The 55,010-nt window shown below is 68.7% G+C and carries 53 protein-coding genes and 1 pseudogene; 25 read left to right on the forward strand and 29 right to left on the reverse strand.

Annotated features, from left to right (window positions below):
• The first annotated feature begins 41 nt into the window (after positions 1–41).
• Positions 42–1,061 carry an FAD-binding oxidoreductase gene (locus L632_RS0100820; RefSeq protein WP_028716174.1) on the forward strand — a complete coding sequence of 340 codons (1,020 nt, stop codon included), beginning with the start codon at positions 42–44 and terminating at the stop codon, positions 1,059–1,061.
• Here the strand turns inward: L632_RS0100820 and L632_RS0100825 are convergent.
• Positions 1,045–1,554 (reverse strand): NnrU family protein, encoded by a 510-nt coding sequence (locus tag L632_RS0100825; protein ID WP_028711507.1) that lies wholly within the window; start codon positions 1,552–1,554, stop codon positions 1,045–1,047. The two genes, L632_RS0100820 and L632_RS0100825, sit on opposite strands and share 17 nt — an antisense overlap.
• An 88-nt stretch (positions 1,555–1,642) precedes the next feature.
• Between L632_RS0100825 and L632_RS0100830 the strand changes: the two genes are divergently transcribed.
• Together L632_RS0100830 and L632_RS0100835 are read left to right on the forward strand one after the other, a co-directional pair.
• Positions 1,643–2,206 carry a DUF4202 domain-containing protein gene (locus tag L632_RS0100830; protein ID WP_028711506.1) on the forward strand — a complete coding sequence of 188 codons (564 nt, stop codon included), beginning with the start codon at positions 1,643–1,645 and terminating at the stop codon, positions 2,204–2,206.
• Positions 2,199–2,885, forward strand: a complete 687-nt coding sequence (locus tag L632_RS0100835) for a sirohydrochlorin chelatase (protein WP_028711505.1) — start codon at positions 2,199–2,201, stop codon at positions 2,883–2,885. Before L632_RS0100830 ends, L632_RS0100835 begins: the two co-directional genes overlap by 8 nt.
• A 60-nt stretch (positions 2,886–2,945) precedes the next feature.
• On the opposite strand, the gene L632_RS0100840 is transcribed toward L632_RS0100835, so the two are convergent.
• From L632_RS0100840 to L632_RS0100865, 6 genes are read right to left on the reverse strand one after another with little or no spacing between them, the layout of a single operon-like run.
• Entirely contained in the window at positions 2,946–6,038 is a 3,093-nt protein-coding gene (locus L632_RS0100840; RefSeq protein ID WP_028711504.1) for a valine--tRNA ligase, read from the reverse strand.
• A gap of 60 nt (positions 6,039–6,098) precedes the next feature.
• Positions 6,099–6,758 carry a glutathione S-transferase family protein gene (locus tag L632_RS0100845; protein ID WP_051476336.1) on the reverse strand — a complete coding sequence of 220 codons (660 nt, stop codon included), beginning with the start codon at positions 6,756–6,758 and terminating at the stop codon, positions 6,099–6,101.
• The gene (locus L632_RS0100850; RefSeq protein ID WP_028711502.1) at positions 6,758–7,390 is read right to left on the reverse strand and encodes a glutathione S-transferase family protein; all 633 of its coding nucleotides are present in this window, start codon (positions 7,388–7,390) and stop codon (positions 6,758–6,760) included. The genes L632_RS0100845 and L632_RS0100850 overlap by 1 nt, the downstream gene beginning before the upstream one ends.
• 3 nt (positions 7,391–7,393) lie before the next feature.
• The gene (locus L632_RS0100855; protein ID WP_028716176.1) at positions 7,394–8,029 is read right to left on the reverse strand and encodes a YceI family protein; all 636 of its coding nucleotides are present in this window, start codon (positions 8,027–8,029) and stop codon (positions 7,394–7,396) included.
• The gene (locus tag L632_RS0100860) at positions 8,026–8,814 is read right to left on the reverse strand and encodes a VOC family protein (protein WP_028716177.1); all 789 of its coding nucleotides are present in this window, start codon (positions 8,812–8,814) and stop codon (positions 8,026–8,028) included. Before L632_RS0100860 ends, L632_RS0100855 begins: the two co-directional genes overlap by 4 nt.
• An 11-nt stretch (positions 8,815–8,825) precedes the next feature.
• Positions 8,826–9,182: a DUF1428 domain-containing protein gene (locus tag L632_RS0100865; protein ID WP_011748611.1), complete on the reverse strand. Its 357-nt coding sequence runs from the start codon at positions 9,180–9,182 to the stop codon at positions 8,826–8,828.
• Between the two features lie 88 nt (positions 9,183–9,270).
• Between L632_RS0100865 and L632_RS0100870 the strand changes: the two genes are divergently transcribed.
• On the forward strand, positions 9,271–9,984 hold the full coding sequence (locus tag L632_RS0100870) for a helix-turn-helix domain-containing protein (protein ID WP_028711499.1): 714 nt from the start codon (positions 9,271–9,273) through the stop codon (positions 9,982–9,984).
• Here L632_RS0100870 and L632_RS0100875 read toward each other — a convergent pair.
• Positions 9,918–10,400 (reverse strand): peroxiredoxin, encoded by a 483-nt coding sequence (locus L632_RS0100875; RefSeq protein ID WP_028711498.1) that lies wholly within the window; start codon positions 10,398–10,400, stop codon positions 9,918–9,920. The two genes, L632_RS0100870 and L632_RS0100875, sit on opposite strands and share 67 nt — an antisense overlap.
• 79 nt (positions 10,401–10,479) lie before the next feature.
• Here L632_RS0100875 and L632_RS0100880 point away from each other — a divergent pair, with 79 nt between their 5' ends.
• Both L632_RS0100880 and rsmD read left to right on the forward strand, forming a co-directional pair.
• Positions 10,480–11,676, forward strand: coding sequence for an NAD(P)/FAD-dependent oxidoreductase (locus tag L632_RS0100880; RefSeq protein WP_028711497.1), 1,197 nt, complete (start codon positions 10,480–10,482; stop codon positions 11,674–11,676).
• Positions 11,673–12,269 (forward strand): 16S rRNA (guanine(966)-N(2))-methyltransferase RsmD, encoded by a 597-nt coding sequence (rsmD, locus tag L632_RS0100885; RefSeq protein WP_028711496.1) that lies wholly within the window; start codon positions 11,673–11,675, stop codon positions 12,267–12,269. Before L632_RS0100880 ends, rsmD begins: the two co-directional genes overlap by 4 nt.
• On the opposite strand, the gene L632_RS0100890 is transcribed toward rsmD, so the two are convergent.
• Positions 12,236–12,667 carry an Lrp/AsnC family transcriptional regulator gene (locus L632_RS0100890; RefSeq protein ID WP_028711495.1) on the reverse strand — a complete coding sequence of 144 codons (432 nt, stop codon included), beginning with the start codon at positions 12,665–12,667 and terminating at the stop codon, positions 12,236–12,238. The genes rsmD and L632_RS0100890 overlap by 34 nt on opposite strands.
• A 138-nt stretch (positions 12,668–12,805) precedes the next feature.
• On the opposite strand from L632_RS0100890, the gene L632_RS0100895 reads away from it, so the two are divergent.
• Together L632_RS0100895 and L632_RS21800 are read left to right on the forward strand one after the other, a co-directional pair.
• On the forward strand, positions 12,806–13,963 hold the full coding sequence (locus L632_RS0100895) for a type III PLP-dependent enzyme (protein WP_028711494.1): 1,158 nt from the start codon (positions 12,806–12,808) through the stop codon (positions 13,961–13,963).
• 80 nt (positions 13,964–14,043) lie between these two features.
• Entirely contained in the window at positions 14,044–15,270 is a 1,227-nt protein-coding gene (locus L632_RS21800) for a DUF2235 domain-containing protein (protein WP_232220939.1), read from the forward strand.
• Positions 15,271–15,377: 107 nt separating this feature from the next.
• Here the strand turns inward: L632_RS21800 and metF are convergent, their stop codons facing one another.
• Entirely contained in the window at positions 15,378–16,241 is an 864-nt protein-coding gene (gene metF / locus L632_RS0100905; RefSeq protein WP_028711493.1) for a methylenetetrahydrofolate reductase [NAD(P)H], read from the reverse strand.
• A gap of 91 nt (positions 16,242–16,332) precedes the next feature.
• On the opposite strand from metF, the gene L632_RS0100910 reads away from it, so the two are divergent.
• On the forward strand, positions 16,333–17,250 hold the full coding sequence (locus tag L632_RS0100910) for a LysR family transcriptional regulator (protein WP_028716178.1): 918 nt from the start codon (positions 16,333–16,335) through the stop codon (positions 17,248–17,250).
• A 221-nt stretch (positions 17,251–17,471) separates the two neighbouring features.
• Here L632_RS0100910 and L632_RS24155 read toward each other — a convergent pair whose 3' ends face one another.
• Positions 17,472–17,705, reverse strand: coding sequence for a hypothetical protein (locus L632_RS24155; protein ID WP_156929407.1), 234 nt, complete (start codon positions 17,703–17,705; stop codon positions 17,472–17,474).
• Here L632_RS24155 and L632_RS0100915 point away from each other — a divergent pair.
• Genes L632_RS0100915 through L632_RS0100930 form a run of 4 tightly spaced genes read left to right on the forward strand, consistent with a single transcriptional unit; the run spans position 17,704 to position 21,515 of the window.
• Positions 17,704–18,798, forward strand: a complete 1,095-nt coding sequence (locus L632_RS0100915) for an ABC transporter permease (RefSeq protein ID WP_028716179.1) — start codon at positions 17,704–17,706, stop codon at positions 18,796–18,798. The genes L632_RS24155 and L632_RS0100915 overlap by 2 nt on opposite strands.
• Positions 18,795–19,571: an ABC transporter ATP-binding protein gene (locus L632_RS0100920; RefSeq protein WP_028711490.1), complete on the forward strand. Its 777-nt coding sequence runs from the start codon at positions 18,795–18,797 to the stop codon at positions 19,569–19,571. Before L632_RS0100915 ends, L632_RS0100920 begins: the two co-directional genes overlap by 4 nt.
• A 4-nt stretch (positions 19,572–19,575) precedes the next feature.
• Positions 19,576–20,877 (forward strand): MlaD family protein, encoded by a 1,302-nt coding sequence (locus L632_RS0100925; RefSeq protein WP_028716180.1) that lies wholly within the window; start codon positions 19,576–19,578, stop codon positions 20,875–20,877.
• Between the two features lie 8 nt (positions 20,878–20,885).
• On the forward strand, positions 20,886–21,515 hold the full coding sequence (locus tag L632_RS0100930; RefSeq protein WP_028711488.1) for an ABC-type transport auxiliary lipoprotein family protein: 630 nt from the start codon (positions 20,886–20,888) through the stop codon (positions 21,513–21,515).
• On the opposite strand, the gene L632_RS0100935 is transcribed toward L632_RS0100930, so the two are convergent.
• Positions 21,512–22,414, reverse strand: a complete 903-nt coding sequence (locus L632_RS0100935) for a MurR/RpiR family transcriptional regulator (protein ID WP_036696957.1) — start codon at positions 22,412–22,414, stop codon at positions 21,512–21,514. The genes L632_RS0100930 and L632_RS0100935 overlap by 4 nt on opposite strands.
• Before the next feature lie 152 nt (positions 22,415–22,566).
• Between L632_RS0100935 and L632_RS0100940 the strand changes: the two genes are divergently transcribed.
• The 3 genes from L632_RS0100940 to L632_RS0100950 are packed head-to-tail and all read left to right on the forward strand — an operon-like array spanning position 22,567 to position 26,477.
• Positions 22,567–23,928 carry a glutamine synthetase family protein gene (locus tag L632_RS0100940; protein ID WP_028711486.1) on the forward strand — a complete coding sequence of 454 codons (1,362 nt, stop codon included), beginning with the start codon at positions 22,567–22,569 and terminating at the stop codon, positions 23,926–23,928.
• Between the two features lie 18 nt (positions 23,929–23,946).
• A complete protein-coding gene (locus L632_RS0100945) occupies positions 23,947–25,335 on the forward strand; it encodes an aldehyde dehydrogenase family protein (RefSeq protein ID WP_028716183.1) in 1,389 nt (462 codons plus the stop codon).
• A complete protein-coding gene (locus L632_RS0100950; protein ID WP_028716184.1) occupies positions 25,332–26,477 on the forward strand; it encodes an iron-containing alcohol dehydrogenase in 1,146 nt (381 codons plus the stop codon). The genes L632_RS0100945 and L632_RS0100950 overlap by 4 nt, the downstream gene beginning before the upstream one ends.
• Before the next feature lie 10 nt (positions 26,478–26,487).
• Here L632_RS0100950 and L632_RS0100955 read toward each other — a convergent pair whose 3' ends face one another.
• The 12 genes and pseudogenes from L632_RS0100955 to L632_RS0101015 form a co-directional block, all read right to left on the reverse strand.
• The gene (locus tag L632_RS0100955; RefSeq protein ID WP_028711483.1) at positions 26,488–26,919 is read right to left on the reverse strand and encodes a hypothetical protein; all 432 of its coding nucleotides are present in this window, start codon (positions 26,917–26,919) and stop codon (positions 26,488–26,490) included.
• A gap of 12 nt (positions 26,920–26,931) precedes the next feature.
• A complete protein-coding gene (gene uvrC, locus L632_RS0100960; protein ID WP_028711482.1) occupies positions 26,932–28,803 on the reverse strand; it encodes an excinuclease ABC subunit UvrC in 1,872 nt (623 codons plus the stop codon).
• 301 nt (positions 28,804–29,104) lie between these two features.
• The gene (locus L632_RS0100965) at positions 29,105–29,875 is read right to left on the reverse strand and encodes an SDR family oxidoreductase (protein WP_028711481.1); all 771 of its coding nucleotides are present in this window, start codon (positions 29,873–29,875) and stop codon (positions 29,105–29,107) included.
• Between the two features lie 103 nt (positions 29,876–29,978).
• Positions 29,979–30,782, reverse strand: coding sequence for a S49 family peptidase (locus L632_RS0100975; RefSeq protein ID WP_028711480.1), 804 nt, complete (start codon positions 30,780–30,782; stop codon positions 29,979–29,981).
• Between the two features lie 39 nt (positions 30,783–30,821).
• On the reverse strand, positions 30,822–31,691 hold the full coding sequence (locus L632_RS0100980; protein WP_028711479.1) for a ribokinase: 870 nt from the start codon (positions 31,689–31,691) through the stop codon (positions 30,822–30,824).
• Between the two features lie 131 nt (positions 31,692–31,822).
• A pseudogene (locus L632_RS25145) lies at positions 31,823–32,575 on the reverse strand (cytochrome c1); the annotation flags it as partial.
• 585 nt (positions 32,576–33,160) lie between these two features.
• A complete protein-coding gene (petB, locus tag L632_RS0100990; RefSeq protein ID WP_028711477.1) occupies positions 33,161–34,483 on the reverse strand; it encodes a cytochrome b in 1,323 nt (440 codons plus the stop codon).
• 10 nt (positions 34,484–34,493) lie between these two features.
• On the reverse strand, positions 34,494–35,081 hold the full coding sequence (gene petA / locus L632_RS0100995; RefSeq protein ID WP_036696959.1) for a ubiquinol-cytochrome c reductase iron-sulfur subunit: 588 nt from the start codon (positions 35,079–35,081) through the stop codon (positions 34,494–34,496).
• Positions 35,082–35,262: 181 nt separating this feature from the next.
• Positions 35,263–36,054, reverse strand: a complete 792-nt coding sequence (gene radC, locus L632_RS0101000) for a DNA repair protein RadC (RefSeq protein WP_028716185.1) — start codon at positions 36,052–36,054, stop codon at positions 35,263–35,265.
• A 123-nt stretch (positions 36,055–36,177) separates the two neighbouring features.
• A complete protein-coding gene (gene dnaJ, locus L632_RS0101005) occupies positions 36,178–37,335 on the reverse strand; it encodes a molecular chaperone DnaJ (RefSeq protein WP_028716186.1) in 1,158 nt (385 codons plus the stop codon).
• Between the two features lie 81 nt (positions 37,336–37,416).
• Complete coding sequence (dnaK, locus tag L632_RS0101010) at positions 37,417–39,333, reverse strand: molecular chaperone DnaK (protein ID WP_028714051.1); 1,917 nt, start codon at positions 39,331–39,333, stop codon at positions 37,417–37,419.
• Positions 39,334–39,589: 256 nt separating this feature from the next.
• The gene (locus L632_RS0101015; RefSeq protein WP_028714050.1) at positions 39,590–40,411 is read right to left on the reverse strand and encodes an ABC transporter permease; all 822 of its coding nucleotides are present in this window, start codon (positions 40,409–40,411) and stop codon (positions 39,590–39,592) included.
• Positions 40,412–40,570: 159 nt separating this feature from the next.
• Between L632_RS0101015 and cysQ the strand changes: the two genes are divergently transcribed.
• From cysQ to L632_RS0101060, 9 genes are all read left to right on the forward strand, one after another.
• A complete protein-coding gene (gene cysQ, locus L632_RS0101020) occupies positions 40,571–41,368 on the forward strand; it encodes a 3'(2'),5'-bisphosphate nucleotidase CysQ (protein WP_028716187.1) in 798 nt (265 codons plus the stop codon).
• A 5-nt stretch (positions 41,369–41,373) separates the two neighbouring features.
• A complete protein-coding gene (locus tag L632_RS0101025) occupies positions 41,374–42,174 on the forward strand; it encodes a 3-deoxy-manno-octulosonate cytidylyltransferase (RefSeq protein WP_028714048.1) in 801 nt (266 codons plus the stop codon).
• On the forward strand, positions 42,174–43,394 hold the full coding sequence (locus L632_RS0101030) for a glycosyltransferase family 2 protein (RefSeq protein WP_028714047.1): 1,221 nt from the start codon (positions 42,174–42,176) through the stop codon (positions 43,392–43,394). Before L632_RS0101025 ends, L632_RS0101030 begins: the two co-directional genes overlap by 1 nt.
• Positions 43,395–43,541: 147 nt before the next feature.
• Complete coding sequence (locus tag L632_RS0101035; protein WP_028714046.1) at positions 43,542–44,432, forward strand: UTP--glucose-1-phosphate uridylyltransferase; 891 nt, start codon at positions 43,542–43,544, stop codon at positions 44,430–44,432.
• Between the two features lie 5 nt (positions 44,433–44,437).
• Positions 44,438–45,436: a UDP-glucose 4-epimerase GalE gene (gene galE / locus L632_RS0101040; RefSeq protein ID WP_028714045.1), complete on the forward strand. Its 999-nt coding sequence runs from the start codon at positions 44,438–44,440 to the stop codon at positions 45,434–45,436.
• Complete coding sequence (locus tag L632_RS21805; protein ID WP_028714044.1) at positions 45,426–46,655, forward strand: glycosyltransferase family 1 protein; 1,230 nt, start codon at positions 45,426–45,428, stop codon at positions 46,653–46,655. The genes galE and L632_RS21805 overlap by 11 nt, the downstream gene beginning before the upstream one ends.
• Before the next feature lie 61 nt (positions 46,656–46,716).
• Positions 46,717–47,706, forward strand: coding sequence for a glycosyltransferase family 2 protein (locus L632_RS0101050; protein ID WP_036696963.1), 990 nt, complete (start codon positions 46,717–46,719; stop codon positions 47,704–47,706).
• Positions 47,703–49,403 (forward strand): beta-1,6-N-acetylglucosaminyltransferase, encoded by a 1,701-nt coding sequence (locus L632_RS0101055; protein ID WP_028714042.1) that lies wholly within the window; start codon positions 47,703–47,705, stop codon positions 49,401–49,403. Before L632_RS0101050 ends, L632_RS0101055 begins: the two co-directional genes overlap by 4 nt.
• Positions 49,400–50,794, forward strand: a complete 1,395-nt coding sequence (locus tag L632_RS0101060; protein ID WP_028714041.1) for a hypothetical protein — start codon at positions 49,400–49,402, stop codon at positions 50,792–50,794. The genes L632_RS0101055 and L632_RS0101060 overlap by 4 nt, the downstream gene beginning before the upstream one ends.
• A gap of 32 nt (positions 50,795–50,826) precedes the next feature.
• Here L632_RS0101060 and L632_RS0101065 read toward each other — a convergent pair whose 3' ends face one another.
• From L632_RS0101065 to L632_RS0101085, 5 genes are all read right to left on the reverse strand, one after another.
• Entirely contained in the window at positions 50,827–51,768 is a 942-nt protein-coding gene (locus tag L632_RS0101065) for a DMT family transporter (RefSeq protein WP_028714040.1), read from the reverse strand.
• Positions 51,765–52,817, reverse strand: coding sequence for a tRNA epoxyqueuosine(34) reductase QueG (gene queG / locus L632_RS0101070; RefSeq protein WP_051416317.1), 1,053 nt, complete (start codon positions 52,815–52,817; stop codon positions 51,765–51,767). The genes L632_RS0101065 and queG overlap by 4 nt, the downstream gene beginning before the upstream one ends.
• Positions 52,798–53,487: a glutathione S-transferase family protein gene (locus L632_RS0101075; protein ID WP_028716188.1), complete on the reverse strand. Its 690-nt coding sequence runs from the start codon at positions 53,485–53,487 to the stop codon at positions 52,798–52,800. The genes queG and L632_RS0101075 overlap by 20 nt, the downstream gene beginning before the upstream one ends.
• Before the next feature lie 85 nt (positions 53,488–53,572).
• Positions 53,573–54,331 (reverse strand): monofunctional biosynthetic peptidoglycan transglycosylase, encoded by a 759-nt coding sequence (gene mtgA, locus L632_RS0101080; RefSeq protein ID WP_028714037.1) that lies wholly within the window; start codon positions 54,329–54,331, stop codon positions 53,573–53,575.
• 39 nt (positions 54,332–54,370) lie between these two features.
• Positions 54,371–54,940 carry a DUF1269 domain-containing protein gene (locus L632_RS0101085; protein ID WP_028714036.1) on the reverse strand — a complete coding sequence of 190 codons (570 nt, stop codon included), beginning with the start codon at positions 54,938–54,940 and terminating at the stop codon, positions 54,371–54,373.
• Between the last annotated feature and the right edge of the window lie 70 nt (positions 54,941–55,010).

The following is a 55,010-nucleotide window of genomic DNA, read 5'->3' on the forward strand; positions in this document are numbered from 1 at the left end:
CTAACTCCTTTTTGCAGGCAGATGCGGCAAGGGGCGGCGGAATGGCAAGCGAAATCACGGTGGCGGGCGCGGGCGTCTTCGGCCTTTCCTGCGCATGGGAGCTGGCGCGGCGCGGCGCCCGCGTGCGGGTGTTCGAGGCCGAGCGGATCGGCGCCGGCGCCTCGGGCGGGCATGTTGGCGCGCTGGCCCCGCATGCGCCGGAAAACTGGAACGCCAAGAAGCAGGTGCAGCTGGAGGCGCTGGTCGCGGCGGCCGGTTGGTGGGCCGAGGTGGCGGCGGCGGGCGGCATCGACCCCGGCTATGCCCGCCATGGCCGCATCCAGCCGGTGCCCGAAGGGGCCGCGCCGCGCATGGCCGAGCGCATCGCGGCCGCCCGCGCGCATTGGCCCGACTGGGCCGGGATGGAACTGACCGACAAGCCGCAGGGGACGCTGGTGCCGGCCTCGCCCTCGGGCCTGTGGCTGGTGGACCGGCTGACGGCGCGGATCAGCCCGCGCCGGGCCGGCGCCGCGCTGGCCGCCGCCATCCGCGCCCGGGGGGGCGAGATCGCCGAGGGGCGGCCTGCCCCCGATGCCCCGGCGATCTGGGCCACCGGCGTCGCCGGGCTTGCGCCCTTCGGCGGCAGCGGCGTCAAGGGGCAGTCGGCGCTGCTGGCTTTCGCCGCCCCCGACGCGCCGCAGGTCTTTGCCGACGGGGTCCATATCGTGCCCCATGCCGACGGCACGGTGGCCATCGGCTCGACCTCGGAACGCGACGCCCTCGATACCGGCATAGACGCGCAGCTGGAGGCGCTGATCGACAAGGCGCGCGCGCTGTGCCCGGCGCTTGGCGATGCGCCGGTCGTGGATCGCTGGGCCGGCATCCGGCCGCGCGCCCGCTCTCGTGCGCCGCTGGTCGGACCATGGCCCGGACGGCCGGGCCATTACGTCGCGAATGGCGGCTTCAAGATCGGCCTGGCCATGGCGCCGGCCTGCGCGGTCCTGCTGGCGGACCTGATCCGCGACGGGCGCGACCGCATCCCCGAGGGCTTCAGGGTGCCCGAGCCTAAGGCCGGGGACTGACCCCGATCACCAGCGGATGCAGGTGGAACAGCGCCAGCCAGACCAGCACCGCCAAGGCCAGCCGCGGCCAGGTCCAGCGCAGCGCCACGCCGCGGCGCAAGCCCACCGCCAGCCCGAACAGCGCATAGGCCAGAAGCAGGCCGAACAGGATCACATGCGCCAGATCGCCATTCGCGACCAGATGCGCCGCGCCCCAGAGCGTGAAGCCTGCCATCAGCCCCGCCATGCCGCCCACCGCCGCCGCCAGCACCGCGACGGGCATGGCGATATTCACCAGCCAGCGCATCCAGCCCCATTGCGGCCACAGCTCGACATGGGGCGCCCCCCCCGCCGCCAGGATCAGCCAGTAAAGCAGCGCCAGCGACAGCAGGCTGTAGCCGATGACATAGCCCCGCCGCCCCAGCGCTGCGACCAGCGGCTCGCGGAACCGCGCCGGGATCACATGCGAGCCCAGGAAGGCCGCCAGCGCCAGGATGAATTCGCCCCATTCCATGCCGGCAGCCTAGCCCCGGCCCGGCGCGGCGGCAATCCGCGTTGACGCGGCGCCCCGCTGCGGCATGATGGCGCAAAGAGAGGATGCCATGACCCGCCTTCAGACCGCTTTCGACGCCATCGACAAGGCCAATTCCGCCGATCCGCACCTGGACCCCGAGGGCCGGCCCGAGGCGCTGCTCTACGGCCAGCGCATGACGGCCGAACAGCAGGCGCTCTATCCCGACGCCTCCGAGCCCCTGCGCATCGCCTGCCGCGGCCAGCATGTCGAGCGTTTCCTGCTGCCCCGCGACGCCTATCCGATGGACCGCGCCGGCTATCTGGCCTGGCGCACCGAACAGGGCCGCCGCCACGCCGCCCGCATCGCCGGCATCATGCGCGATGCCGGCTATGGCGACGAGGACATCGCGGCAGCCGGGAAGATGCTGACCAAGCAGGGCATCAAGCGCGACGGCGAGGTGCAGGCGCTGGAAGACGTGGCCTGCTTCACCTTCATCCGCTGGTATATGGGGCCCTTTGCCGAAGGCCGCGACCCGGACGAGCTGCAGCGCATCGTGGAAAAGACCGCGCGCAAGATGTCCGCCATGGCCCGCGCCCGGGCGCTGCAGGAATTCGCCATCCCCGAGCCCTTCGCCGCTGCCTTCCGTGCGTAACGTCCTTATCGTCGCCCATGGCCAGCCCGGCGACCCCGCCCCGCAGCAGCAGGCCATCGAGGCGCTGGCCGCCCGCATCCATGTCCCCGCTGCGCAGGTCAGGGGCGCGACGCTGGCCATGCCCGGCGCGCTGGACCGCGCCGATGACGAGACGCTGATCTATCCGCTGTTCATGGCATCGGGCTGGTTCACCCGCAGCGAATTGCCCCGCCGCCTGCGGCTGGCCGGCGCGCCGAATGCCCGCATCTTGCCGCCCTTCGGCAGCGATCCGCGCCTGCCCGCGCTCTGCCTCGCGCTGGTCGTCAAGGCGGCCGAGGCGCAAGGCTGGCGGCTGGCCGAAACCCATCTGCTGATCGCCGCCCATGGCTCGGGCCGTTCGCGCGCACCCTCCGAAGCGGCGCGCGAGATGGCCGCCGCCCTCGCCCCCCATGCCGCCGCGACAAGTTGCGGCTTCATCGAGGAAGCGCCCTTCATCGCCGAGGCCGCCCGCGACCTGCCCGCGCAGGCGATCTGCCTGCCGCTTTTCGCCACCCGGGCGGACCACGTCACCGACGACCTGCCCGCGGCGCTGGCCGATGCAGGCTTTCGCGGCCTCCTCCTGCCCCCGGTGGGCCTCGCGCCGGAGGTTCCGGCGATGATCGCCGAAAGCATTAAGGCCGCCCTGTCCGAGCGGCCCTGATCTTCTCTGTTTCTCAAATACCCTGCGACCGCGCCACCGGCACGGCGCAAAAGCCAGGGATCACATCGCCGCCAGCTGCGCCAGCGCCGCGCGGATTCGCGCCAGGTCGTCCTCCAGCGCGGCAAGCTTCTCGCGCGTCTCCTCGATCACCTCGGGCTCGGCATTCTCGACGAATTTCGGATTGCCCAGCCGCCCGCGCAGGCCCGAGGCGTCCTTCTCGGCCTTCCCCGCCGCCTTTTCCAGCCGTGCCGTTTCGGCCGTCACGTCGATCATCTCGCCGACCGGCAGCGCGAAGCTCGCCCCCAGTGCCGCGACCGAGATCATGCCCGGCCCCATGGCGCCCTCGGCAGGCGCGTTCACCCGCGCCAGCCGCTCGATCAGCGGCGCGTTGGCGGCCAGTGCCGCCCGCGCCGCATCGTCGGCCTCGGTCACGATCAGGTCGGGACGGGCGCCGGCCGGCACGCCGATCTGGGCGCGGGCCGAGCGGATGGCCTCGATGAGCTGGATCACCCAGTTCATCTGCCGGTCGGCCTCGGCGTCGATCAGCTCGGGCCCGTATTCCGGCCAGTCGCCATGCACCAGCATCCGCTGGCGATCCCCGGTCAGCGCCCAAAGCTCCTCGGTCACGAAGGGCATGATCGGGTGCAGCATCGTGTAGCACTGGTCCAGCACCCAGCCCATGGTGGCCCGGGTTTCCTCGCCATATTCGCCGTCGAACAGGGGCTTGGAGAACTCGACATACCAGTCGCAGACCTTGCCCCAGACGAAGGCGTAAAGCCCGGTCGCGGCGTCGTTGAAGCGGAACGTTTCCAGCGCCTCGTCGGTGGCCTGCCGGATGCGGGCGACCTCGCCGATGATCCAGCGGTTCACCACATGCCGCGGCTGGGGCCGCGCCACGCCGCCGCGCACGCCGTTCATCTCGGCAAAGCGGGTGGCGTTCCAGATCTTGGTGACGAAATTGCGGTTCGCCTCGACATGCTTCGGCCCCAGCTTGGGGTCGCGGCCCATGGCGGCCATGCTGGTCAGGGTAAAGCGCAGCGCGTCGGCGCCGTATTCGTCGATCAGGGTCAGCGGGTCGATGACGTTGCCTTTCGACTTCGACATCTTGGCGCCCTTTTCGTCGCGCACCAGCCCATGCACATAGACGGTGCGGAACGGCACCTGCCCGACCACGGCCAGCTGCATCATCATCATCCGGGCCACCCAGAAGAAGATGATGTCGAAGCCGGTCACCAGCACCGAGGTCGGGAAATACCTGCGCAGCTCGGCCGTATCCTCGGGCCAGCCCAGCGTGCCGATGGGCCAGAGCCCCGAGGAAAACCAGGTGTCCAGCACATCCGGGTCGCGCCAGACCGGATAGACCAGCTTCGTCGGGTCCTGGGTCAGGTTGTAATCGGCCAGCCCCTGGGCGAAGGCATCCACCGCCGCCTCGCGGTCGGCGACCTCGACCACCCGGGCCATTTCCAGCGGCACCGGCAGTTCGGCGATGGAATCGCGGAACTGTTCGGCCACCTCGGCAAAGCTCGGGGCGGCGTGGTGGATCTCGTCGCGATGCACCAGCCCTTCTTCCAGCAGGGCGAAGATCTCGACCTCGTCCAGCACGCCGTCATGGTCGTCCTCGACCTGGCCCTCCAGCCGCAGGTCGAGCCCGTACCAGACCGGGATCTGGTGGCCCCACCACAGCTGCCGGCTGATGGTCCAGGGCTCGATATTCTCCAGCCAGTGGAAATAGACCTTTTCATGCTGCTCGGGCAGGATGCGGGTCTGGCCCGAGCGCACCGCCTCCAGCGCCGGGCCGACGATCTTGGCGGTGTCCACGAACCACTGGTCGGTCAGCATCGGCTCGATCACCACGCCCGAGCGGTCGCCGAAGGGCTGCATGATCGGCTTGGCATCGACCAGCGGCCGGCGTTCCAGATGCTCGGCGCCGGTCTCCTTGTCGATGGACTTGTGCAGATAGGTGACGGCCAGCCCTTCCTCGGTGATCGCCTCGACCACCCGCGCCCGCGCCTCGTAGCGGTCGAGGCCGCGCAATTCCTCGGGCACCAGGTTCACGTTCGAGACGTCGCCCACATCCTCGCCCCGTGCCGCGCGGGTGGCGATCTCGGCGCTTTCCTCGTAGCTCAGCCCGTCGGCGCGCATCTGGCCCTTGCCGTCCATCAGCGCGTAAAGCGGGATGCCGTTGCGCATGGCGACGGCATAGTCGTTGAAGTCATGCGCGCCGGTGATCTTGACCGCACCCGAGCCGAAATCCGGGTCGGGATATTCGTCGGTGATGATCGGGATCAGGCGGCGGTGTTCCTTGGGTCCGACCGGGATCTCGCAAAGCTTGCCGACGATGGGGGCATAGCGGGCGTCGTCCGGATGGACCGCGACCGCGCCGTCGCCCAGCATGGTTTCGGGCCGGGTGGTGGCGATGCTGATATAGTCCCGCATCTCGCGCAGGGTGACGTTGCCGTCGGCGTCGCGCTCGACATATTCATAGGTCTCGCCGCCGGCCAGCGGATATTTGAAATGCCACATATGGCCGGGCACCTCACGGTTCTCGACCTCGAGGTCGGAAATCGCGGTCTCGAAATGCGGGTCCCAGTTGACCAGCCGTTTGCCGCGATAGATCAGGCCCTTCTCATACATGTCCACGAAGACCTTGATGACGGCATCGTGGAAATTGCCCTCTTCGCCCGCGGGGGCGCCGGGGGCGCCGGACATGGTGAAGGCATTCCTGGACCAGTCGCAGGAAGCGCCCAGGCGTTTCAGCTGCTCGACGATGGTATGGCCGGATTCCTGCTTCCAGGCCCAGACCTTCTGCAGGAAGGCTTCGCGCCCGATCTCGCGGCGGTTCGGTTCCTGCCGCTCGGCCATGCGGCGCTCGACCACCATCTGCGTGGCGATGCCGGCATGATCCTGCCCCGGCTGCCAGAGCGTGTCAAAGCCGCGCATCCGGTGCCAGCGCACCAGGATGTCCTGCAGCGTGTTGTTCAGCGCGTGGCCGATATGCAGGCTGCCGGTCACGTTCGGGGGCGGGATCACCACCGAGAAGCTTTCCGCCCCCGGTTTCGCATTGGCGCCCGCGGCGAAGGCATTGCTTGCCGCCCATTCCCGCGCGATCCGCGCCTCGGCGGTCCCGGCGTCGAAATTCTTGTCCATGGCCATGTCGCTTACCCCTCGAATCGAAAAGGGGATAGCGAAACCACGGCGAAAGGCCAAGAGGCGCTAGAGAAACCGCGCCGCGATCCCGTCCTTGAACGGGAACCAGCCATAGAAGGGCCGCGCGCCCTGGATCACCCGCTGGACCGAGGGCCGCGCCACCAGCCGCTCGAAATACCCGGTCAGGCGCGGATGATCCGCGAAGGGATGGATGGCGCCGGCATAGAACAGCGCCGGCATGGCGGCGCAATCCGCCAGGCCGAAGCCGCCCGCGATCCAGTCGCGCCCGTCCAGACGGCGGTCGAGCGCGGCATAGGCCAGGTCCAGCTTGCCGCGGGCAAAGGGCGCGACCCGTTCCTCGGCCCCTTCGGCCATGAAGATGCGGGCATCGACGATCTGCTGCATCATCTGCATCACCTGGAAATCCAGGAAGCGGTCCCATTGCCGCGCCGGCAGCGAGGCGTCGGGGTCGGGGTCCAGCAGGCGCTGCGGCCCGGGATGGTGCCGGTCCAGCCATTCGATCATCAGCGAGCTTTGCGACAGCACCAGATCGCCCTCGCGCAGCGCCGGCATCCGGCCCATCGGCTCGACCGAGAGCATCAGCGCCCGGTCGCCCTCGTCACCCAGGTCGATATGGCGAAACTCGAAATCCGTCCCCAGCTCGTAAAGCGCGATCAGCACCTTCTGCGTATAGGAGGACAGCGGGTGGCCATAGAGCGTCAGCATCACGCGGCCTGCGCGAAATGCGCGAGCTGCGCGGCATGGGCGCGCCGGAAGGCCGGGCGGGTGGTGATGCGGTTCATGTAGGCGGAAAGCTCCGGATGGGCGGCCAGCTCGCCCACGCTGTCCACCACGCGCAGCACATCGGCCAGCAGGAGGTCGGCGATGGTGAAGCGGCCGGCGGCGATGAAGTCCCGCCCTTCCAGCACCGGGACCAGCTGCCCCAGACGCTCGTGCAGGCGCGGCAGGGCCAGTTCCTCGGCCCGCGCGTCCTGATCGAAGATCCGCGCCAGCACCATGGCCATCACCGCCGGTTCAAGGCTGTTGAGCGCGGCGACCAGCCATTGCTGCGTTTCGGCCCGCGCGGCGGCCTCGCGCGGCATCAGCGCCTCGGAGCGTTCGCCGAGATAGAGCAGGATGGCGCCGCTTTCGAACAGCGACAGTTCGCCGTCCCGCAGGATCGGCACCTGCCCGAAGGGTTGGCGGGCGAAATGCTGCGGCGTCTTTTCGCGCACGCTGGTGGTCTCGATCTCGTAGGGCAGGCCGGCTTCCTCGCAGGCCCAGCGGATGCGCAGGTCGCGGACATAGCCGACGGCAAAGGGCGGCACCCAGTCATAGGTCGTGATCACGATTGTCATGGCTTACCCCTGCCGGGCGAACTCGGCGTCGATTTCGATGGTGATCGGATCGGTGAAGAATTCGTTCATGCCATGGGCCTGCGGGTCGATCTCGGTCCGGGCATGGATGCCGATCAGGTCGCGGATGATCGGATTGCCGGCTTCGTCGCCGGTATAGCCCTTGCCCGCGCCGATCAGCGTCACCTCGAATGTCGCGGGCTGGGTCTTGCCCAGCAGGGTCAGCTGGCCCGAAACCGTGCCCTTGGTCGGGCTTTCCGCCGTGAAGCTGTCAGCGGTGAAGCGCGCGGTGGGGTTCGCCGCGCTGTCCAGATAGTCCGGGCCGGTCAGGATCTCGGCAAAGCCCGCGACCGGGGTCATGACCGAGGCGATCTCGACCTCGGCTTCCAGCCGGCTTTGCGCCGGGTCGTCCGGGTTCCAGTCGAGCTGGCCCGAGACGGTGCCGAAGCGGAAGACGCTGACCGAAAAGCCCATATGCGGCACGCGGGCCTGCACCGCCGAATGCGCCGGGTCCAGGCGATAGGCCCCGGCGGCTGCGGCATGAAAGTCCTGCTGGCCGCGCGGGATGCTCTCTGGCGTCACCTCCTGGGCCGCAGCGGGTGCGGCCCAGAGGGCGAGCGCGATCAGGGATGCGCGGATCATGGCGTTTCGTCCTTGGGCCCGACCACGGCGAAATGCGCGCCCTGCGGGTCGCGCGCCACCGCGATGAAGGCCGGACCGGGCACCTCGACCGGGCCGTGCAGCACCTCGCCGCCGCCGTCGCGGATGCGGGCGATGGCGGCATCGACGCCGTTCACGCCGAAATAGGGCAGCCAGCAGGGCACCGGCGCATTGCCCAGGCCCATCATGCCGCCGATATCGGTGCCCTGCCAGGCGAACAGCTGGTAGGTGCCCATCTCGCCCATGTCCATGGCGGTGGACTTCGTCCAGCCGAACAGCTCGGCATAGAAGTCGAAGCCCGCGCCGGGATCGGTCGACATCAGCTCGATCCAGTTGCCGCGGCTTTCCTTGCCCTGGTTCCAGGCCCCGGATTCGACAGGGGGCTGGGGGTCCATCGGCGCCGGCTGCAGGATGCCGAAGGTGGCGCCCTGCGGGTCGGTGACGACGGCGAACCGCCCGGTGCCGGGAATGTCGGCCGGCTCGCGGAAGACCGAGCCGCCCAGCGTTTTGATCTTGGCCGCCGTGGCATCGGCATCGTCCACGTCGAAATAGATCATCCAGAAGGGCGGCACGTCGGCGCAGTCCTCGGGCATCTCCATCAGCCCGGCGATCATGTCGCCGCCATGGCTGGCCAGGTTATAGGTAAAACCCTCCATCCCGGAATCGGCGGTCGTCCAGCCGAGCACCTTCTCATAAAAGGTCCCGGCCGCGTCGAGCCCGCCCCTTGCGGTGGAGAGCTCGAACCAGCAGGGTTTGCCGTGATACATGGCCGCCCCCTTCAGGCTTTCTCGTCCACGATGGGCTCGAAGCCGCCCCACATCATCCGCATGCCGTCGAAGGGCATCTCGGGCGGCCCCTGCATCTCGGGGTCGGACATCATCTTCTCGAAGCCCGCATCCGCGGTCGCCTTGTCGGGCCATTCGATCCAGGAAAACACCACGGTCTCGTCGTCCTTGGCCTGGGTGGACATGTAGAAATCGTTGACCTTGCCGCGGGGCACGTCCACCCCCCATGCCTCGACCATGCGCAGCGCACCGTAACGCTTGAACATGGACCAGGCCCCCTGGGCCATGTCGATGTATTTCTGCTTGTTCGCCGTCGGAACCGGCAGCAGGAAACCGGAGTAGTAGGTCATGTCTCTTCCTCCTCATCGGGCGCGGCATGCGCCAATGAGTCGCAGGCTGACAGTTGCAGTATGAAAAAGCAACTGTTAATATCGAAATATGACTGACACTGGCAAGATCTCGCGACTGCGCTATGAAGAAGGGTGCCTTGGCGCCCATGCGCTGAATTTCATCGGCGACCGCTGGGCGCTTCTGGTGGTGCGCGAACTGATGTTCGCGCCCAAACGCTTCCAGATGATCCGCGCCGGGCTTCCCGGCGTCACGGCCAGCGTCCTGACCCAGCGCCTGACCCAGCTGGTGCAGGCGGGGGTGGTGACGCATGACGATGTGCTGGGGGTCTACGCGCTGACCGAGGCCGGCCGGGCGCTGCATCCGGTGCTGCGCGAGCTGTGCCGCTGGGCGCTGGTGATGCCGGGGCACGATCCGCGGAAATTCATCAGCCTTTCCGCGCTGATGATCTCGATCTCGGCCACGGTGGACAGCGCGGCCGCCGCCGGGTCACCGCTGCGCGCCGGCTTCGTTTCGGGCAAGGAGGGGTTCGAGGTCACGCTTTCCGCGGACGGGATGCCGCAGGTCCGGGCGGCGCGGGCGCCGGCGGCGGATTTCGTGCTGGAGGGTTCGGGCAATGCGCTGGCGGCGGCGGTCTATGGGCCGGGGCCGGTGGCGCTGGCCTCGGCCGGGCTGATCGCGCTGCGCGGCGACCGCAGCGCCGCGCAGCAGTTCACGGCGCTGTTCCGCCTGGCGACTCAGACGAGGTCCAGGAGCGAATCGCCCGAGGAGACCGAGCAGGCGCCGGGCGTTTCCTCGACCTGAAGCTCCTCCACCGTGCCGTCATTGACCAGCATGGCATAGCGTTTCGAGCGGCCGTTGACCCAGCCCGCGCCCTCGATGTTCATCCCCAGCGCCTTGGTGAAGCTGCCATCGGCATCGGCCAGCACCTCGATCCCGGCATCGGTCGCGCCGGTATCCGCGGCCCATTTCCCGGCGACGAAGGGATCGTTCACCGTGATGCAGACCACGCGCGACACGCCCTTGTCGCGGAACTTGTCGGCGTTCTTCACGAAGCTGGGCATATGGGCATTGGTGCAGGTCGGCGTATAGGCGCCCGGCACGGCAAAGATCGCCACGCGGCCCTTGGCCAGATCGGCGGCGGCCACTTCCTCGGGGCCGTTGGCGCCCGGTTTCAGCAGCTTGCCTTCGGGCAGCTTGTCGCCTTTCGAGATGGACATGCGCGGTTCCTCCGTCAATTGCATCGTTCCGGGGGCGACTATAGGCTCTGCGCCGCAGGCAAACCAGCGAGGGCGAAGAATGAACATCGTGATCCTTGGCGCGGGACAGGCGGCGGCCTCTCTGGCGGCGAAACTGCGCGCGCTGGGGCACGAGGGCGGCATCGCCGTCATCGGCGACGAGCCCGCGCCGCCCTATCAGCGCCCGCCGCTGTCCAAGGCCTATCTGCTGGGGCAGATGGGGCTGGACCGGCTGACGCTGCGCACCGCGGACTGGTGGGAGGAGCAGGGAATCGCCCTGCATCTGGGCGAGCGCGCGACGCGCATCGACCGCGACCGTCGCGCGGTGGTGACGGATCGCGGCGAGCATCCCTATGACCAGCTGGCCCTGACGCTGGGCGCCGCGCCGCGCCGCCTGCCCGCCGCGATGGGCGGCGACCTGCCCGGCGTGCATGTGGTGCGCAACCTGGCCGACATCGCGGGGCTGCGGCCGGCGCTGGTCGCCGGGCGCCGTCTGGTGGTGATCGGCGGCGGTTATATCGGGCTGGAGGCCGCCGCGGTGGCCCGCAAGCTGGGGCTGGAGGTGACGCTGGTCGAGGCGGCGCCGCGCATCCTGGGCCGCGTCGCCGCGCCCGAAACCGCGGAGATGATCCGCGCCCTGCACCGCGCCCATGGCGTCGAAATCGTCGAGGGCACCGGCATCGCCCGCATCACCGGCGACACGGCCGCGGACGGGGTCGAACTGGCCGACGGCCGCCGCCTGCCGGCCGATCTGGTGATCTGCGGCATCGGCATCGCGCCCGAGACGTCGCTGGCCGAGGCGGCGGGGCTGGCCATCGACAACGGCATCGCCACCGATGCGCTTGGCCGCAGCTCGGACCCGGCGATCTGGGCGGCGGGCGATTGCGCCAGCTTTCCGGCAGCGGGGGGAAGGCTGCGGCTGGAAAGCGTCGGCAATGCCATCGACATGGCCGAGGCGGTGGCGGCGAATATGCTGGGCGCGAACGTCGCCTATGTGCCGAAGCCGTGGTTCTGGTCGGACCAGTTCGACGCGAAATTGCAGATCGCCGGGCTGAACCTGGGTTACGACCGGGTGGTGACGCGGCCGGCGGCGAATGGCGGCTCGGTCTGGTATTTCCGCGACGGCCGGCTGATCGCCGTGGACGCGCTGAACGACGCCCGCGCCTATATGATCGGCAAGCGGCTGATCGAGGGCGGCCGCTCGCCCAGCCCCGGGGCCGTGGCCGAGGCGGTCGAGTTGAAGGCGCTGATGGCATGAGAATCGTGGGCGGCACCCTGCGCGGGCTGAAACTGGCCGAGATCGGCGCCGGCGATCCGGCGGCGCATCTGCGTCCGACCACCGACCGGGTGCGCGAGTCGATCTTCAACCTGCTCATCAACGGCACGCATGGCAATCCGATCCCCGGCGCGCGGGTGCTGGACCTGTTCGCCGGCACCGGCGCGCTGGGGCTGGAGGCGCTGTCGCGCGGCGCGGCCCGCGTGGCCTTCGTCGATGACGGCGTGGTGGCGCGCGGGCTGCTGCGCACGAATATCGAGAAGGCCCGCGCCATGGGGGTGACCGATGTCTGGCGCCGCGACGCGACAAGCCTGGGCGAGAATCGCGGCGCGCCCTATGGGCTGGTGTTCCTGGACCCGCCCTATGGCAAGGGGTTGGGCGAGCGCGCGCTGGAATCGGCGCTGGCCGGCGGCTGGATCGCCCCGGGCGGCATGGTGGTCTGGGAGGAATCGGCCCCGCCCGGCCCGGTCGCGGGGCTGGAACGGATCGACCAGCGCAAATACGGCGACACGTTTGTCACATTGTTGCGCGCGGGACACGATCAGGTGGCGCGATCCAGCTTCGTGGACAGGTGAATCAGGCTCTCGCTGGAGCGCACGCCGGTCAATCCGCCGATCTGATCCAGCACATCGTCCAGCTGGCTGGTCGATATGGCGGCCAGTTGCAGCAAAAGATCGACGCGGCCGCTGGTGGTATGGATGCGCTCGACCTCGGGCAGGCTGCGCAGCCGGGCCAGGATCGCGGCCTGGGCGCGGGGTTCGATGGTCAGCATGCAGGTGGCGCGGATGCGATGCTCGCGCGCGGAATCGCCCAGCCGCAGGGTGTAACCGGCAATGGCGCCCGAGGTTTCCAGCCGCTCCAGCCGCGCCTGCACGGTCGAGCGCGCCACCTTCAGCCGCCGCGCCAGAACCGCGACCGACATGCGCGCGTCCTGCGCCAGATGGGCCAGAATGCCGCGATCAAGTTCGTCCACCTGGCCACCCGTCGATTTGCCGAAACTTTCGTCATATTAACGAAGCTGCGGCCCATTTCCACCCTTTTCATTGCAGCAATCGGAACCCATAGGGCGCAGACTTGTTTCCACCCACACGCGCACAGGAAGGATATGCCGATGGGACTGACCGAGGGCCGCGGCCCCAAGACCGTCTGGAACAATCCCGCCGAGATCATCCGCAGGCTGAGCCCGGAAAATCCGGTGATGGTCTTTGCCCCCTCGGTCCTGCGCGCCACGGCGCAGCGGTTCCTGCAAGGCTTTCCCGGCCTCGTGACCTATGCGGTCAAGTCGAACCCGGACGAGGCGGTGATCCGCACGCTTTCCGCTGCCGGGATCAAGGGTTTCGACGTGGCCTCGCCCTATGAGATCGACCTGATCGGCCGGCTGGCCCCGGATGCGGCGCGCCATTACCACAACCCCGTGCGCTCGCAGGCCGAGATCGTCCATGCGGTCGAGGCAGGGATCAAGTCCTGGTCGGTGGACAGCCGCTCGGAGCTGGACAAGCTTTTCGCCCGCGTGCCGGCCGAGAATTGCGAGATCTCGCCGCGCTTCAAGCTGCCGGTGCTGGGCGCGGCCTATGACTTCGGCTCGAAATTCGGGGCCACGCCGGAACTGGCGGCGGAACTGCTGCGCGCGGTGGCGGATCGCGGCTACATCCCTTCGCTGACCTTCCACCCGGGCACGCAATGCACCGATCCGCATGCCTGGGAAAGCTATATCACCACCGCGGCCGAGATCTGCGCCATGGCGGGCGTCAAGGCGCGGCGGCTGAACGTCGGCGGCGGCTTCCCCTCGCATCGCGTGACCGGGGTCGAGCCCGACCTGGCCGCGATCTTCGCGCTGATCCGCCGCGTGACCGACGAGGCCTTCGGTCCCGAGGCGCCGCAGCTGGTCTGTGAGCCCGGCCGCGGGCTTTGCGCCGATGCCTTTTCGCTGATCACCCGCGTCAAGGCGGTGCGCGACGGCCAGAACGTGTTCCTGAACGACGGCGTCTATGGCGGGCTGTTCGAACTGCCCATCGTCGGCAATCTCGACCGGCTGCAGGTGCTGACCCCCGAGGGCACCCCGCGCGAGGACGAGCCGATGCCCCGCATCATCTTCGGCCCGACCTGCGATTCGGTGGACCGTCTGCCGGGCGAGCTGACTTTGCCCGCCAATATCCGGGAAGGCGACTATGTCGTCTTCCACGGCGCCGGCGCCTATTCGACCGTCACCAACACCCGCTTCAACGGCTTCGGGCTGATGGCACACCTGACCGTGAACGCGCTTGAATAGGCATTAATCGACGCTTCGCTTTTCCGTGCTAGCGTCGGCGCATGGAATCAACGCCTCCGCCGATATGCCAGATCGTCCTGATGGACGGCACCTTCGCCTCGCTGACCGAGGGGCGAAGGTCCTCCATCGCCCGCATCCATGCCATGCTGTCGGGCGAATACGGGGCGCTGCCGGCGCCGGTCCGGATGCATTACGCCCCCGGCCAGCAATGGGACGCCTGGCGCACCCTGCCCGAACTGACCATGGGTTCGGCGCTGGAGCGGCATATCTGCAACGCCTATGCCTGGCTCGCCCGCGAATGGCGGCCGGGCAATCCGCTGTTCTTCTTCGGCTATTCGCGGGGGGCCTTCGCGGTGCGGTCGCTGGCCGGGATGATCGGCCGGGTGGGGTTGCTGACCCATGCCCATGCGACGCGCCGCAACGTGCAGCTGGCCTGGCAGCTGTACCGCAACGGCGGCGACAGCCTGGTGCGAGGGCTGGATCCCGGGCTGTGCCATCCGACGGTGCCGATCCGGATGATCGGGGTTTTCGACACGGTGATGGCGCTGGGGATCCGGCTGCCGCTGTTGTGGATCCTGACCGAGCCGCGCTTTCGCTTTCACGACGCGCATCTGGGGGCCGAGGTCGAGCATGGCGTCCAGGCGCTGGCGCTGGACGAGACGCGGGCCGCCTTCCAGCCCCTGATCTGGGACAGCGCCTCGGCCCCCGGCCGGGTCGAGCAGATGTGGTTTCGCGGCTGCCACCCCGATGTGGGGGGCCAGCTTTCCGGGCTGGAATATGCCCGGCCGCTGGCCAATATCCCGCTGGTCTGGATGATGACGCGGGCCGAGGCATTCGGCCTGCCGCTGCCCGAAGGCTGGGGCCGGCATTTCCCCTGCGACGCCACCGCGCCCTCGGTCGGGTCCTGGCGCAGATGGGGCAAGGCGTTTCTGGCCCGCGCGCCGCGGCTTGCCGGCGCCGACCCCTCCGAGATGCTGCATCCTTCCGTGCCGCGGCCCTATACCGGCCCGGCGCTGCTGGCGGGGGCGCTGGCCGAGGCGGCACCGCCGCGTCCGCATCGCCGGCGGCGGCTGGTGCGGTTCGGATCGCCTGCTTCGCCGGTTCCTGGACCTCCGATGCCGGGGCTGGGCGGGGAATCGGCCGGGGCTTCGTTGCCGGTCGTGGTGCAGCCCGAAGGAATGGCTTCCGCAGGGCCGGCCGTTTCGCCCGCTCTGCGCCCCGAGCCTCCGGCGCAGGGCAGGGACGGACCCGAGCCGGCGGCGCCGGCCGACGGCATGGCGCAGACCGGCCGGAACGGCGATGGCTGATCCGTTGCCGGCACAAGGGACCACTGCGGGCCGGGAAACGCCTGCCGCTCCTGCCGGCCCGCGGCCCGACCCGGGGACGCTGGCCGGCCCTGGCCGATCGCGGCCTGTCAGGCCACGCGCGAGAATTCGCCCTTGGGCTCGATCCCCAGCGCGGCGCAGACCTTCAGAACCAGTTCGGGCTTGTTCAGCGTGTAGAAATGCAGCCTGTCCACGCCGCCCTCGACCAGCCGCTCGCACAGGCGGACGCAGATATCCAGCGCCAGCTGGGCCTCGCCCTCCTTGCCGGCGGCGGCGAAGGCCTCCTCGGCCCATTGCGGGACCGAGGTGCCGCAGCGTTCGGCAAAGCGGCGGGTGCCGGCCCAGCTCTGGATCGGCAGGATGCCGGGGATGATCGGCGCCTCGATCCCCGCCGCGACACAGGCGTCGCGAAAGCGGAAATAGGTCTCGGCGTCGAAGAAGAACTGCGTCATTGCCGAGCTCGCGCCGGCATCCACCTTGCGCTTGAGCCAGGCCACGTCGGCGGCGGTGTCGGGGCTTTCCGGATGCGGCTCGGGATAGGCGCCGCAGCGAATGGTCATGTCGCCGCGGGCCGCGATGGCCTCGATCAGCTCGACCGAATTGGCGAAACCGTCGGCATGGGGGGTGAACCGCTCTTGCCCCTGGGGCGCGTCGCCGCGCAGCGCCACGATCTCATGCACGCCGGCGGCCGCATATTCCTGGACGATCTGCAGCGTCTCCTCGCGCGTGGCGTCGACGCAGGTCAGATGCGCGGCCACGTTCAGCCCGTAATGGCTGGCCAGCGCCGTCACCGCCTCATGCGTCAGCTGCCGGGTGGTGCCGCCGGCGCCGTAGGTGACCGAAACGAAATCGGGACCCAGGGGGGCAAGCGCGCGCGCCGTTTCCCACAGTCGGAACGACTGGTCCAGGTTCCGGGGCGGAAAGAATTCGAAGCTGGTCGCGGGCACGGGCATGGCACTCATCCTTTTGTCGCAGGACTTGTGACATGCGCCGCGACGTGAGACAAATTCATAATCTTCAAGATCGTGATGAGCGCCAATCAAGATGCACCTCGAGCTTCGCCACCTGCGCAGCCTGCGCGCCATCCATGAGCAGGGCGGCCTGGCCCGCGCCGCCGAGGTGCTGAACCTGACGCAATCGGCGCTGTCCCATCAGATCAAGGCGCTGGAAGAGCAGGCGGGGGTCGAGCTTTTCCTGCGCAAGACCAAGCCCTTGCGGCTTTCGGCGGCGGGCATGCGGCTCTTGCGCACCGCCGAGCAGGTGCTGCCGCTGGTCGAGGCCGCCGAGGCCGAGTTCCGCGCCGTCGAGCTGGGCCGCGCCGGCCGGCTGCATATGGCGATGGAATGCCATCACTGTTTCGACTGGCTTCTGCCGGTGCTGGACCAGTTCCGCCGCGCCTGGCCCGAGGTCGATCTGGACATCCGCTCCAGCCTGGCGCTGAAGGCGCTGCCGGCGCTGGAGCGGGGCCAGGTCGATATGGTGATTTCCTCTGACCCCGAGGAGATTGCCGGCATCACCTTCCAGCCGCTTTTCGACTATGCCCCGACCATGGTGGTCGGCGCCGGCCATCCGCTGGTTGCCAAGGGCTATGCCGAGCCGGCGGATCTGGCGGGCGAGACGCTGATCACCTATCCGATGGACCGGGCGCGGCTGGACGTGTTCTCGCAATTCCTCGATCCCGCCGGGGTCGAGCCCGCCCATGTCCGGCAGGTCGAGCAGACGGCCATCGCCCTGATGCTGATCGCCTCGGGGCGCGGGGTGGCGGTGATGCCCGACTGGGTGCTGCGCGCCCAGGCCGGCAATCCCGAGCTGGCGCTGCTGCCGCTGGGCCGGCAGGGCATGCTGCGCCGGCTTTACGCCGCGCTGCGCACCGAGGATCTGCAGCAGCCCTATATGGCGCATGTGCTGCGCCTGGCCCGGACCGAGCCGGTCAGGATGATGCGGGCGTTGGCGCAGGGCTGAACGCGGCGGCGCAGGGGGCGGTCATCCTCGGGACCATCGTTACAACGGCACTCTTTGAGCCAGATCCCGAGGAGTCCTTCCCCCGGCAGGGCCTTGACCGGGCCATGCCGCAAGCGATTTTCTTCATCACGACGCGCGCCAGGATGCGTATCCGAAGCGGTTTCCGGGCCGGCCTGCCCGGGATGGCTGCCGCCATTCCTGCATGAAGAAGCAATGCGTGGCTAACTAAACCTTAACGTGCATTTGGTCAATATATCCAATGCGAAAATCTGTAACAAAAATCGTTGTAAATCCGCCCGCCCTCCGGGTTCCGGCAGCGGGCCTTCAGCTCGGCCCGCATGTTGCGGCGCGGGGCCGATCCGCCACAGCGGCGGGGCGGAAATGCTGCGCGGATTTGACAAACCCCCGCAATCGCCGGATGAATCCGATTCATCCGTTGCGATCAGGACCGTCATGGCCAGCCTTCCCGACGACCCCAAGCTCAGCGCCACCGTTTCGGACGGCGTGCTGCGGCTGTCGGGAGAGTTCAGCGTCTGGACGCTGGGCCAGCTGCCGCCCGAGGCCAGGACCGCGCCCCGGCTGGAGCTGTCGGGGTTGACCCGGCTGGACACCGCCGCCGCCTGGTATCTGACCGGGCGCGAGCGCGAGGGCGCGCGGCTGGACGGGCTGACCGAGGCGCAGGCCCGGCTGCTGGACACCGTGCGGCAGGCGCTGCCCCGCCGCGATGCCGAGGCCGGGGGGCCCGCGGGCTGGCGGCTGATGCTGGAACAGACCGGCCGCCGCGTGGCCGCCGCGCTGGTGTTCCTGCGCGAGATCGCCGAGTATCTGGGCCGCTTCCTGGCCGCCCTGGCGCGCGGCCTGCTGCATCCGCGCGATTTCCGCTTCACCTCGCTGGTGTATCATTGCCAGGAAACCGGGCTGCGCGCCGTGCCCATCGTGGCGCTGATGTCCTTTCTGATCGGCGTGGTGCTGGCCTTCCAGGGCGCGGCGCAGCTGCGCCAGTTCGGGGCCGAGGTCTTTGTCATCGACCTGATCGCCATCTCGATCCTGCGCGAGCTGGGCATCCTTCTGACCGCGATCATCGTCGCCGGACGCACCGCCTCGGCCCTGACCGCCTCGATCGGCTCGATGAAGATGAACGAGGAAATCGACGCCATGCGCACCCTGGGGCTGGACCCGGACATGGTGCTGATCCTGCCGCGGGTGCTGGCGCTTGTGATCACATTGCCGATCCTGGGGCTGGTCGCCAATCTTGCCGGGCTGGTCGGCGGCGCATTGATGTCCTGGATCGAGCTGGGCATCTCGCCCTCGATGTTCCGCTATCGGCTCTTGGCGGATACCAGCGTCGACCATGTCATCGTCGGCCTGTCCAAGGCGCCGGTCTTTGCGCTGATCATCGGCGTCATCGGCTGCCATGCCGGGATGAAGGTCGGCAAGGACGCCGAATCGCTGGGCGCCGAGACCTCGCGCGCCGTGGTCAACGCCATTTTCGCGGTGATCGTGGTCGATGCGCTGTTCTCGGTCTTCTTCGCCGAGGTGGGGCTGTGAGCGAAAACCTCATCGAGGTCAGGGGGTTGCGCACCCAGTTCGGCCGCCATGTCGTGCATGACGGGCTGGACCTCGACCTGCGGCGGGGCGAGATCCTGGGCGTGGTCGGCGGCTCGGGCACCGGGAAATCGGTGCTGCTGCGCACCATCGTCGGGCTGAACCGGCCGACTGCCGGGACGGTGCGGGTCTTCGGCCAGGACGTCGGCGCGCTGACCGGCCCGGCGCGCGAGGCGCTGGAGCGGCGCTGGGGTGTGATGTTCCAGGGGGGCGCGCTGTTTTCCTCGCTGACCGTGCGCGAGAATGTCGAGGTGCCGCTGCGCGCCGTGCCGGATCTTTCGCCCGAGGCGCGGCAGGGGCTGGCCGAGCTGAAGGTCTCGATGGCCGGGCTGCCGTGGAGCGCGAATGACAAATACCCCTCGGACCTGTCGGGCGGCATGAGAAAGCGCGCCGGTCTGGCGCGGGCGCTGGCGCTGGACCCCGAGATCGTGTTCCTGGACGAACCTACCGCCGGGCTCGATCCCATCGGCGCCGACGCCTTCGACCGGCTGATCGTCGAGCTGCGCGATGCGCTGGACCTGTCGGTGTTCCTGGTCACGCATGACCTGGATACGCTGCATGCCTGTTGCGACCGCATCGCGGTGCTGGCGGAAAATCGGGTGCTGGTGACCGGCACCATGGCCGAGATGCTTCAGGTCGATCACCCTTGGGTGCATGAATATTTCCACGGCCCGCGCGCCCGCGCCGCCATGACCACCGGCCGCGCCAAGGAGTAGCCCTATGGAGACCAAGGCCAATTACGTCCTGATCGGAGCCTTCACCATCGCCGGCTTCCTGGGGATGCTGCTGTTCCTGATGTGGTTCGCCAAGCTTCAGCTGAACCGGCAATTCGCCTATTACGACATCTATTTCCCGGAAGTGTCGGGGCTGGGCGTGTCTTCCGAGGTGCTGTTCGCCGGGCTTCCCGTCGGGCGGGTCGTGGATATGCAGCTGTCGCCCAGCATCAACGGCGCCGTGCGGGTGCGGGTCGAGCTGGCCGAGGACACGCCGGTGCGCACCGATTCCCGCGCCGCGATCGAGATCCAGGGCGTCACCGGCGTCTCGAACGTGGCGATCTCTGCCGGCCGGCCGGATTCGCCGCTGCTGCGCGATGCCGACCCGGATTCGATCCCGGTGATCGCCGCCAGCCGCTCGGCCCTGCAGACGCTGTCGGATCAGGGCCCCGAGATGCTGTCGCGGCTGAACACCGTGGCCGAGCAGCTGACCCAGCTTCTGGGCGACGAGAACCAGAGCCGGGTGCGCAACATCCTGGACAATGTCGAACGCTCCAGCGCCAATCTGGACAAGGCGCTGGCCGACGTGACCACGGCCACCGAATCCATCGCCTCGGCCGCTTCGGACATCTCGGGTTTCGGCGAGCGGCTGGACGGGCTCAGCGCCGCGGCCGAGGCGACGCTGGGCAATGCCGACACGGCGCTGGCCAAATTCAACGAAAGCGCCGCCAAGGTCGACACGGCGCTGGATTCCGGCACCGCGACGCTGGACGAGGTGCGCGCCTATGTCTCGGGCGACCTGAAGGCGCTGACGCAGCGGCTGGACCAGACCGCCGCCACGCTGGAATCCGACCTGACCCGGCTGGCCGGGCGCGCGGACCAGAGCCTCGACAATCTCGACGCCGCGCTCGCGGTCGGGCAGCGGACGCTGGCCTCGGCCGAGCGGGCCTTCGACGGCGCCGACCGGGTCATCAACAGCAATGTCGAGCCGGTGGTGGCCGACCTGCGCGTGACGCTGGGCAAGGCGAACGAGGCCATCGACCGCGTGGTCGCCGACCTGCCCGAGATCACCGATCGCCTGCGCAATGCCGCCGACAGCGCCGATACCGCCTTTGCCAGCCTGCGCGGCATGCTGGACAGCGCCCGCGCCCCGGTGCAGGCTTTCACCCGCGAGGGGCTGCCGCAATTCACCCGCATGGCCAGCGATCTGCGCGGGCTGGTGGGCAATGTGAACGAGCTGGTCTCGGCGCTGAGGCGCAACCCGTCGCAAGTCCTCTCGGGCCCGCGCGTGCCCGAGTTCCGCCGCTGAGGGAGTCCATGATGCGCATCACCGCCGCCCTGCTTGCCCTGACCCTGACCCTGCCGGGTTGCGCCGCGCTGCGGGTGCTGGAGGGCGAGCCCGACCGCGACGTCTTCGAGCTGCGCCCGCCCTCGGACGTGCCGCGGAGCTGCGGCCGCGGCCGGCTGGCCGAGCTGGTGATCGAGCCGCCCAAGGCGCGCGGCACGCTGGACACCGACCGCATCATGATCCGGCCGAACGAGTTGCAGACGCAATACCTGCCCGATGCGCGCTGGGGCGACACGGTGCCGGTGACGCTGCAGACGCTGCTGGTGCGCGGCTTCGGGGTCTATGACGCCTTCACCCATGTCGGCCGCGCGCCGCTGGGCACGGCGGGCGATTACGCGCTGATCAGCGAGATCAACGACTTCAACGCCGAGGTGGCGGGCAAGGGCGCGATCATCAAGCTGACGGTCGATGCCCAGATGGTGCGCGAGATGGACGCCCGCGTGGTGGCGCGCGGGCATTTCGCCGCCACGGCCCAGGCGCCGACCACCCGGACCGCGGATCTGGTCCCGGCCTTCGACGCGGCCGGCCAGCAGCTTGTCGCGCAGATGACCGATTGGGGGCTGCGCGCGGTGGGCGTGAACCCGGCGCGCTGCCGCTAGGGCCGCCGCGCCTCGGAGGGACGGCCGCGGCGGAACAGGCTGGCGCGGTCGTAAAGCTCTTCCAGCCGCTTCATGCGCGGCTCGGTCTCGGGCCAGGTATGTTCCAGAACCGCGGCCAGCAGCGTCTCGACCAGCAAGAGGGCCGCCAACGTGCTGTCCCAGGGCGAGGGCACCTCGACCTGCGCCGAGAAGCGGAAGCGGGCATGGGCCGAAACCGGGCTGACCCAGGGATCGGTGATCAGCACGATCTCGGCGCCCTGCTCGGCGGCCAGTTCCGCCAGCTGCAGGATGGCGCCTTCATAGCGGCGGATGTCGAAGACGATCAGCACGTCGCCCGGCCGCAGCTCCAGCAGCGCCGGCGGCCAGGCGCTGGAGAGGACGGGCAGCGCCGTGACGCCCGGGCGCACGATGCCCAGCTGCGTGACCAGATAATCCGCCAGCGCATGGGTGATGCGGCCGCCGATGACCAGCACGCGCCGCGCCGGATCGGCCAGAAGCGCGGCGCAGGCGTCGAATTCGGCATGGTCGATCCGCCCCAGCGTCACCGACAGGTTGGTCAGCACCGCATCGGCAAAGCGGTTCAGGATATGGGTCCGCGGCACGCCCTGGGTCCAGCGCGCTTGTTTCGACAGCGGCGATTCCAGCCGCGCCTCGACCTCGGCGCGCAGCTGGGTCTGGAAGTCGGGATAGCCGCGAAAGCCCAGCTTCTGCACCAGCCGCAGCACCGTGGGGGTCGAGACCCCGGCCTCTTTCGCCAGTTGCGGCATCGACCCCAGGCCCGCCACCGGGTAGTGCCGGGTCAGGTGGCCGGCCAGCAGCCGCTCGGAAGGGGTCAGGGCCTCGAACCGCTGCGCCAGGCGGTCCTCGATCATCTCTGGCGCGGCCGATTGCTGCGGCATCTGCCCGTCCCCCCTCCCGCATTGTTTCTGCGAAGTGGTAACCATTGCGGCAGGCTGCGTCCATGGCGGAATATTATTGACAGAATCCAGCACCTTGCCGCAGCCTGTGATCACAGGGCGCGCAGGGACCGCCCGTCCTGCCGGAGTAGGCCATGCCCGCGAACCTGACTTTCGAGGCCCTGGAAACCGCCGTGCTGTCCGGCGAGATCGACACTGTGATCGTGGCGCTGGCGGACATGCAGGGCCGGCTGATGGGCAAGCGCTTCCACGCCGCGCATTTTCTGGAGAATCCGGGCGAAACGCATTGCTGCAACTATCTGCTGGCCACCGATCTGGAGATGGCGACGGTGCAGGGCTATCGCGCCACGGGCTGGGCCGCGGGCTATGGCGATTACGCCCTGAAGCCCGACCTTTCGACCCTGCGGCGCCTGCCCTGGGCACCGGGAACCGCGCTGTGCATGGCCGATCCCTGCGACCATGATGGCCACCAGCCGGTGCCGCATGCGCCGCGCAACATCCTGCGCCGCCAGATCGCGCGCGCCGCCGCCCTGGGTTTCCAGCCGATGATGGCGACCGAGCTGGAGTTCTTTCTGTTCGAGGGCGATTACCGGCAGCTGCACGATGCCGGCTATCGCGGCCTGGTGCCCACGGCGCGGCACAATATCGACTATGCCCTGACCGGCACCGCCGCCGACGAGCCGGTGATGCGGGCCTTGCGCAACGGGCTTCACGGCGCCGGCATCCCGGTCGAGAATTCCAAGGGCGAGGCCGAGGCGGGCCAGCACGAGATCAATGTCCGCTATTCCGACGCGCTGGACACCGCCGACATGCATGTGCTGGTCAAGGCCGCCACCAAGGAAATCGCGCAGGCGCATGGGCGGTCCGCGACCTTCATGGCGAAATACGCCCATGGCCGCGCCGGCTCCTCCAGCCATGTGCACCAGTCGCTGTTCCGCGACGGGCTCAACGCCTTCCACGATCCGGGGGCCGAGCATGGCATGTCGGCGCTGATGCGGCACTATCTGGCCGGCCAGCTTGCCCATGCCGGGGCGCTGACCTATTTCCTGGCGCCCTATGTCAACAGCTACAAGCGGTTCGTGACCGGGCTGTTCGCTCCGACCAGGGCAGTCTGGGCGCTGGACAACCGCACCGCCGGTTTTCGCGTCTGCGGCGCGGGCAGCGGCGCCATCCGCATCGAATGCCGCATTGGCGGGGCGGACCTGAACCCCTATCTGGCCTGCGCGGCGCTGCTGGCGGCCGGGCTGGACGGGGTCGAGCGCCAGCTGGAGCTGGGCCCCGCCTTTGCCGGCGACGCCTATGCGGCGCGGGACCTGCCCGGGGTCCCCCGCACGCTGGGCGATGCGGCAAGGGCGCTGGACGCGTCGGCCATGCTGCGCGCGGCCTTCGGCGATGCGGTGATCGAGCATTACCTGCACGCCGCCGCGTGGGAGCTTGAGGAACAGAATCGCGTCGTCACCGATTGGGAGCTCGCCCGCGGCTTCGAACGCGCCTGACAGCCCAGAGAGGAGCAGATGACCCAGACCATCCGGCTGATTTCCCCCGTGGACGGCGCGGTCTTTGCCGAAAGGCCGCTGCTCTCTGGCGAAGAGGCCCGCGCCGCCGTGACCCGCGCCCGGGCCGCGCAGCCCGCATGGGCCCGCCGTCCGCTGGCCGAGCGCATCGCCCGGGTCCGGGCCGGGATCGAGGCGCTGAACGCGATGCAGGACCGGATCGTGGCCGAGCTTGCCGGGCAGATCGGCCGCCCGGTGCGCTATGGCGGCGAGCTGTCGGGCGTGAACGAGCGCGCGGATTACATGGCCCGGATCGCGTCCGAGGCGCTGGCCCCGACCGAGATCGAGGACAGCGACCGCTTCCGCCGCGAGATCCGGCGCGATCCGCTGGGCGTGGTGCTGGTCGTCGCGCCCTGGAACTATCCCTATCTCACCGCGATCAACACCATCGTCCCGGCGCTGATCGCCGGCAATGCGGTGGTGCTGAAACATGCCAGCCAGACCCTGCTGGCCGGCGAGCGGCTGGCCGAGGCCATGGCGTGGGGCGGCGTGCCCGCCGACGTGTTCCAGAACCTGGTGCTGGACCACCCCACCACCGAGGCGCTGATCGCCGAGCGCCGTTTCGGCTTCGTCAACTTCACCGGCTCCGTCCGGGGCGGGCGGGCCATCGAGCGCGCCGCCGCCGGCACCTTCACCGCCATCGGGCTGGAGCTGGGCGGCAAGGACCCCGGCTATGTCCGCGCCGATGCCGATCTGGATGCGGCGGTCGAGGGGCTGATGGACGGCGCCATGTTCAACTCGGGGCAATGCTGCTGCGGGATCGAGCGGATCTATGTCCATGCCTCGCTGTTCGACGCCTTCGTCAGGCGGGCGGTGGACTGGGTGCTGCGGCAAAGGCTGGGCGATCCCTACGAGCCCGGCACCACGCTGGGCCCGATGGCGCAGCGCCGTTTCGCCGATGCGGTGCGCGGCCAGATCGCCGAGGCGGTGGCGCAGGGCGCGCGGCCGCTGATCGACCCGGCCGCCTTTCCGCAGGACGACGGCGGCGCCTATCTGGCGCCGCAGCTTCTGGTCGGCGTGACCCATGACATGCGGGTGATGCGCGAGGAAAGCTTCGGCCCCGTCGTCGGCATCATGCCCGTTCGCGACGACGACGAGGCGGTGGCGCTGATGAACGATTGCGACTACGGGCTGACCGCCTCGATCTGGACCGCCGATGCCGATGCCGCCATGGCCATCGGCGCGCGGCTGGAAACCGGCACGGTGTTCATGAACCGCTGCGACTATCTGGACCCGGCTTTGTGCTGGACCGGCTGCAAGGATACCGGCCGCGGCGCGGCGCTGTCCGGGCTGGGCTATCTGGCCGTGACCCGACCGAAATCCTATCATCTGCGAAAGGTGCAGAAATGACGCTTCGCGGGAACTGGTCCTATCCGACCACCATCAAATTCGGCGCGGGCCGCGTCACCGAACTGGCCGAGCATTGCAGGGCCGCGGGCATCGCGCGTCCCCTGCTTGTGACCGACAAGGCGCTGGCCGGCCTGCCGATCACCGCGCGGGCCCTGGATATCCTCAAGGCCGGCGGGCTGGGCCGCGCGGTCTTTTCCGAGGTCGATCCGAACCCGCACGAAGGCAATATGGAGGCCGGCATCGCCGCCTACAAAGCCGGCGGGCATGACGGGGTGATCGGCTTTGGCGGCGGCTCGGCGCTGGATTTGGGCAAGATGATCGCGCTGATGGCGGACCAGACCGTATCGGTTTGGGATCTGGAAGACATCGGCGACTCGTGGACCCGCGCGGATGCCGACAGGATCGCGCCCATCATTGCCGTGCCGACCACGGCCGGCACGGGCTCCGAGGTCGGGCGCGCCGGGGTGCTGACCGATGCCCGGACCCATCGCAAGAAGATCATCTTCCATCCCAAGCTGATGCCCACGGTCACGATCTGCGATCCCGAACTTACCGTGGGCATGCCGAGGTCCATCACCGCCGGCACCGGCATGGACGCCTTTGCCCATTGCCTCGAAGCCTTCTGCTCGCCCCATTACCATCCGATGAGCCAGGGCATCGCGCTGGAGGGGCTGCGGCTGGTCAACGAATACCTGCCGCGCGCCTATGCCGTGCCGGACGATCTGGACGCCCGCGCGCAGGTGATGAGCGCCGCCGCCATGGGTGCCGTCGCCTTCCAGAAGGGGCTGGGGGCGATCCACAGCCTCAGCCATCCGGTCGGTGCGGTCTATGGCACCCATCACGGCACCACCAATGCCGTGGTCATGCCCATGGTGCTGGACTTCAACCGACCGGCCATCGAGGACCGGCTGGCCCGCGCCGCCGCCTATCTTGGCATCGGGGGCGGCTTCGACGGGTTCCGCGCCCGGGTGATCGAACTGCGCGCCCTGCTGGGCATTCCCGAGACCCTGACCGCCTTGGGCGTCGGGCGCGACCGGCTGGACGAGCTGACGGCCATGGCGCTGGAGGACCCGTCCTGCGCCGGCAACCCGGTCGCGATGACGCGCCAGAACACCCACGCGCTGTTCGAGTCCTGCCTGTGACCGCGGCGGGTCAGATGATGCCGTGCTGCTTCAGCAGCGCCTGCTCGTCCCCCGCCACCCAGCCAAAGACCCTGGGCGTGCCGTCGAGGACCTGCACGAGGTAATGCACCTCGAACCCGATCGCGATTTCGGGCGCGTCGCCCCGGTCATAGGTCGCGGTCCAGCCGACATGCGCAAGGCAATGCAGCGCGTCCATCGGCGACAGCCGGATCTCGCGGATCGTTATGTTCCTGGTGCCGATGGCGCGGTAATGCGCATAACCCTGGGCCATGGCCTGCCGGAAGGCGTCGTCGTTGCGCCCCGCATTCACCCCGGCCGGAGAGGCGGCGATGAATTCCGGGGCGTAGAGCGCGGCGACCTCCTCCATATCCGCCTCGCCGGCCAGCGCCTGCGCGAACAGTTGCTCGTAGCGGGCGAAGAATGCGCGAATGATGTCCTCCATGCCTCCCTCCTGTCAGCCCTTGTGGAAATGGTCGACGATCTTCTGCGCCATGGATTCGCTGATGCCCTCGACCGCGACCAGATCGGCGAGCCCGGCGCGGCTGACCGCCTTGGCGCTGCCGAAATGCTGCAGCAGCGCGCGCTTGCGGGCGGCGCCGATGCCGGGGATCTCGTCCAGCGGATTGGCCATCACGGCCTTGGCCCGCTTGGCGCGATGGGTGCCGATGGCCCAGCGATGCGCCTCGTCCCGCAGGCGCTGGACGAAATACAGCACCGGGTCGTTCATCCGCAGGGCGAAGGGCCGCTGGCCGTAGCGGTGGAACTCTTCCTTGCCGTGGTCGCGGTCCTCGCCCTTGGCGACGCCGACCATGGGGATGTCCTCGACCCCCATCTCGGCCATGATCTCGTGCACGGCCGAGACCTGCCCGGCGCCGCCGTCGATCAGCAGAAGGTCGGGCCAGGTGTCGGTCTGGCGGTCCGGGTCCTCTTTCAGCAGGCGCGAGAAGCGGCGGGTCAGCACTTCCTTCATCATGCCGAAATCGTCGCCCGGCGTGATCTCGGTGCCCTTGATGTTGAACTTGCGATACTGGCTCTTGATCCAGCCCTCGGGGCCGGCCACGACCATGCCGCCGACGGCATTGGTGCCCTGGATATGGCTGTTGTCATAGACCTCGATGCGCTGCGGCACGGCGGGCAGGTCCAGGGCCTCGGCCAGCCCCTCCAGCAGACGCTGCTGCGCCGCGCTTTCCGACATGCGGCGCGCCAGGCTTTCGCGGGCGTTGCGCAGGGCGTTTTCGACCAGCTCGGCCTTTTCGCCGCGCCGGGGCACGCCCAGCGTGACCTTGCGCCCGGCCTTTTCCGACAGCGCCTCGGTCATCAGGTCGGGATCCTCGATGCCATGCGACAGCAGGATCAGCCGCGGCGGCACCTTGCCGTCGTAGAACTGCGCCAGGAAGGCCTGCATCACCTCGTCGGCCGATTCAACGCCGTTGAGCTTGGGATAGAAATCGCGGTTGCCCCAGCTCTGGTTGCCGCGGATGAAGAAGACCTGCACGCAGGCCTGCCCGCCCTCCATGTGCAGCGCGATCACGTCAGCCTCGGGCACGCCGCGCGGGTTGATCGCCTGCACCGATTGCACGGCGGTCAGCGCCTTGATGCGGTCGCGAAGGGCGGCGGCGCGTTCGTATTCCATCGCCTCGGCCGCCTCGGCCATCTCGCGCGCCAGGTCGGCCTGGATACGGGTGGTCTTGCCCTGCAGGAACAGCTCGGCATCGGCGACCAGGCTGTTGTATTCCTCCAGCCCGATGCGGCCGACGCAGGGCGCGCTGCATCGCTTGATCTGGTAAAGCAGGCAGGGCCGCGTCCGGCTGGAGAAGGTCGCGTCCGTGCAGCTGCGCAGCAGGAACACCCGCTGCAGCTGGTTCAGCGTCCGGTTCACCGCCCCGGCGCTGGCGAAGGGGCCGTAATAATCGCCCTTTTCCGCCTTGGCGCCGCGATGCTTCTTGATCTGCGCAAAGGGATGCGACTTGGCGACCAGGATGTTCGGAAAGCTCTTGTCGTCGCGCAAGAGCACGTTGTAGCGCGGCTTGAGCTGCTTGATCAGGTTCTGCTCCAGCAGCAGCGCCTCGGTCTCGGTGCGCGTGGTCAGGAACATCATCGAGCAGGTCTCGCGGATCATCCGCGCGATGCGCGCCGAATGCCCGCTGCCGCGCGCATAGTTCGAGACCCGCGCCCGCAGGTTCCGCGCCTTGCCGACGTAAAGCACCGCCCCTTGCGCATCCAGCATCCGATAGACCCCCGGCGAGCCGTCGAGCGTCTTCAGATAGTCCTGGATCAGCGCATGGCCCGTCTTGGCGGGCCGCTTTTCTGGGGTGGAGTCGGTCATGCTGCTAACGAAATGATTCTCGGGCTCGGCTGCAAGTTCGGACGCGAAAGTTCAAGCTGAATCCTGTCCACGGAATCTGTGGATAACTCTGTGAATCAGCTTGGGAGTATCACGCGTTCAATTAGCGTTTCTTGGGGTTTCATTGCTTTGCACAAATTCTAGGCAGTATTGCAAGGTGTTGATTGCAGGAGATATTTTTTCTCTCTTGCGCAATCCCCTGAATTTCTTGCCAGAATCGTGAAGATTGCGTGAACGCCTTGCGCAAGGTGGACAACTTGGCGGGGACCGGCGGTTTTTTGCTCTATTCGACGCCCAGCACGTCGGGGGTGCGCCAGGCCAGATGCTGGCCTCCGTCCACGCAGATCAGCTGCCCGGTGACCGAGGGCGCGTCGATCAGATAGCCAAGCGCGGCGCAGACATCCTCGGGCCCGGCGCCGCGTTGCAGGATGGTCGCGGCGCGCTGATTGGCGAAATGGCTGTCGGACTGGCGGATGCCCTGCATGGTCGGGCCGGGGCCGATGGCGTTGACGCGGATGTCCGGCGCCAGCGCTTGGGCCGAGGTGCGCGTCAGCCACCACAGCCCGGCCTTGGCCAGGGAATAGGTCATGAATTCCGGCGTCGGCTTCAGCACCCGCTGGTCGATCATGTTGACGATCAGGCCGCGGGCCACCGGCTCGGCGCCGCTGCGGTCCGCCTTGGGCGCCTGGCGCGCGAAGGCTTGGGTCAGCAGGAAGGGCGCCCGCAGGTTCGAGCCCATATGCCGGTCCCAGCTGTCGCGCGTCGCCGTGGCGATATTGTCGTATTCGAAGATCGAGGCGTTGTTCACCAGCAGCGTCAGCGGCCCCAGGGCGGCATGGGCGCGATCCACCAGCGCCTCGCTCTGGTCCAGATCCAGAAGGTTGGCGCCGAAGATCTCGGCCCGGACGCCCAGGGCGCGGGCTTCGGCCGCGGTGGCCCGGGCCTCCGCCTCCGAGCTTTGGTAATGGATCGCCACATCCAGCCCGCGCCGCGCCAGATACAGGGTGATGGCCCGCCCCAGGCGGCGGGCGCCTCCGGTTACCAGCGCCGTCATTTCCGCCCGATCCCCAGCAGCCTGGCGATGATCCGCCGCACCCCGGGTCCGGCGGCCAAAGCCAGCGCGCAGATGATGAGCAGGCACAGGATGACGACCTTGATCATCCGCGTCCCGCCCCGAAACGCGCAAAGGCGGCGCGTTCCTCGATGCCGTCGATGAAATCATCGGCGGACAGGCCGAAGCGGCGCAGCAGCGGCACGCGCTGGCCATAGGTCAGGAAGCGCACCTTGTCGCCGTAAAGTTCGCGCATCTTCGGCACCAGATGGGCGATGCCGTCCGCCAGCCCCAGCCCGACCGCCTCGCGGCCGGTCCAGATCTCGCCGGTGAACAGGTCGCGATCCTCGGGCAGGCGGCTGCCGCGGCGGGTGCGCACCTGTTCCTTGAAGGCCTCGTGGATCGGGCCCAGCAAGCGGTTCAGCCGCTCGATATCCTCGGGGGTCTGGGGCCGGAACGGGTCCAGCATCGATTTCGAGCGGCCGGCGGTATGCACGCGGCGCTCGATGCCGTGGCGCTGGATCAGCTCGACGAAGCCGAAGCCCGAGGAAATCACCCCGATCGAGCCCAGCACCGAACTGTCGTCGGCCCAGATGTAATCCGCCGCCGTCGCCAGCCAGTAGCCGCCCGAGGCCGCCACATCCTCGACGAAGGCATGGACCGGGATCTCGCGCTCTTCGGCGAGGCGGCGGATGCGGGCGCCGATCAGGCTGGACTGGACGGGCGAGCCGCCGGGCGAGTTCAACGCCAGCGCCACGGCGGCGGGCTTGCGCCGCTTGAAGGCGCGTTCCAGCAGCGGCGCCAGCGCGGCATCGGACAGGCCGGGGCCGCCGCGGCCGGCAACCCCGATGGCGCCTTGCAGGCGCAGGACGGCGACGGTGGCCGGGCGGTTCATGAATGGAATTCTCATGGGCTCCAGATAGGCGGATGCGGGGCTGCGGGCAAGCTCTCAGCCGCGGGCTTTCAGAAAGGCCAGCACCTCGGCGCGGTCGGGCATGGCATCGCCGGCGCCCCGGCGGGTGACCTGCAGCGCGGCGGCGGCAGCGGCGTGGCGCAGCGCGGTCGGCGCGTCCTCGCCCCGCGCCAGCCCGGCGGCGAACCAGCCGGCAAAGCAATCCCCGGCGCCGGTCGTGTCCACTGCCTGCACCGCGAAGGCCGGCTGGCGCCAGACCTGGCCGCCGCGCAGGTCGCGGAACTCGGCGCCATCGGCGCCGCGGGTGATCAGCAGCGCCTCGACCGGCAGGTCCTCGCCCAAGGCAGCGAAGGTATCGCGGGCCTCGATCGCGTTCACCGCCAGGATCGAGACCTGCGGCAGGACCTCGCGCAGCGCGGCGATGCTGAAGGGCGCGGCGGAATAGATCACCCGCGCCCCGGCCTTGCGGGCCAGCGCCGCCGTCTTGGCCTGCAGGCTGGTTTCGTTCTGCATCAGCAGGATGTCGCGGGGGCGGAAATCCGCCCGCTCCGCCAGCTCGGGCGGCAGGGCCAGGTTCGCGCCGCCATGCAGCACGATCGAGTTCTCGCCGTCGGCATCGACCAGGATGATGGCATGGCCGGTAGCCACCTCCGGCAGCCGAAGAATGCCGCCGGTCTGCACGCCGGCGGCGGCCAGCCGCTCCAGCACCCAGTCGTCGCCCATGCCCATGGCGCCCAGATGCACGACGCTGGCCCCGGCGCGGGCGGCGGCGACCGACTGGTTGGCGCCCTTGCCGCCCAGGCCCAGGGCATGGGATCGCGCGTGCAGCGTCTCGCCGGCGCGGGGCAGGGCCGGCAGGCGGTAGACATGGTCGATGTTGATCGAGCCGAGATTGTAGATCGTCATGTCCGTCCCCGTCCTGTTCCGCCCATCTGAGCGGGGCGCGGCCGGCTTGTCCATATCGGGCGCGGCAAAACCGGCGGCCGCGAACGAAAAACGCGCCCCGGGGGGCGCGCTTCAAGTTCAGGTCCGGCGGATCAGTCCGGCTTGCGCCGATGCTTTATCGGCCACCACAGCTTCTTGTTGGTCAGGTAGAGCAGCACCGTCAGCACGATCAGGAAAAGCACCGAGACGAAGCCGACCTGCTTGCGGTCCATCATCTTCGGCTCGGCGGTCCACATCAGGAAGGCGGCCACATCGCGGGCCATCTGGTCGACGGTCGCCTCGGTGCCGTCCTCATAGGTGACCTGGTCGTCGCTGAGCGGCGGCGGCATCTGGATCCAGCCGCCCGGGAAGGCGGTGTTGTGATAGAGCACCGCGCCCGCCTCTTCCTTTTCCTCGCCGTCATAGCCGGCCAGGATGGCATGGATGTATTCCGGGCCGCCGATGCCGTTGAACAGCTGCGAGATGCCGGTGCCATAGGGCCCGTGGAAGCCGGCGCGCGCCTTGGCCATCAGCGACAGGTCCGGACCCATGCCCTCGCCCGAGACGGTCGGGAAATGGTCGGTCGGAACGCGCGGACGATCCTCGCCGGTTTCCGCATCGGTGATGTCGAAATTCGCGGCATAGGCGCGGACCTGATCCTCGGGCAGCTGCGGGCCGCCCTCGTCCGCCAGGGTGCGCAGCGGCACGTAGCGCAGGCCGTGGCAGGCGGCGCAGACCTCGGTATAAACCTGCAAGCCGCGCTGCAGCTGGAACTGGTCGAACTTGCCGAAGGGACCCTCGAAGCTGAACGAGATGTCCTCGATATGCCCGGCGGCATGGCTGTCGCCGGCCTCTTCGGCCGCGGCATCGCCGTGGCCTTCTTCGGCGGCGGCCTCGGCCTCCTCGACGGGCGCCTCCTCGGCCGGGGCTTCCTCGGCTGCCGCGTCCTCCGCCGGGGCTTCTTCCTCGGCGGCTTCCGGTTCCTCGGCGGCCGGCTCTTCCTCGGCCGGGGCGGCGGCTTCTTCCGCCGCAGGCTCGACTGCGGCCGGCTCGTCGGCGGCCGGAGCAGCCTCCTCCGCCGGTTCCTCCGCAGCAGGTTCTTCCGCAGCGGGTTCCTCTGCGGCCGCGGGATCCTCTGCCGCCGGCTCCTCTGCCGCGGGTTGCTCCGCGGCCGGTTCTTCCGTCGCCTCGGCCGCGGGTTCGGCCTCGCCCTCGGCCGGCTCGGCCTCGGTGGCGGCCGGCTCGTCGGCCGGTTCGGCGGCGGTTTCAGCCGCCGGGGCCGCATCGGCCGCCGGGGCGGCCGTGTCGTTCGCTTGATAGCTCGAGCCCGCAGGGGCTGTGGTGCCGGGCGCGGTGCTTGCGTCCTGCGCCACGGCGCCGCCTGCCAGGGCAACGGTCAGGGCCGCAACAGCCGTGAGCGATGCGTTTCTCAGGGTCATTGTTGCCTCTCCTTACTCGGCAGGATGGGTTTCGGGCCCGTAATGGGCGTTGAAGTCTTCCTCGATGGTCTGCGGCATCGGATCGGGCTTTTCGATGATGCCCAGCAGCGGCAGGATCACGAGGAAATAGGCGAACCAATAGGCCGAGCCGGCCAGCGCGATATAGGGATAGATCCCCTCGGCCGGCATGGCGCCCACCCACATCAGGACCACGAAGTCCACCGCCAGCAGCCAGAACCACCACTTGAACTGCGGCCGATACTGGCCCGACCGCACGCGCGAGGTGTCCAGCCACGGCACCAGCGCCATGACCAGAATGGCGCCGAACATCGCGATCACGCCGAAGAACTTGGCGTCGATGATGCGGAAGGACAGCCAGTTCACCAGCTGCACCAGCCAGACATCGGCGGTGAAGGCGCGCAGGATGGCGTAGAAGGGCAGGAAATACCATTCCGGCACGATATGGGCCGGGGTCGCCAGCGGGTTCGCCTCGATATAGTTGTCGGGGTGGCCGAGATAGTTCGGCATGAAGCCGACGACGGCGAAGAACACCACCAGCACCACGGCCAGCGCGAACAGGTCCTTGATCACGAAATAGGGCCAGAAGGGCAGGGTGTCCCTTTGCGCCTCTTCCTTCGAGCCGCGGCGGACCTCGACGCCGGTCGGGTTGTTGTTGCCGGTGGTGTGGAAGGCCCAGATATGGACGATCACCAGCGCGGCGATGACGAAGGGCAGCAGGTAATGCAGCGAGAAGAAGCGGTTCAGCGTCGCGTTGTCCACGGCCGGGCCGCCCAGCAGCCAGGTCTGGATCGCTTCGCCGACCCCCGGGATGGCGCCGAACAGGCCGGTGATCACGGTGGCGCCCCAGAAGGACATCTGGCCCCAGGGCAGCACGTAGCCCATGAAGGCGGTGCCCATCATCATCAGATAGATCAGCATGCCGACGATCCAGGTCACCTCGCGCGGGGCCTTGTAGGAGCCGTAATAGAGGCCGCGGAAGATGTGGATATAGACGGCGAAGAAGAACAGCGAGGCGCCGTTCGCATGCAGGTAGCGCAGCATGTAGCCGCCGTTCACGTCGCGCATGATATGCTCGACCGAGGCGAAGGCCAGGTCGACATGCGGCGTGTAATGCATGACCAGCACGATGCCGGTCGCGATCTGCAGCACCAGGCAGAAGGCCAGCACGATGCCCCAGATCCACCACCAGTTCAGGTTCTTGGGGGTGGGGATCATCAGGGTGTCGTAAAGCAGGCTGACGATGGGCAGGCGGCGATGCAGCCAGCGCTCGAAGCCCGTCTTGGGCTCGTAATGGTCGTGGGGAATACCGGCCATGTGCGCCTCCTCAGCCCAGCTTGATGGTGGTTTCGTTGACGAATTCGGCAACGGGAATGTGCAGGTTCTGCGGCGCCGGCCCTCTGCGGATGCGGCCCGAAGTGTCGTAATGCGAGCCGTGGCAGGGGCAGAACCAGCCGCCGAAATCGCCGGCGCCGTCGCCGATCGGCACGCAGCCCAGATGGGTGCAGACGCCGATCATCACCAGCCATTCGCCGGCCTCGTCCAGGCTGCGGTTTTCGTCGGTGGCGGGCTCGCCCGGCTTGTTGGCGTTCTCGGCGTTCTGGTCGATGAGCTCGCCAAGCTGCACCTCGCGCGCCGCGGCGATCTCGTCCTCGGTGCGGCGGCGGATGAACACGGGCTTGCCGAGCCATTTCACCGTCAGCTGGGTGCCGGTTTCGACGCCGCTGACATCGACCTGGATCGAGGCGAGCGCCTGGACGTCGGCCGAGGGGTTCATCTGGTTGACAAGGGTCCAGGCGGCGGCCCCGGCCGCGACGGTGCCGGCTCCGGCCGTCGCGTAATAGAGGAAGTCCCTCCGGGTGGCGCCGTGATCGCCTGCGTGTTCGTCTGCGTGGGACACGGGTCTGATCTCCATTTATGCCCCGGAATCGGGGCGATACGACGGAACGGGCCGTGTCGTTGCACAGCCCTCGCCGGGCGGTTCTAGCGATCAAATCCCCGTCAGTCCAGCGGGCCCGGCGCGGCCGCGCGCCGCAAATCGCCGCAGGTGTGGGATTTTGGCTGCGCGATTAGAGGCGCCTTTTCGGGTGATTGCGCTAAAGCAGCCCCTCGCTGCGAAAGCTGAGCTCGCGCGACCGGCCGATGATCAGGTGATCGTGGACCGCGATTCCCATCACCTCGGCCGCGGCGACGATGCGGGCGGTCATGCCGATATCGGCCTGCGAGGGGGTCGGGTCGCCCGACGGGTGGTTGTGGACCAGAATCAGTGCGCTCGCCGTCAGCTCCAGCGCCCGGCGCATGATCTCGCGCGGATAGACCGGGACGTGGTCGACAGTGCCGCGCGCCTGCTCCTCATCCGCGATCAGCACGTTCTTGCGGTCGAGATAGAGCACGCGGAACTGTTCGATCTCGCGATGCGCCATCGCGGTGTGGCAATAGTCCAGCAGCGCGTCCCAGCTGGTCAGCACCGGGCGGTGCATGACGCGCGAGCGCGCCAGCCGCTGCGCCGCGGCCTCGACGATCTTCAGCTCCTGCACCACGGCGGGGCCGACGCCCGGAACCTCGGCCAGCCGGGCGGGCGGGGCCGAGAGCACGCGATTGAAATCGCCGAAACGGTCGAGCAGCCGCCGCGCCAGCGGCTTCACGTCCTGCCGGGGAATGGCGCGGAACAGCACCAGTTCCAGCAGTTCGTAATCCGGCATCGCCCCGGCGCCGCCCTGCATGAAGCGGTCGCGCAGCCGGGCGCGGTGATCGGCAATGTAGCTGGGAAGGCGGTTGCCGCGCGCCGGGCAGGCGGTCCCGGCGAGCGGCGCCTCGTCCCCCGCGGCGGTCGGGGCGGGGGCGAAAAGCGGCAGCGGTGCTTCGTGAAAGGCGCGATTCGGTTCCATGCCGCCAGACTGGCACAGCAGGGGTAAAGACCGGGTTAACGCGCGCGACCCCGCCCTCCTCGGCCTTCTCTGTTGTCCAAATACCCAGATCCCAAGGTGGCCAGGGGCGCCGCCCTGGCCGGTTCAGCCCTTCATCTCGTCCCAGAAGCCCTTGATCTTGTGAAAGAAGCCCTGGGTCTGCGGGTTGTTGTCGGCGCTGATCGCCTCGAATTCGCGCAAAAGATCTTTCTGCCGCGCGGTCAGGTTCACCGGCGTCTCGACCGTCAGCTCGATCAGCATGTCGCCCGATTCGCCGTTCATCCCCGGCCCGTGGCGCAGCGGCGGCATGCCCTTGCCGCGCAGCCGCAGCTGCTTGCCGGATTGCGTGCCCGGCGGAACCTTGACGCGCGAGCGGCCGCCGTCGATGGTCGGCACCTCGATCTCGCCTCCCAGCGCGGCGGTGGCCATGCTGACCGGCACCTGGCAGGCCAGCATCCGGCCGTCGCGCAGGAAGATCGGGTGTTCCTTGACCTCGATGAAGATGTAGAGATCGCCCGCCGGGCCGCCGCGCATCCCGGCCTCGCCCTCGCCGGCCAGGCGGATGCGGGTGCCGGTCTCGACGCCGGCGGGGATGTTCACCGACAGGGTGCGTTCTTTCTGGACGCGACCGGCGCCACGGCATTCCTGGCAGGGATTCTTGACGATCTGGCCATGGCCGTTGCAGGTCGGGCAGGTGCGCTCGACGGTGAAGAAGCCCTGGGTGGCGCGGACCTTGCCCATGCCGGAACAGGTGGGGCAGGTGGCGGGCTCGACCGCGCCTTCGGCGCCGGTGCCGTTGCAGGCGCCGCAGGCGACCGAGCCGGGCACGGTGATGGTCTTCTGCACGCCGCCATAGGCCTCTTCCAGCGAGACGCGCAGGTTGTAGCGCAGGTCCTGGCCGCGGCTGGCGCGCGAGCGGCCGCCCGCGCCGGGCCGGCGGCCCATCATGTCGCCGAACAGGTCCTCGAACACATCGGCGAAGGCCGAGCCGAAATCGCCATGACCGTTGCCGCCGCGCCCGAAGCCGCCGCCGCCATTCTCGAAGGCGGCATGGCCGAAGCGGTCATAGGCGGCCTTCTTCTGGTCGTCCTTCAGGCAGTCATAGGCCTCGTTCACTTCCTTGAACGCCGCCTCCGAGACCTTGCAATCCTTGTTGCGGTCGGGGTGCAGCTGCTTTGCCTTGGCGCGGTAGGCCTTCTTGATCTCGTCGGCCGAGGCGCCCCGTGCAACGCCCAGCACCTCGTAATAGTCACGTTTCGCCATGTCGATCGCGTCCGGGGTCTTTCAAGACAGGACCGGCCCGTGCGGGTCTGCAGCGGGCCGGCCGGTGGGTTTACATCGCGCTCACTTGCGCTTGTCTTCGCCGAGATCCTCGAAATCGGCATCGACGATCTCGTCATCCACGTCGCGCGGACCGGCTTCGCGCTCGGCATCGCCGGCGCCCGCCTCGGCCTGGCTGGCCTTGTAGATGGCCTCGCCCAGCTTCATCGAGGCGTCCATCAGGTTCTGGATGCCGCCCTTGATCTTGCCGGCATCCTCGGACTTGACGGCTTCTTCCAGCGCGCCGACCGCCAGCTCGATCGCCTCGACGGTCGAGCCGTCCACCTTGTCGCCATGCTCTTCCAGCGATTTCTTGGTGGTGTGGATCAGGCTTTCGGCCTGGTTCTTGGCCTCGACCAGTTCCTTGCGCTTCTTGTCGGCCTCGGCATTGGCCTCGGCGTCCTTGACCATCTTCTCGATCTCGTCGTCCGACAGCCCGCCCGAGGCCTGGATGGTGATCTTCTGCTCTTTCCCGGTGCCCTTGTCCTTGGCCGAGACCGAGACGATGCCGTTGGCGTCGATGTCGAAGGTCACCTCGATCTGCGGCATGCCGCGCGGCGCCGGCGGGATGTTTTCCAGGTTGAACTGGCCCAGCAGCTTGTTGTCGGCGGCCATCTCGCGCTCACCCTGGAAGACCCGGATGGTCACGGCGTTCTGGTTGTCCTCGGCGGTCGAGAAGATCTGCGACTTCTTGGTCGGGATGGTGGTGTTGCGGTCGATCAGCCGGGTGAACACGCCGCCCAGCGTCTCGATGCCCAGGGACAGCGGCGTCACGTCCAGCAGCACCACGTCCTTGACGTCGCCCTGCAGCACGCCGGCCTGGATGGCGGCGCCAAGCGCCACGACCTCGTCCGGGTTCACGCCCTTATGCGGCTCCTTGCCGAAGAAGGCGGTCACCTCCTCGACCACCTTGGGCATCCGGGTCATGCCGCCGACCAGCACGATCTCGTCGATGTCGCCTTTCGACATGCCGGCATCCTTCAGCGCGTCCTGGACGGGCTTCATGGTGCGCTTGATCAGGTCGGCGACCAGGCTTTCCAGCTTGGCGCGGGTCAGCTTCATCACCATGTGCAGCGGCGTGCCCGAGTCCTTGTCCATCGAGATGAACGGCTGGTTGATCTCGGTCTGGCTGGAGCTCGACAGCTCGATCTTGGCCTTCTCGGCGGCTTCCTTGAGCCGCTGCAGCGCCATCTTGTCCTTGGTCAGGTCGACGCCATGCTCTTTCTTGAACTCATCGGCTAGGTAGTTGACGATGCGCATGTCGAAGTCTTCACCGCCCAGGAACGTGTCCCCGTTGGTGGATTTCACCTCGAAGAGGCCGTCGTCGATTTCCAGGATGGTGATGTCGAAGGTGCCACCGCCAAGGTCATAGACCGCGATGGTCTTGCTGTCCTTCTTGTCCAGGCCATAGGCCAGCGCAGCCGCGGTCGGCTCGTTGATGATGCGCAGCACTTCCAGCCCGGCGATCTTGCCGGCGTCCTTGGTGGCCTGACGCTGGGCGTCGTTGAAATAGGCGGGCACCGTGATCACCGCCTGGGTGACCGGTTCGCCCAGGTAGGATTCTGCGGTTTCCTTCATCTTCTGCAGGATGAAAGCGGAAATCTGGCTGGGCGAATACTTGTCGCCCCGGACCTCGACCCAGGCGTCGCCATTGCCGCCGTCGACGATGGCATAGGGGACGAGCTTCTTGTCCTTCTCGACTTCCGCGTCGGTGGTGCGGCGGCCGATCAGGCGCTTGACGGCAAAGATGGTGTTCGAGGGGTTGGTCACCGCCTGGCGCTTGGCGGGCTGGCCGACCAGACGCTCGCTGTCGGTGAAGGCAACGATCGAGGGCGTGGTGCGCGCGCCTTCCGAATTCTCGATGACCTTGGGCTGGCTGCCATCCATGATGGCGACGCAGCTGTTGGTGGTTCCGAGGTCGATGCCGATGACTTTGGACATGCAATAACCTTTCTTGCGGCGATATTCTGGGCCTTGGGTCCTCAATCGGCCCCCGAAAGCCCGATCCCTGGATTGACCGAAGGGACCCTGTTCAGGGCCCTCCGAGCTTCATGGGCCTATATAGGAAGGGGTCTGGCGGGCTGCAAGCAGACCGGATGGCAGAAAACATCCCGCCTGCGCCTGCGCTTGGCATGCCTGCGCCAGGGCGGGCGGAACGCCGCGCGCGGGCACAGAGGGGGCGGGGGGCGGGACACGCTCACCGGCCGGCCGACCAGCTGATCGAGACCGCCTTGCGGGTCACGAATTCCGCCATCAGCCCGATCATCAGCAGCGTCAGCGTGGCATAGAGCGGATAGTCCAGCGACGAGTTGCGCGGCGAGTAGTTGATGAAGGCGAAGCCGCGCGTCTGGTCGATGACATGGAACAGCGGGTTCCACGAGAACATGTGCAGCATCACCGTCGGCATCATGTTGGCCACGAACATCTTGCCCGAGAACACCATGTTGATGCGCTGGTAGAACTGGGTCAGCACCTGCGCCGCCTGCGGCCACCACGGCCGGATCGACAGGAAGATCAGCCCGATGCAGCAGCCCGAGAACCAGGCCAGCAGCAGCATGGCATAGCAGGCCAGCGGCCGGTCGATCTGGATCGGCTGGATCAGGTAGTGATAGCCGGTCAGCACCACGATGCTGGAGAAGGTCTGCCGGTAAAGCGAGGCCAGCGCCGCGGCCGAGATCATCACCGCGGTGTTCATCGGCCCGTGCTTCATCATCTGGTTGCTGGGGCTGCCCGCCCCCGCCACCGCGCCGATGGCCTGGGAATGGGCCATGAACATGAAGATGCCGGACATGATATAGACGATATAGTCGCCCCGGATCGGCGCCCGGCGCACCCCCATCATGGCGAAGATCAGGTAGAAGCCCGCGATCATGGCGATGGCCTGGGTGACGGTCATGATCAGGCCGACCACCGCGTTGCGCTGGCCCTTGCGCAGGTTGTTCACCGTGACATGATAGATCAGCGACAGCGTGGTGAACGCGGCCTCGACCATGTTGCGGTTGCGGCGCTGGGTGAACATCGGCGGGTCGGTTCCTGCCCAGGGGTTAGGGGCCCGGGGGTTTCTGTTGCGGCTTTCGCGGGGCGCTTGCCCTGCGCGATCCGCCGCATCATAAGGAAGCCGACAGCCGTATTCAATCGGCGCCGCATCCCCGAGGCTTCGGGACGGAAAGGAAAAACCATGCAATTCGATCGAATGATTGCCGAAATGCGCCGCCTCGCTCTGCGGGCCGGCGACGAGATCATGCAGGTCTATGGCGCCGAGGATTTCGACGTGCGCGCGAAATCCGACGCCTCGCCGGTGACCCAGGCCGACGAGGCCGCCGACGCTCTGATCTCGGCCGGGCTGCGCGCCGCCTTTCCCGACATCCCGCTGGTGACCGAGGAGCAGGCCGAGACCCACGGCCAGAGCCTGTCCACCTTCCTGATCGTCGATCCGCTGGACGGCACCAAGGAATTCGTGCAGCGCCGCGGCGACTTCACCGTCAACATCGCCTATGTCCAGGACGGCGTGCCGCGGCTTGGCGTCGTCTATGCCCCGGCCAAAGGCCGGCTGTTCTATACCAATGCCGAGGGCGGCTCGGTCGAGGAGCATGGTCCCTTCGGCGACGAGCCGGGCGAGGTCACGCCGATCGGCGTCAACTCGACGCCCGACAACCGGGCGCTGATGGTCGTCGCCTCCAAATCGCATCGCGACGCCGCGACCGACGACTATATCGCCCGCTACGGGGTGCGCGACATGACCTCGGCGGGCAGCTCGCTGAAATTTTGCCTGGTGGCGACGGGCGAGGCCGACCTCTACCCGCGGCTCGGCCGCACCATGGAATGGGACACCGCCGCCGGCGACGCGGTGCTGCGCGGCGCGGGCGGCGAGGTGGTGCGCTTCGACGACCACACGGCGCTGAAATACGGCAAGCCCGGCTTCGAGAACCCGTTCTTCATCGCCTTCGCCCCCGGCGTGCTGCTGGTCAAGGACTGATCCCCATGTCGGTCGTCATCGTCATTCCCGCCCGCCACGCCTCGACGCGCTATCCCGGCAAGCCGCTGGTCGAGCTGCGCGGTGCCACCGGCGAGGGGCAGTCACTCATCCGCCGCAGCTGGGAGGCGGCGCGCGCCGTCCGGGGCATCGACCGGGTGATCGTCGCCACCGATGATGAGCGCATCCGCGACCATGCCGAGGGCTTCGGGGCCGAGGTCGCCATGACCTCGACCGCCGCCCGCAACGGCACGGAACGCTGCGCCGAGGCGGTGGCGAAGCTGGGGCTGACGCATGAGATCGTGGTGAACCTGCAGGGCGATGCCCCGCTGACCCCCGCCTGGTTCGTCGAGGAGCTGGTGGCCGGGCTCAAGGCCGATCCCGGCGCCGACGTGGCGACCCCGGTGCTGCGCTGCTCGGGAGCCATGCGCTCGGATCTGATCGCCGACCGGGTGGCGGGCCGCGTCGGCGGCACCACCGCGGTCTTCGGCCATGACCGCCGGGCGCTGTATTTCTCGAAGGAAGTGATCCCCTATGCCGGCGCGGATTTTGGTCCCAGCGACCCGACGCCGGTCTATCACCATGTCGGCGTCTACGCCTATCGCCCCGGGGCGCTGGCCGAATACCCGACCTGGGAGGAGGGCCGGCTGGAGGCGCTGGAAGGGCTGGAGCAACTGCGCTTCCTGGAGCGCGGCCGCCGGATCCTTTGCGTCGAGGTCGAGGCGAAGGGCCGCGAGTTCTGGGAGCTGAACAACCCCTCGGACGTGCCCAAGCTGGAGGCGATGATGAGCCGCATGGGCATCGCCTGATGCCGCAGCGGCCCGGCCGGGCGCCCAGGACCAGCATCGTCGTCGTCTCGCGCCACCGGCCGCAGGCGCTGGAGCGTTGCCTGACCGCGCTGGCGGGCCAGACCCACCCGGATTTCGAGATCGTGCTGGTGGCCGATCCGGCCGCGGCCGGCATCCGCCCCGACCTGCCGCTGAAGCGGCTGGCCTTCGACCGCGCCAATGTTTCGGCGGCCCGCAACGAGGGGCTGGCGCTGGCGGCGGGCGAAGCGGTGCTGTTCATCGACGACGACGCGCTGGCCGAGCCGGGCTGGGCCGAGGCGTTGGCCGCGCCCCTTGCCGATCCGCGCGTGATCGCCGCCACCGGCTTCACCCGCGGCCCCGACGGCCTGCGCTGGCAGGTCCGGGCCGAACGGATCGCGCCCTCGGGCCGCGCCCTGCCGCTGGAAGTTGCCGGAACCGCCCTGCTCGGGCCGAAGGACGGCTGCCCGGTCAGCACCATCGGCACCAATTGCGGCTTTCGCCGCGAGGCGCTGGTCGCCATCGGCGGCTTCGACCCGGCCTTTGCCTATCATCTGGACGAAAGCGACGTGAACCTGCGCATGGCGGCGCGCTTTCCGCAGGGGCTGACGGCGGTGGTCCCGGCGGCGCAGGTGATCCATGGCGTCGCGCCCGGCGCGGACCGGGGCGAGGCGGGCGTGCCGTGCGACCTGACCGCCATCGGCCGCTCTGCCGCGATTTTCGCCGCGCGGCATGGCGGCGATCCGGGCTGGCTGCGCGACAGCCAGCGGCGGCGGCTGCTGCGGCATATGGTGGCGGGGCGGCTCGATCCCTTCAGGGTGCGGACGATCCTGGCGACGCTGGATCGCGGCCTGGCCGAGGGGCAGGGGCCGGCGCCCGCGCCGCCGGTCTGGGACCGGGCCGCGCCGCCGGCCTTCCGGCCGATGCCCCGCGTGGCGGCGGGCCTGGCGGAGGAGCCGCTGTTCCTGGCCGGTTGGCACTGGCAGGCCCGCGCCCTGCGTGCCCGCGCGGCGCGGGCGGTGGCCGAGGGGCGGCTGGCGGCGCTGCTGCTGCTGACGCCCAGTTTCCTGCCGCATCGGCTGACTCTGGTCCCGGGCGGCTGGTGGGAGCAGCGCGGCGGGCTTTGGGGGGCGTCGCGCCCCGGAGATTCGCCTGTCATATTTCTGAGCAAGACCGCGCGCATTTTGCGCGAGCGGGGAAATTTGCCTAGACGCCGGGGGTGAACAAGCAGAATATTGCCGCAAACGGCAGAATTGACTCGCTTTAACATTTTTTAGGAACGACTGGGCCAACCAGGCGCTTGTTGCGCAGGCGTCGACAAAGAGGGATAACCTCCGAGCCGTTGGCGCAGAAATCAGGAGACCGAATTCATGACGCGCAAAGTCACCAAGGCCATCTTCCCCGTGGCTGGACTGGGCACCCGCTTTCTACCCGCCACGAAGAGCATTCCCAAGGAGATCATGACCTTGGTGGATCGCCCGTTGATCCAATACGCCATCGACGAGGCGCGCGCCGCGGGGATCGAGGAGTTCATCTTTGTCACCTCGCGCGGCAAGGGCGCGCTCGAGGATTATTTCGACCATGCCCATGAGCTGGAATCGAGCCTGAAGAAATCCGGCAAGACCGAGCTTCTGGACATCCTGCGCTCGACCAACATGGATTCGGGCGCCATCGCCTATGTGCGCCAGCACAAGGCGCTGGGTCTTGGCCATGCCGTCTGGTGCGCCCGCCGTCTGGTCGGGGACGAGCCCTTCGCCGTCATCCTGACCGACGACGTCATCATGGGCGAGCCGCCCTGCCTGCAGCAGATGATCGAGGCCTATCAGGAAACCGGCGGCAGCATGGTCGCCACCATGGAAGTGCCGGCCGAAAAGACCCAGGCCTATGGCGTTCTGGACGTGGCCGAGGACATGGGCGCCATCGTCCGCGCCCGCGGCATGGTGGAAAAGCCCAAGGAAAACCCGCCCTCGAACCTTGCGGTGATCGGCCGCTACATCCTGGCGCCGTCGGTGCTGGCCAACCTCAACAAGCTCAAGCAGGGCTCGGGCGGCGAGATCCAGCTGACCGACGCCATCGCCGACGAGATCGCCGAGGGCCGCGACGTCTATGGCCTGCGCTTCCGCGGCCAGCGGTTCGACTGCGGCTCGAAGGCCGGCTTCCTGCAGGCGACCGTGGCCTTCGGCCTGGCGCGCGACGACCTCAAGGGTGAATTCGCGGATTATCTTTCCGACGTCCTGGCGATGCGCAAGGCGGCGGAATAACCCGAATGGCCGACAGGGTTCTGGTGACGGGCGGCGCGGGCTATATCGGCTCGCACGCCTGCAAGGCGTTGCGGGCGGCGGGCTTCGAGCCTGTGACCTACGACAATCTCTGCACCGGCTGGCGCCAGGCGGTGAAGTTCGGGCCTTTCGAGCAGGGCGACCTGCTGGACCGTGCCCGGCTGGACGAGGTTCTGGCCCGTCACAACCCTGTCGCCGTGATGCATTTCGCGGCGCTGAGCCAGGTCGGCGAGGCCATGCGCGAGCCGGGCAGGTATTGGCGCGGCAATGTCTGCGCCTCGCTCAACCTGATCGAGGCGGCGCTGGCGGCGGGGGTGCGGAACTTCGTCTTTTCCTCGACCTGCGCCACCTATGGCGACCATGACGGCGTGGTGCTGGACGAGACGACGCCCCAGACGCCGCTTAACGCCTATGGCGCCTCCAAGCGCGCCATCGAGGACATGCTGAAGGATTTCGGCGCCTCGGACGGGCTGCGCTCGGTCATCTTCCGCTATTTCAACGTGGCCGGCGCCGACCCGGATGCCGAGGTGGGCGAGTTCCACCAGCCCGAGACGCATCTGATCCCGCTGATCCTCGACGCCATCGACGGCAAGCGCGCGGCGCTGACCATCCACGGCACCGACTACCCGACGCCGGACGGCACCTGCATCCGCGACTATGTGCATGTGATGGACCTTGTGGACGCGCATGTGCTGGGGCTGCAATACCTGCTGGACGGCAAGGTCGCCGATGGCGGGCAGGAGGTGTTCTGCCTGGGCACCGGCAACGGCTTTTCGGTGCGCGAGGTGATCGACCATTCCCGGCATGTCACCAACCGCGCGGTGCCGCTGACCGAGGGGCCGCGCCGCGGCGGCGATGCGGTCAAGCTGGTCTCGGGCAGCGAGAAGGCGGTCTCGGTGCTGGGCTGGAACCCGGCGCGCTCGACCCTGCCGCAGATGATCGGCGACGCCTGGCGCTGGCACCAGAACGGCGGATATGAGGCCTGATCCGGCGATCGTGCTGGATGTCTCGCGGCTGATCTCGCGGCTTGGCGGCGGCCCGGCGACGGGCATCGACCGGGTAGAGGCCGAATGGCTGGCCCATCTGCAGGACCGCCCGCATCTGCTGCTGTGCCGGGTGCGGCGCGGCCAGCTGCTGCTGCCGCCCCGCGCCGGCGCGGCGATCCTGCGCTGGCTGGGCGGGGCGCTGGACGACCTGCCGCCGCCGGACCTGCTGGACCGGCTGCGCGGCCGGCGCACCCTGCCCGCGCGGGCCGAGGCGGCGCTGCGCCGGATGGCGCTGGTGCGGGCCGGGCGCCAGGGCAGGGGCCTTGGCCGCGCGGCGCAGGCGCATCTGGGGCCGGCCGCCTATGCGAATGTCGGCCATGCCAATCTGCTGCCGGGCCTGCTTGCGAACCTGCGCCCTCTGCGGCGGGCGGTGCTGATCCACGACACCATCCCGCTTGATCATCCTGAATTCACCCGCGCCGGGCAGGCAGAGAAGTTCCGCGCCCGCTTCACCGCCGCGCTGGAACAGGCCGAACTGATCCTGACCGTCTCGGCGGCGACGCGCGCCGACGTGCTGCGCTGGCGCGAGCGGCTGGGGCTGCCGGGGCACGCGGAGATCATCGCCGCGCCCATCGGCACCCGGCTGGCGGCGCCCGACCCCGCCGGGCTGCCGGCGGATCTGGACTTGTCGCGCCCGTTCTTCGTCACCTTGGGCACCATCGAGCCGCGCAAGAACCACGCGCTGCTGCTGGACGCCTGGCAGATGCAGGCGCGGCCGCCGCAGCTGTTCATCATCGGCCGCCGCGGCTGGGAGAACCGCGAGGTCTTTGCCCGGCTCGACCGCCTGCCGCCCGGCGGCCCGGTGCGCGAGCTGCGCGACCTGGACGACGGCGCGGTGGCCGCGCTGATCGGCCGCAGCCACGGGCTGCTGATGCCCAGCCGGGCCGAGGGCTTCGGCCTGCCCCTGACCGAGGCCGCCGGCCGCGGCGTGCCGGTCCTGGCCAGCCCCCTGCCGGCGGCGCGCGAAATGCTGGGCGATTACGCGACCTGGCTGTCCCCGGACGCTCCGGCCGACTGGGCGGCCGAGGTGGCGCGGCTGGCCGGCGCGCCGGCCCGGCGGCTGCCGCCCCTGCCGGTGCCGGACTGGCAAGGGCATTTCCGGCTTTGCTACGCTGGGTTGTGTCACACATTGCGCGACCTGACCGTTGCCGCTATGTGACGCCGGTAAAAGGTAAAGAAGGTCCGTGCCGCGCCCGTTCAGGATTATCAGGCGAAAGCTGATGCTTCGCGCCCGCCGTCAATGGCTGCTGGGGCGCGCGATTCGCCGTCGCCGCCGGCTGCGGCCGGTATGGGACCGCACCGCGCGCATCCGGCCGGGCGATATCCTGCTGTTCATGGTCATGCGCAACGAGGCGCCGCGCCTGCCCTGGTTCCTGGACTACTACCGGGCGATGGGTGTCCGGCATTTCCTAGTGGTCGACAACGGCTCGGAGGATGGCGGGCGCGACTATCTGGGCCAGCAGGAGGATGTCTCGGTCTGGCTGACCCGCGCCAGCTACAAGGCCTCGCGCTTCGGCATGGACTGGATGAACGGGCTGCTGCGCCGGCATGGCAGCGGGCATTGGTGCCTGACCGTCGATCCCGACGAGTTCCTGGTCTATCCGCATCACGACACCCGGCCCCTGCAGGCGCTGACCGACTGGCTGGATGCCAGCAACATCCGCTCGTTCTCGGCCATGCTGCTGGACATGTATCCCAAGGGCTCGCTGGCCGCGCAGCCCTATCGCGCCGGGCAGGACCCGTTCCAGATCGCGCGCTGGTTCGATCCGGCCAATTACGCCATCCGCAAGAACGGCGAATACGGCAATCTCTGGATCCAGGGCGGGCCGCGGGCGCGGGCTTTCTTCCGGGACGACCCCGAAAGCGCCCCGGCGCTGAACAAGATCCCGCTGGTCCGCTGGGAAAGGGGGCATGCCTATGTCAGCTCGACCCATATGCTGCTGCCGCGCTCGCTGAACATGGTCTATGACGAGAATGGCGGCGAAAAGGCCTCGGGCTGCCTGCTGCACGCCAAGTTCCTGTCGACCTTCGTCGAGAAATCCGCCGAGGAACTGACCCGGCGCCAGCATTACGCCAACAGCCAGGAATACCTGGCCTATCACGCCGGGCTGCGGGACGACCCGGATTTCTGGTGCGAGGAATCCTGCGAGCTGCAGGACTGGCGCCAGCTCGAGGATCTGGGGCTGATCTCCAAGGGGAACTGGGCATGAGCGGCGGGCCGGTCAGGCTGGGCGTGGTCATGCTGTGCCATGACGAATTGCCCATCGCTGCGCGCATGGCCCGGGTCTGGGCCCAGGGCGGGGCGGCGGTCGCGGTCCATGTCGATGCCAAGGCGCCCGCGGACGCGGTCGAGACCATGCAGGCCGACCTTGCCGACCTGCGGCAGGTGCTGTTCAGCCGGCGCCATCCCTGCGAATGGGGCACCTTCAGCCTTGTGCGCGCCACCCAGGACGCCGCCGGCCTGCTGCTGGACAGGTTCCGCGAGGTCACGCATGTGCTGGTCGTCTCGGGCGCCTGCCTGCCCCTGCGGCCGGTGCAGGATCTTTGCGCCTATCTGGCGCTGCATCCGACGCGCGACTTCATCGAAAGCGTCACCGCCGAGGATGTCGGCTGGACCGTCGGCGGGCTGAACGAGGAACGCTTCACCCTGCGCTTTCCCTTCTCGTTCCGCCGCCGGCGCAAGCTGTTCGACCGCTATGTCGAATTGCAGCGCCGGCTGGGCTACAGGCGGCGCATCCCGCAGGGGCTGGTGCCGCATCTGGGCTCGCAATGGTGGTGCCTGACCCGCGCCACGCTGCAGGCCATCCTGACCGACCCGCGCCGGGCCGAGTTCGACCGCTATTTCGCCCGGGTCTGGATCCCGGACGAGAGCTATTTCCAGACCCTTGCCCGGCGGCATTCGATGAGGATCGAAAGCCGCTCGCTGACGCTGGCCAAGTTCGACAACCAGGGCAAGCCCTATATCTTCTACGACGACCACCTGGAGATCCTGCAGCAATCGCGCTGCTTCGTCGCCCGCAAGATCTGGCGCGGCGCCGGGCGGCTGCACGACCATTTCCCCCATGGCGACGGCGCGCAACCGTCCGCCGCCGAGCCGCGCCCCGAGCGGGTGGACCGCATCATCAGCCATGCAGTCGCGCGCCGCCGGCTGGGCCGGCCCGGGCTTTACATGCAGAGCCGCTTTCCGCTGAAGGACCGCGAGAACGGCAAGACCTCGGCACCCTATGCCATGTTCCAGGGCTTCACCGACCTGTTCCCCGGCTTCGAAACCTGGCTGGCCAGCCGGATCGACGCCGATGTGCATGGCCATCTTTTCGCGGTGCATGGCGTGGAATTCGCCGGCCGCCGGCCGATCGGGCCGGGCGCGCTTTCGGACAGCGCCCCGCTGCGCGACCTGGACCAGCGCGGCTTTCTGGCCAACCTGATCCGCATCGCCACGCGCATGCAGGTCTGGCAGTTCAGCCCGCGCGACGGGCAGGAGATGAACTGGTTCCTCGCCACCGATCCCAATGCGCGCATCTTCGTGGTCACCGGTGCTTGGGCGGTGCCGCTTCTGCATTCCGACATGCCCTTTGACGACATCCGCCGCGTCGCGGCCATCCTGCAGCGCACCGAACTGGCGCAGATGGAGGCGCTGAATTCGGTCTGGCTCAAGGCGCAGACGCAGATCTGGGACCTGGCCGATTTCTGCGCCCGGCCCTCGGCCGTGCTGGGCAGCATCCTGCAGCGGCTGGGCGGCGAGCCCGAGGCCGCGGCCGACCTGCCGCCGATGCGCGACATCGCCGGCATGGGGCGGTTCCTGCAAAGGCTGCGCAATGCCGGGCTGCGCCCGCAGCTGATGGGGGATTTCCCCGCCACCGATCCCGACCCGCCGACCGCCGCCGTCCATGAAAGAACCGCGCCATGACCCAGTCTTTCCGCAGCTTCGTGATCTTCGCCGAGATGCGCACCGGCTCGAACCTGCTCGAGGCGACGCTGAACGCCATCAAGCGCGTCACCTGCTTCGGCGAGGCCTTCAACCCCTACATGATGGGCTGGCCCGACAAGGATGAGCTCAAGGGCATCACCATGGCCGAGCGCGAGGCCGATCCGCACCGGCTGCTGGCGGCGATCTTCGACAAGCCGAACCACCTGCCGGGGTTCCGCTATTTCCACGACCACGACCCGCGGGTCTTCGACGCGATCATCGAGGACCGGGCCTGCGCCAAGATCATCCTGACCCGCAACCCGGTGGACAGCTATGTCTCGACCGCGCTGGCGCGGGCCACCAACCAGTGGAAGCTGAACGAGACCGAGACGCCGATTCCCGCCGCCGTGCGCTTCGACGGCGCCGAGTTCCGGCAGGTGGCGGGCGAGATCGAGGAGTTCCAGCTGAAGGTCATGCACCGGCTGCAGGTGACCGGCCAGGCCGGTTTCTGGCTGGGCTACGAGGACCTGCGCGATGCCGAGGTGATGACCGGCCTGTTGCATTGGCTGGGCCGCACCGACCTGAAACGGGTCGAGCCGGCCAGCGACCAGGTGCCGCAGAACCCGCGCGAACTGTCCGAGAAGGTCGAGAATTTCGACGAGATGCAGGCGGAACTGGCGCGGCTCGACCCGTTCATGCTGCGCAAGATCCCGAATTTCGAGCCGAGGAAGGGCCCGGCGGTGCCCTCGTTCCTGGGGGCCGAGGCGGGCAGGGGGCTGATCTTCATGCCGGTCAAGGGCGGGCCTGCGGACAGCGTGACGCGCTGGCTGCGCGCCATGGGCGAGGTCGTCGGCGACTTCAACCAGAACAGCCTGCGGCAATGGAAGCGCCAGCATGTCGGCCATCGCAGCTTCACCGTGCTGCGCCACCCGCTGCTGCGCGCCTGGGCGGCCTTCGAATCGCTGATCGGCGGCCGCAATGCCGAGCTGCGCCAGCTGATGCGGCAGATCCATCGCGTCGCCCTGCCGCCGGATCCGGAGCTGGGCGCGCTGGACCAGAGCCGCAAGGCCGAGCTGTTTGCGGCCTTCCTGGACTTCCTGCGCCGCAACCTGAACGGCCAGACCACGCTGCCGACCTTTCCCGGCTGGGCCAGCCAGTCCGAGGTGCTGGCGGGTTTCGCACGCTTCGGCGCCCCCGACATGCTGCTGCGCGAATCGGACCTGCCGCGCGACCTGTCCTGGCTTGCCGCCAGCGCCGGGATCAAGGCACCGGCCGATTTTCCCGACCCGGAGCCCTTCCCGGACTTCCTGAACGAGCAGGAATTGCGCGGCGCGGCGAAGAAGGCCTATCTGCGCGATTACGTCGCCTTCGGCTTCGGCGGCCAACCCTGACCCGGCCCCGCCCTGACCCGGCCCCGCCCTGATCAGCCCTGCGGGGTCATGGCCTTGCGCTGGCGGTTGCGCTCCAGCCCCAGCTGCCGCTCGCGCCAGATGATCAGGATGCCGGCGGTGATGACCAGCGCCGCGCCCGCCAGCATGACCAGCGTCGGCGCCTCGTCGAAGATGGACCAGCCGATCAGCAGCGCCAGCAGCATCGAGGCATATTCGAAGGGCGCCACCAGCGAGGCGTCGGCATAGCGATAGGCCGAGGTCAGCAGGATCTGCCCCAGCCCGCCCAGAAGGCCGATGGTCACCAGCAGCGCCGCCGTCCCGGCATCCGGCATCACCCAGCCGAAGGGAATGGTCAGCAGTCCGAGCAGCGTCGATGTGACCGAGAACCAGAAGACGATGGCCGAGGTCCGCTCCTCCTGCACCAGCTTGCGCACGAAGATCTGCGCCAGCGCCGCGCAGGCGGCGCCGGAGAGCGTCACCATGGCGCCCAGGCTTTCCTTGTAGCCCATGTCGGCGCCGAAGCTCAGCCGGGGCGATAGCACGATGACCACGCCGACCAGTCCCAGCACCACCATGGACAGGCGGAACAGCCGCACGTCCTCGCCCAGGAACATGGCGGCGAAGATCACCGTCAGCAGCGGCGCGGCATAGCCGATGGCCGTGACCTCGGGGAAGGGCAGCAGCGCCAGCGCCCAGAAGCCCAGCCCCATCGCGGCGGTGCCGATGATGCCGCGATAGAAATGCCCCATCGGCCGAAAGGTCTTCAGCCCCACGCCCAGCTCATGCCGGAAGGCCAGCCAGAGCAGGATCACCGGAATAGCGAAGAACGAGCGGAAGAAGACCTGCTGGCCCGGCGGCACGCCCAAGCCGCCCTCGGCGGTCGCCTTGACGATCGAGGCCATGATGGTGAAGACCAGCACGCTAAGGCATTTGAGCAGGATGCCGCGCAGCGGGCTTGGGTGCGTGTGGATCATGGCAATCGTTCGCAGGCCCAGCGTGCCGCATCGGCAACGGCGGGGTCGGGGTCATGCTGCAAGGATTCGGCCAGCGGCCGCAGATGCGCAAGCCCCGAATTGCCGATGGCGTAAAGAACATTGCGCACCATGCGGTCGCGGCCGATGCGCTTGATCGGGCTGCCCGAGAAACGCTCGCGGAAGCCCGCATCGTCAAGCTGCGCCAGCTCGGCCAGCGCCGGGGCGCCGTGCGGGCCGTGATAGCGCAGCTCGGTCGCGGCCTGGGCGAACTTGTTCCAGGGGCAGGCGGCCAGGCAATCGTCGCAGCCATAGATGCGGTTCCCGAGCATCGGGCGCAGCTCGGGGTCCACCGGCCCCTTGTGCTCGATGGTCAGGTAGGAGATGCAGCGCCGCGCGTCCAGCTGATAGGGTGCCGGAAAGGCCCCGGTCGGGCAGGCGTCGAGGCAGGCCCGGCACGAGCCGCAATGCGAGCGTTCCGCCGCATCCTTCGGCAGGTCCAGCGTGGTGAAGATCGCGCCCAGGAAGAACCAGCTGCCCAGCTCGCGCGACAGCAGGTTGGTGTGCTTGCCCTGCCAGCCCAGCCCTGCCGCCTGCGCCAGCGGCTTTTCCATTACCGGGGCGGTGTCGACGAAGACCTTGATCTCGCAGCCGGTCAGCCCGACCAGCCAGCCGCCAAGGCGCTTCAGCCGCTTCTTGACCAGGTCGTGATAATCCTTGCCCTGGGCATAGACGCTGACCGCGCCGCGATCCTTGCGGCGGATGGCCTCCATCGGGTCGTGCTCGGGCGTGTAGAGCTCGGCCAGCATGACGACCGAGCGCGCCTCGGGCCAGAGGCTGGCGGGCGAGGCGCGCCAATGCGCGCGCTCGGCCATCCAGCCCATCTGGCCGTGCCGGCCCCGTTCCAGGAATGCGGCCAGCCGCTCGGGCAGTTGCGGGTTGGCGTCGGGGACGCAAATGCCAAGGGCCGAGAAACCCTCGGCCCGCGCCTGCTGTTCCAGCCGGGAACGGATCTCCGCCGGGTCGGTCGGCCTAGAAGTCGAGCAGCGCATAATGCGGCGCCGGGTGGACGCCCGGCAGGTGGTCGGCCAGCAGGCTGCGGAAGGCCGGCCGCGACTTGATCTTGGCATACCATTCCTGCACCTCGGCCGAATGGGTCCAGTCCACGTCCGAGATGTAGTCGAGGCAGGACAGATGCGCCGCGGCGGCGAAATCGGCCAGCGTCATCACGTCGCCCGCCAGCCAGCGGCGGTGTTCCAGCAGGCTTTTCATGTAGTCGAGATGATAGCGGATCGCCGACAGGCCGGCCTTGACGGTGCGGCTGTCCGGGTAGCCCAGGCGCATGACCTTCTTCCAGACCCGTTCGGTCATCACCGGGCGGGTCACCTCGGCGTTGAACTTGTCGTCGAACCAGGCGCAGAGCCGGCGCACCTCGTAACGCTCGGCCGGCAGGGACGGCATCAGCGAGGGCTGCGGCTGGATCTCGTCCAGGTATTCGCAGATCGCCTGGCTTTCCGCCAGAAGCCGCCCGTCCATGCGCAGGACCGGCAGCTTGCCGGCCGGGTTGCGGCGCATGATTTCCGAGCCCGGTTCCCAGAAACGGTCCTCGACCAGTTCGACCTCGATGCGCTTTTCGGCCAGCACCAGCCGGACCTTGCGGCAAAAGGGCGACAGGGCGACATGGTAAAGGCGGATCGTGGAACTGGGCGAGGGCGTGTTCATCAGGGGAAAACCGGTTCGTTCTCGGGCTTCCGGTTGATACGCCCCGGGGCGCCCGGTTTCAACCGCCATGGCGGGCATGGGCGGATCAGCGCGGCAACCTCAGGCAGAAATCGCGGCCATCCGCCCGGATCGTCTCGGCGCCGCTGACGATCGAGCGGGTGCGGGCCGAGCCGGTCTGCGGGTTGCGCGTGCGCGGCGCCGGCAGGATCGAGGCCAAGGCCGCCGACTGGCGCAGGGTCAGCTTGTCGGGCGTGGTCTGGAAGTAATGCTCGGCCGCCGCCTTGATGCCGAAGACGCCGCGGCCGAATTCGGCGATGTTCAGATAGACCTCGACGATGCGGCGCTTGGACCAGAGCGCCTCGATCATCGGTGTGTAGACCGTCTCCATCACCTTGCGCGGCCAGCTGCGCCCCTGCCACAAGAACACGTTCTTGGCCGTCTGCTGGGTGATGGTCGAGGCGCCGCGCGACGAGCCCGAGGCGATGACCCGGCGGATCTCGACCATGTCGAAACCCCAGTGGTTGCAGAAATTGGCATCCTCGGCGGCGACCACGGCGCGCACCATATGGGGCGAGATGCGGCCCAGATCGACCCATTGCCGCGCCGCCCGGCCGGGAAACTCGCGCTGGCCCTGGATGATGGTCCAGGTGGTCGGCGGGTTGACGAAGGAGAACAGCAGCACCAGCACGGCCATCAGCCCCAGAAGCCGCAAGCCGATCCAGCGCAGCCAGGACCCCAGCCACAGCGCCGCGCGGCGCAGCGGCCGCCAGCGCCGGCGGGCGCGGGTCGTCGGCGGCTCGGTCAGCGCCTCGGGGTCGTCAAGGGTTTCCATGCGTCGGGGCATGGGGGCGTCCTGTCACGCCCATGCCCCTTGCGTCAAGCGTCAGGCCGAGCCCGGGGGCGCCGTCGTGCCCGCAGGCGCGGGATGATCGATCTGCGGCACGCCGAGCGCCGCGCCCAGCCTGCCGCCCGCGAAGGCCTCGCGCAGGCGCTCTTCCTCGGCCTCGGGCAGCGAGGTCTGCAGCACCCGGCCGCGCAGGTGGAAGCCTTCCAGCCGCGCCAGCACCTTGTCGGCGGTCATCTTGCGCACCAGGATGAACACGGCCGAGCCGCCCGGCGGGATGGACTGGCCCAGATCGCGCATGAAATCGTCGTTGATGCCGATATCCGAGAGCTTGCCGGCGATGGCGCCGGCGCCCGCGCCCACCGCGGCGCCCAAGAGCGGATTGAGGAAGATCAGCCCGACCAGCGTGCCCCAGAAGCCGCCGCCAAGCGCGCCCGCGGCGGTCAGGTTCACGGCCTGATGCAGCTGGATGTCCTCGGCCGAGGGGCGGGTGACAACCACCGCGTCCTCGAGCTCGATGAGGTATTCCTTCTGCATCTTGACCAGTTCGGTGCGCAGCTCGAAGCCGGTCGCCTCGTCGTCGAAGGCGATGACAAGCAGGTCGGACATAGCGGGATCCTTGTTGACTGATGACGGGGCGCAACGCCGGCGCGGGCTGGCGGGTTCCCGCCGCGACGCG

Source organism: Paracoccus sp. J39, from assembly GCF_000518925.1.
GTDB lineage: Bacteria > Pseudomonadota > Alphaproteobacteria > Rhodobacterales > Rhodobacteraceae > Paracoccus.

What these genes read in the sequence shown, in the direction of transcription:
- L632_RS0100860 (WP_028716177.1), bottom strand. Translation starts at nt 8,814, where the DNA reads ATGTATCACGGCAAACCCTGCTGGTTCGAGCTCTCCACCGCAAGGGGC.
- L632_RS0100895 (WP_028711494.1), top strand. Translation starts at nt 12,806, where the DNA reads ATGGGACTGACCGAGGGCCGCGGCCCCAAGACCGTCTGGAACAATCCC.
- dnaJ (WP_028716186.1), bottom strand. Translation starts at nt 37,335, where the DNA reads ATGGCGAAACGTGACTATTACGAGGTGCTGGGCGTTGCACGGGGCGCC.
- L632_RS0100915 (WP_028716179.1), top strand. Translation starts at nt 17,704, where the DNA reads ATGGCCAGCCTTCCCGACGACCCCAAGCTCAGCGCCACCGTTTCGGAC.
- rsmD (WP_028711496.1), top strand. Translation starts at nt 11,673, where the DNA reads ATGAGAATCGTGGGCGGCACCCTGCGCGGGCTGAAACTGGCCGAGATC.
- dnaK (WP_028714051.1), bottom strand. Translation starts at nt 39,333, where the DNA reads ATGTCCAAAGTCATCGGCATCGACCTCGGAACCACCAACAGCTGCGTC.
- L632_RS0100935 (WP_036696957.1), bottom strand. Translation starts at nt 22,414, where the DNA reads ATGCCGCAGCAATCGGCCGCGCCAGAGATGATCGAGGACCGCCTGGCG.
- L632_RS0100980 (WP_028711479.1), bottom strand. Translation starts at nt 31,691, where the DNA reads ATGACGATCTACAATCTCGGCTCGATCAACATCGACCATGTCTACCGC.
- L632_RS21800 (WP_232220939.1), top strand. Translation starts at nt 14,044, where the DNA reads ATGGACGGCACCTTCGCCTCGCTGACCGAGGGGCGAAGGTCCTCCATC.
- L632_RS0101035 (WP_028714046.1), top strand. Translation starts at nt 43,542, where the DNA reads ATGACGCGCAAAGTCACCAAGGCCATCTTCCCCGTGGCTGGACTGGGC.
- L632_RS0100880 (WP_028711497.1), top strand. Translation starts at nt 10,480, where the DNA reads ATGAACATCGTGATCCTTGGCGCGGGACAGGCGGCGGCCTCTCTGGCG.
- L632_RS0101085 (WP_028714036.1), bottom strand. Translation starts at nt 54,940, where the DNA reads ATGTCCGACCTGCTTGTCATCGCCTTCGACGACGAGGCGACCGGCTTC.
- L632_RS0100850 (WP_028711502.1), bottom strand. Translation starts at nt 7,390, where the DNA reads ATGACAATCGTGATCACGACCTATGACTGGGTGCCGCCCTTTGCCGTC.
- L632_RS24155 (WP_156929407.1), bottom strand. Translation starts at nt 17,705, where the DNA reads ATGACGGTCCTGATCGCAACGGATGAATCGGATTCATCCGGCGATTGC.
- mtgA (WP_028714037.1), bottom strand. Translation starts at nt 54,331, where the DNA reads ATGCCCCGACGCATGGAAACCCTTGACGACCCCGAGGCGCTGACCGAG.
- L632_RS0101030 (WP_028714047.1), top strand. Translation starts at nt 42,174, where the DNA reads ATGCCGCAGCGGCCCGGCCGGGCGCCCAGGACCAGCATCGTCGTCGTC.
- cysQ (WP_028716187.1), top strand. Translation starts at nt 40,571, where the DNA reads ATGCAATTCGATCGAATGATTGCCGAAATGCGCCGCCTCGCTCTGCGG.
- L632_RS21805 (WP_028714044.1), top strand. Translation starts at nt 45,426, where the DNA reads ATGAGGCCTGATCCGGCGATCGTGCTGGATGTCTCGCGGCTGATCTCG.
- L632_RS0100845 (WP_051476336.1), bottom strand. Translation starts at nt 6,758, where the DNA reads ATGCTGACGCTCTATGGCCACCCGCTGTCCTCCTATACGCAGAAGGTG.
- L632_RS0101075 (WP_028716188.1), bottom strand. Translation starts at nt 53,487, where the DNA reads ATGAACACGCCCTCGCCCAGTTCCACGATCCGCCTTTACCATGTCGCC.
- L632_RS0101060 (WP_028714041.1), top strand. Translation starts at nt 49,400, where the DNA reads ATGACCCAGTCTTTCCGCAGCTTCGTGATCTTCGCCGAGATGCGCACC.
- L632_RS0100825 (WP_028711507.1), bottom strand. Translation starts at nt 1,554, where the DNA reads ATGGAATGGGGCGAATTCATCCTGGCGCTGGCGGCCTTCCTGGGCTCG.
- radC (WP_028716185.1), bottom strand. Translation starts at nt 36,054, where the DNA reads ATGGAACCGAATCGCGCCTTTCACGAAGCACCGCTGCCGCTTTTCGCC.
- L632_RS0100930 (WP_028711488.1), top strand. Translation starts at nt 20,886, where the DNA reads ATGATGCGCATCACCGCCGCCCTGCTTGCCCTGACCCTGACCCTGCCG.
- L632_RS0100950 (WP_028716184.1), top strand. Translation starts at nt 25,332, where the DNA reads ATGACGCTTCGCGGGAACTGGTCCTATCCGACCACCATCAAATTCGGC.
- queG (WP_051416317.1), bottom strand. Translation starts at nt 52,817, where the DNA reads ATGCGCTGCTCGACTTCTAGGCCGACCGACCCGGCGGAGATCCGTTCC.
- L632_RS0101065 (WP_028714040.1), bottom strand. Translation starts at nt 51,768, where the DNA reads ATGATCCACACGCACCCAAGCCCGCTGCGCGGCATCCTGCTCAAATGC.
- L632_RS0100975 (WP_028711480.1), bottom strand. Translation starts at nt 30,782, where the DNA reads ATGAGAATTCCATTCATGAACCGCCCGGCCACCGTCGCCGTCCTGCGC.
- L632_RS0100925 (WP_028716180.1), top strand. Translation starts at nt 19,576, where the DNA reads ATGGAGACCAAGGCCAATTACGTCCTGATCGGAGCCTTCACCATCGCC.
- L632_RS0100870 (WP_028711499.1), top strand. Translation starts at nt 9,271, where the DNA reads ATGACTGACACTGGCAAGATCTCGCGACTGCGCTATGAAGAAGGGTGC.
- petB (WP_028711477.1), bottom strand. Translation starts at nt 34,483, where the DNA reads ATGGCCGGTATTCCCCACGACCATTACGAGCCCAAGACGGGCTTCGAG.
- L632_RS0100965 (WP_028711481.1), bottom strand. Translation starts at nt 29,875, where the DNA reads ATGACGGCGCTGGTAACCGGAGGCGCCCGCCGCCTGGGGCGGGCCATC.
- L632_RS0101015 (WP_028714050.1), bottom strand. Translation starts at nt 40,411, where the DNA reads ATGTTCACCCAGCGCCGCAACCGCAACATGGTCGAGGCCGCGTTCACC.
- L632_RS0101025 (WP_028714048.1), top strand. Translation starts at nt 41,374, where the DNA reads ATGTCGGTCGTCATCGTCATTCCCGCCCGCCACGCCTCGACGCGCTAT.
- L632_RS0100955 (WP_028711483.1), bottom strand. Translation starts at nt 26,919, where the DNA reads ATGGAGGACATCATTCGCGCATTCTTCGCCCGCTACGAGCAACTGTTC.
- L632_RS0100855 (WP_028716176.1), bottom strand. Translation starts at nt 8,029, where the DNA reads ATGATCCGCGCATCCCTGATCGCGCTCGCCCTCTGGGCCGCACCCGCT.
- L632_RS0100840 (WP_028711504.1), bottom strand. Translation starts at nt 6,038, where the DNA reads ATGGCCATGGACAAGAATTTCGACGCCGGGACCGCCGAGGCGCGGATC.
- L632_RS0100830 (WP_028711506.1), top strand. Translation starts at nt 1,643, where the DNA reads ATGACCCGCCTTCAGACCGCTTTCGACGCCATCGACAAGGCCAATTCC.
- L632_RS0101055 (WP_028714042.1), top strand. Translation starts at nt 47,703, where the DNA reads ATGAGCGGCGGGCCGGTCAGGCTGGGCGTGGTCATGCTGTGCCATGAC.
- galE (WP_028714045.1), top strand. Translation starts at nt 44,438, where the DNA reads ATGGCCGACAGGGTTCTGGTGACGGGCGGCGCGGGCTATATCGGCTCG.
- L632_RS0100820 (WP_028716174.1), top strand. Translation starts at nt 42, where the DNA reads ATGGCAAGCGAAATCACGGTGGCGGGCGCGGGCGTCTTCGGCCTTTCC.
- L632_RS0100875 (WP_028711498.1), bottom strand. Translation starts at nt 10,400, where the DNA reads ATGTCCATCTCGAAAGGCGACAAGCTGCCCGAAGGCAAGCTGCTGAAA.
- petA (WP_036696959.1), bottom strand. Translation starts at nt 35,081, where the DNA reads ATGGAGATCAGACCCGTGTCCCACGCAGACGAACACGCAGGCGATCAC.
- L632_RS0100910 (WP_028716178.1), top strand. Translation starts at nt 16,333, where the DNA reads ATGCACCTCGAGCTTCGCCACCTGCGCAGCCTGCGCGCCATCCATGAG.
- L632_RS0101050 (WP_036696963.1), top strand. Translation starts at nt 46,717, where the DNA reads ATGCTTCGCGCCCGCCGTCAATGGCTGCTGGGGCGCGCGATTCGCCGT.
- metF (WP_028711493.1), bottom strand. Translation starts at nt 16,241, where the DNA reads ATGCCCGTGCCCGCGACCAGCTTCGAATTCTTTCCGCCCCGGAACCTG.
- L632_RS0100865 (WP_011748611.1), bottom strand. Translation starts at nt 9,182, where the DNA reads ATGACCTACTACTCCGGTTTCCTGCTGCCGGTTCCGACGGCGAACAAG.
- L632_RS0100940 (WP_028711486.1), top strand. Translation starts at nt 22,567, where the DNA reads ATGCCCGCGAACCTGACTTTCGAGGCCCTGGAAACCGCCGTGCTGTCC.
- uvrC (WP_028711482.1), bottom strand. Translation starts at nt 28,803, where the DNA reads ATGACCGACTCCACCCCAGAAAAGCGGCCCGCCAAGACGGGCCATGCG.
- L632_RS0100945 (WP_028716183.1), top strand. Translation starts at nt 23,947, where the DNA reads ATGACCCAGACCATCCGGCTGATTTCCCCCGTGGACGGCGCGGTCTTT.